Origin of the sequence: Echinicola shivajiensis, assembly GCF_018642165.1 — a bacterium.
GTDB lineage: Bacteria > Bacteroidota > Bacteroidia > Cytophagales > Cyclobacteriaceae > Echinicola > Echinicola shivajiensis.
On the sequence record NZ_JAHHZM010000005.1, the window covers coordinates 1 to 57,671 of the forward strand.

52 protein-coding genes and 1 rRNA gene (1 of these 53 running past the window's edge) are annotated in these 57,671 nt (G+C 38.6%); 37 read left to right on the forward strand and 16 right to left on the reverse strand.

What is annotated here, in order from left to right:
- The first annotated feature begins 2 nt into the window (after positions 1-2).
- The 6 genes from rrf to KMW37_RS10405 all read left to right on the forward strand — a co-directional run bounded on the left by rrf (position 3) and on the right by KMW37_RS10405 (position 4,483).
- Positions 3-108: ribosomal RNA gene (gene rrf / locus KMW37_RS10380) — 5S ribosomal RNA — on the forward strand.
- A gap of 167 nt (positions 109-275) precedes the next feature.
- Complete coding sequence (locus KMW37_RS10385) at positions 276-1,520, forward strand: dihydroorotase (RefSeq protein ID WP_215224562.1); 1,245 nt, start codon at positions 276-278, stop codon at positions 1,518-1,520.
- Positions 1,513-2,025, forward strand: a complete 513-nt coding sequence (locus KMW37_RS10390; protein ID WP_215224563.1) for a DUF4199 domain-containing protein — start codon at positions 1,513-1,515, stop codon at positions 2,023-2,025. Before KMW37_RS10385 ends, KMW37_RS10390 begins: the two co-directional genes overlap by 8 nt.
- Positions 2,026-2,030: 5 nt before the next feature.
- Positions 2,031-2,558, forward strand: a complete 528-nt coding sequence (locus tag KMW37_RS10395; RefSeq protein ID WP_215224564.1) for a DUF4199 domain-containing protein — start codon at positions 2,031-2,033, stop codon at positions 2,556-2,558.
- A complete protein-coding gene (locus tag KMW37_RS10400) occupies positions 2,559-3,521 on the forward strand; it encodes a glycosyltransferase family 2 protein (protein WP_215224565.1) in 963 nt (320 codons plus the stop codon).
- The gene (locus tag KMW37_RS10405; RefSeq protein WP_215224566.1) at positions 3,521-4,483 is read left to right on the forward strand and encodes a glycosyltransferase; all 963 of its coding nucleotides are present in this window, start codon (positions 3,521-3,523) and stop codon (positions 4,481-4,483) included. Before KMW37_RS10400 ends, KMW37_RS10405 begins: the two co-directional genes overlap by 1 nt.
- Position 4,484: 1 nt before the next feature.
- On the opposite strand, the gene KMW37_RS10410 is transcribed toward KMW37_RS10405, so the two are convergent.
- Positions 4,485-5,246 (reverse strand): class I SAM-dependent methyltransferase, encoded by a 762-nt coding sequence (locus KMW37_RS10410; RefSeq protein ID WP_215224567.1) that lies wholly within the window; start codon positions 5,244-5,246, stop codon positions 4,485-4,487.
- A 196-nt stretch (positions 5,247-5,442) separates the two neighbouring features.
- On the opposite strand from KMW37_RS10410, the gene KMW37_RS10415 reads away from it, so the two are divergent.
- From KMW37_RS10415 to KMW37_RS10425, 3 genes are read left to right on the forward strand one after another with little or no spacing between them, the layout of a single operon-like run.
- Positions 5,443-6,813: an efflux RND transporter periplasmic adaptor subunit gene (locus KMW37_RS10415; protein WP_215224568.1), complete on the forward strand. Its 1,371-nt coding sequence runs from the start codon at positions 5,443-5,445 to the stop codon at positions 6,811-6,813.
- A gap of 11 nt (positions 6,814-6,824) precedes the next feature.
- A complete protein-coding gene (locus KMW37_RS10420; protein ID WP_215224569.1) occupies positions 6,825-8,186 on the forward strand; it encodes an ABC transporter permease in 1,362 nt (453 codons plus the stop codon).
- Positions 8,179-9,669, forward strand: a complete 1,491-nt coding sequence (locus tag KMW37_RS10425) for a TolC family protein (RefSeq protein ID WP_215224570.1) — start codon at positions 8,179-8,181, stop codon at positions 9,667-9,669. Before KMW37_RS10420 ends, KMW37_RS10425 begins: the two co-directional genes overlap by 8 nt.
- 12 nt (positions 9,670-9,681) lie before the next feature.
- Here KMW37_RS10425 and KMW37_RS10430 read toward each other — a convergent pair whose 3' ends face one another.
- The 3 genes from KMW37_RS10430 to fabG all read right to left on the reverse strand — a co-directional run bounded on the left by KMW37_RS10430 (position 9,682) and on the right by fabG (position 11,682).
- Positions 9,682-9,861, reverse strand: a complete 180-nt coding sequence (locus tag KMW37_RS10430; protein WP_215224571.1) for an Arc family DNA binding domain-containing protein — start codon at positions 9,859-9,861, stop codon at positions 9,682-9,684.
- Positions 9,862-9,875: 14 nt separating this feature from the next.
- Positions 9,876-10,724: an SPFH domain-containing protein gene (locus KMW37_RS10435; protein ID WP_215224572.1), complete on the reverse strand. Its 849-nt coding sequence runs from the start codon at positions 10,722-10,724 to the stop codon at positions 9,876-9,878.
- A gap of 211 nt (positions 10,725-10,935) precedes the next feature.
- Complete coding sequence (gene fabG / locus KMW37_RS10440; RefSeq protein ID WP_215224573.1) at positions 10,936-11,682, reverse strand: 3-oxoacyl-[acyl-carrier-protein] reductase; 747 nt, start codon at positions 11,680-11,682, stop codon at positions 10,936-10,938.
- 227 nt (positions 11,683-11,909) lie between these two features.
- Between fabG and lpdA the strand changes: the two genes are divergently transcribed.
- From lpdA to KMW37_RS10455, 3 genes are all read left to right on the forward strand, one after another.
- The gene (gene lpdA, locus KMW37_RS10445) at positions 11,910-13,307 is read left to right on the forward strand and encodes a dihydrolipoyl dehydrogenase (protein WP_215224574.1); all 1,398 of its coding nucleotides are present in this window, start codon (positions 11,910-11,912) and stop codon (positions 13,305-13,307) included.
- 96 nt (positions 13,308-13,403) lie between these two features.
- Positions 13,404-13,937 carry an RNA polymerase sigma factor gene (locus tag KMW37_RS10450; RefSeq protein WP_215224575.1) on the forward strand — a complete coding sequence of 178 codons (534 nt, stop codon included), beginning with the start codon at positions 13,404-13,406 and terminating at the stop codon, positions 13,935-13,937.
- Complete coding sequence (locus KMW37_RS10455; protein WP_215224576.1) at positions 13,937-14,758, forward strand: anti-sigma factor; 822 nt, start codon at positions 13,937-13,939, stop codon at positions 14,756-14,758. The genes KMW37_RS10450 and KMW37_RS10455 overlap by 1 nt, the downstream gene beginning before the upstream one ends.
- Positions 14,759-14,982: 224 nt before the next feature.
- Here the strand turns inward: KMW37_RS10455 and KMW37_RS10460 are convergent, their stop codons facing one another.
- Positions 14,983-16,674 (reverse strand): carbamoyltransferase family protein, encoded by a 1,692-nt coding sequence (locus KMW37_RS10460; RefSeq protein WP_215224577.1) that lies wholly within the window; start codon positions 16,672-16,674, stop codon positions 14,983-14,985.
- Between the two features lie 803 nt (positions 16,675-17,477).
- Here KMW37_RS10460 and KMW37_RS10465 point away from each other — a divergent pair.
- The 4 genes from KMW37_RS10465 to KMW37_RS10480 are packed head-to-tail and all read left to right on the forward strand — an operon-like array spanning position 17,478 to position 21,158.
- Positions 17,478-17,939: a DUF2721 domain-containing protein gene (locus KMW37_RS10465; RefSeq protein WP_215224578.1), complete on the forward strand. Its 462-nt coding sequence runs from the start codon at positions 17,478-17,480 to the stop codon at positions 17,937-17,939.
- 3 nt (positions 17,940-17,942) lie between these two features.
- Entirely contained in the window at positions 17,943-18,860 is a 918-nt protein-coding gene (locus KMW37_RS10470) for a glycerophosphodiester phosphodiesterase family protein (RefSeq protein WP_215224579.1), read from the forward strand.
- Entirely contained in the window at positions 18,850-19,863 is a 1,014-nt protein-coding gene (locus tag KMW37_RS10475) for a threonine aldolase family protein (RefSeq protein WP_215224845.1), read from the forward strand. The genes KMW37_RS10470 and KMW37_RS10475 overlap by 11 nt, the downstream gene beginning before the upstream one ends.
- 32 nt (positions 19,864-19,895) lie before the next feature.
- Positions 19,896-21,158 (forward strand): replication-associated recombination protein A, encoded by a 1,263-nt coding sequence (locus tag KMW37_RS10480; protein WP_215224580.1) that lies wholly within the window; start codon positions 19,896-19,898, stop codon positions 21,156-21,158.
- A 143-nt stretch (positions 21,159-21,301) separates the two neighbouring features.
- On the opposite strand, the gene KMW37_RS10485 is transcribed toward KMW37_RS10480, so the two are convergent.
- The 4 genes from KMW37_RS10485 to KMW37_RS10500 form a co-directional block, all read right to left on the reverse strand.
- Positions 21,302-21,592, reverse strand: a complete 291-nt coding sequence (locus KMW37_RS10485; protein WP_215224581.1) for a thiamine-binding protein — start codon at positions 21,590-21,592, stop codon at positions 21,302-21,304.
- An 18-nt stretch (positions 21,593-21,610) separates the two neighbouring features.
- Entirely contained in the window at positions 21,611-22,171 is a 561-nt protein-coding gene (gene pth, locus KMW37_RS10490; RefSeq protein WP_215224582.1) for an aminoacyl-tRNA hydrolase, read from the reverse strand.
- 91 nt (positions 22,172-22,262) lie between these two features.
- Entirely contained in the window at positions 22,263-22,850 is a 588-nt protein-coding gene (locus KMW37_RS10495) for a 50S ribosomal protein L25/general stress protein Ctc (RefSeq protein ID WP_215224583.1), read from the reverse strand.
- Positions 22,851-22,891: 41 nt separating this feature from the next.
- Positions 22,892-23,821 carry a ribose-phosphate pyrophosphokinase gene (locus KMW37_RS10500; protein ID WP_215224846.1) on the reverse strand — a complete coding sequence of 310 codons (930 nt, stop codon included), beginning with the start codon at positions 23,819-23,821 and terminating at the stop codon, positions 22,892-22,894.
- 326 nt (positions 23,822-24,147) lie between these two features.
- On the opposite strand from KMW37_RS10500, the gene KMW37_RS10505 reads away from it, so the two are divergent.
- Both KMW37_RS10505 and KMW37_RS10510 read left to right on the forward strand, forming a co-directional pair.
- Complete coding sequence (locus KMW37_RS10505; protein WP_215224584.1) at positions 24,148-25,362, forward strand: OprO/OprP family phosphate-selective porin; 1,215 nt, start codon at positions 24,148-24,150, stop codon at positions 25,360-25,362.
- 113 nt (positions 25,363-25,475) lie between these two features.
- Positions 25,476-26,390, forward strand: a complete 915-nt coding sequence (locus tag KMW37_RS10510) for a DUF5996 family protein (RefSeq protein WP_215224585.1) — start codon at positions 25,476-25,478, stop codon at positions 26,388-26,390.
- A 217-nt stretch (positions 26,391-26,607) separates the two neighbouring features.
- Here KMW37_RS10510 and KMW37_RS10515 read toward each other — a convergent pair whose 3' ends face one another.
- Positions 26,608-27,213: a TetR family transcriptional regulator gene (locus tag KMW37_RS10515; protein ID WP_215224586.1), complete on the reverse strand. Its 606-nt coding sequence runs from the start codon at positions 27,211-27,213 to the stop codon at positions 26,608-26,610.
- 251 nt (positions 27,214-27,464) lie between these two features.
- Here KMW37_RS10515 and KMW37_RS10520 point away from each other — a divergent pair, with 251 nt between their 5' ends.
- The 8 genes from KMW37_RS10520 to KMW37_RS10555 all read left to right on the forward strand — a co-directional run bounded on the left by KMW37_RS10520 (position 27,465) and on the right by KMW37_RS10555 (position 39,045).
- Positions 27,465-28,364 (forward strand): metallophosphoesterase family protein, encoded by a 900-nt coding sequence (locus KMW37_RS10520; protein WP_215224587.1) that lies wholly within the window; start codon positions 27,465-27,467, stop codon positions 28,362-28,364.
- A 767-nt stretch (positions 28,365-29,131) separates the two neighbouring features.
- A complete protein-coding gene (locus KMW37_RS10525; RefSeq protein ID WP_215224588.1) occupies positions 29,132-32,365 on the forward strand; it encodes a SusC/RagA family TonB-linked outer membrane protein in 3,234 nt (1,077 codons plus the stop codon).
- Between the two features lie 19 nt (positions 32,366-32,384).
- Positions 32,385-34,178, forward strand: a complete 1,794-nt coding sequence (locus tag KMW37_RS10530) for a RagB/SusD family nutrient uptake outer membrane protein (protein WP_215224589.1) — start codon at positions 32,385-32,387, stop codon at positions 34,176-34,178.
- 91 nt (positions 34,179-34,269) lie between these two features.
- On the forward strand, positions 34,270-35,217 hold the full coding sequence (locus KMW37_RS10535; RefSeq protein WP_215224590.1) for an endonuclease/exonuclease/phosphatase family protein: 948 nt from the start codon (positions 34,270-34,272) through the stop codon (positions 35,215-35,217).
- Positions 35,214-36,440, forward strand: coding sequence for an alkaline phosphatase family protein (locus tag KMW37_RS10540; protein ID WP_215224591.1), 1,227 nt, complete (start codon positions 35,214-35,216; stop codon positions 36,438-36,440). The genes KMW37_RS10535 and KMW37_RS10540 overlap by 4 nt, the downstream gene beginning before the upstream one ends.
- A 108-nt stretch (positions 36,441-36,548) precedes the next feature.
- Positions 36,549-37,931, forward strand: coding sequence for an aminopeptidase P family protein (locus tag KMW37_RS10545; protein WP_215224592.1), 1,383 nt, complete (start codon positions 36,549-36,551; stop codon positions 37,929-37,931).
- 182 nt (positions 37,932-38,113) lie between these two features.
- Positions 38,114-38,470 carry a hypothetical protein gene (locus tag KMW37_RS10550; RefSeq protein ID WP_215224593.1) on the forward strand — a complete coding sequence of 119 codons (357 nt, stop codon included), beginning with the start codon at positions 38,114-38,116 and terminating at the stop codon, positions 38,468-38,470.
- Between the two features lie 110 nt (positions 38,471-38,580).
- Complete coding sequence (locus KMW37_RS10555; RefSeq protein ID WP_215224594.1) at positions 38,581-39,045, forward strand: COG2426 family protein; 465 nt, start codon at positions 38,581-38,583, stop codon at positions 39,043-39,045.
- Positions 39,046-39,127: 82 nt separating this feature from the next.
- Here KMW37_RS10555 and KMW37_RS10560 read toward each other — a convergent pair whose 3' ends face one another.
- The 3 genes from KMW37_RS10560 to KMW37_RS10570 form a co-directional block, all read right to left on the reverse strand.
- Positions 39,128-39,748 (reverse strand): OmpW family outer membrane protein, encoded by a 621-nt coding sequence (locus tag KMW37_RS10560; RefSeq protein WP_215224595.1) that lies wholly within the window; start codon positions 39,746-39,748, stop codon positions 39,128-39,130.
- 17 nt (positions 39,749-39,765) lie between these two features.
- Positions 39,766-40,437 carry a DUF4136 domain-containing protein gene (locus KMW37_RS10565; protein ID WP_246581439.1) on the reverse strand — a complete coding sequence of 224 codons (672 nt, stop codon included), beginning with the start codon at positions 40,435-40,437 and terminating at the stop codon, positions 39,766-39,768.
- 164 nt (positions 40,438-40,601) lie between these two features.
- Complete coding sequence (locus tag KMW37_RS10570; RefSeq protein ID WP_215224596.1) at positions 40,602-41,957, reverse strand: DUF5723 family protein; 1,356 nt, start codon at positions 41,955-41,957, stop codon at positions 40,602-40,604.
- A gap of 239 nt (positions 41,958-42,196) precedes the next feature.
- Between KMW37_RS10570 and KMW37_RS10575 the strand changes: the two genes are divergently transcribed.
- Positions 42,197-42,439, forward strand: coding sequence for a hypothetical protein (locus KMW37_RS10575; protein ID WP_215224597.1), 243 nt, complete (start codon positions 42,197-42,199; stop codon positions 42,437-42,439).
- 140 nt (positions 42,440-42,579) lie between these two features.
- Here the strand turns inward: KMW37_RS10575 and KMW37_RS10580 are convergent, their stop codons facing one another.
- Together KMW37_RS10580 and KMW37_RS10585 are read right to left on the reverse strand one after the other, a co-directional pair.
- Positions 42,580-42,951, reverse strand: a complete 372-nt coding sequence (locus tag KMW37_RS10580; RefSeq protein ID WP_215224598.1) for a response regulator transcription factor — start codon at positions 42,949-42,951, stop codon at positions 42,580-42,582.
- A gap of 364 nt (positions 42,952-43,315) precedes the next feature.
- Entirely contained in the window at positions 43,316-43,858 is a 543-nt protein-coding gene (locus tag KMW37_RS10585; RefSeq protein ID WP_215224599.1) for a heme NO-binding domain-containing protein, read from the reverse strand.
- Between the two features lie 590 nt (positions 43,859-44,448).
- Between KMW37_RS10585 and KMW37_RS10590 the strand changes: the two genes are divergently transcribed.
- From KMW37_RS10590 to KMW37_RS10625, 8 genes are all read left to right on the forward strand, one after another.
- Positions 44,449-45,270: a glycosyltransferase gene (locus KMW37_RS10590; protein WP_215224600.1), complete on the forward strand. Its 822-nt coding sequence runs from the start codon at positions 44,449-44,451 to the stop codon at positions 45,268-45,270.
- A 167-nt stretch (positions 45,271-45,437) separates the two neighbouring features.
- Positions 45,438-46,337, forward strand: a complete 900-nt coding sequence (locus tag KMW37_RS10595; RefSeq protein ID WP_215224601.1) for a mannose-1-phosphate guanylyltransferase — start codon at positions 45,438-45,440, stop codon at positions 46,335-46,337.
- A gap of 398 nt (positions 46,338-46,735) precedes the next feature.
- Complete coding sequence (locus tag KMW37_RS10600; protein ID WP_215224602.1) at positions 46,736-47,848, forward strand: glycoside hydrolase family 88/105 protein; 1,113 nt, start codon at positions 46,736-46,738, stop codon at positions 47,846-47,848.
- A gap of 260 nt (positions 47,849-48,108) precedes the next feature.
- Positions 48,109-49,665 (forward strand): family 43 glycosylhydrolase, encoded by a 1,557-nt coding sequence (locus tag KMW37_RS10605; RefSeq protein ID WP_215224603.1) that lies wholly within the window; start codon positions 48,109-48,111, stop codon positions 49,663-49,665.
- Between the two features lie 32 nt (positions 49,666-49,697).
- Positions 49,698-50,870, forward strand: coding sequence for a mannonate dehydratase (gene uxuA, locus KMW37_RS10610; RefSeq protein ID WP_215224604.1), 1,173 nt, complete (start codon positions 49,698-49,700; stop codon positions 50,868-50,870).
- 74 nt (positions 50,871-50,944) lie between these two features.
- Positions 50,945-51,154, forward strand: a complete 210-nt coding sequence (locus KMW37_RS10615; protein ID WP_215224605.1) for a sulfatase-like hydrolase/transferase — start codon at positions 50,945-50,947, stop codon at positions 51,152-51,154.
- Positions 51,155-51,275: 121 nt separating this feature from the next.
- Positions 51,276-51,503 carry a hypothetical protein gene (locus tag KMW37_RS10620; RefSeq protein ID WP_215224606.1) on the forward strand — a complete coding sequence of 76 codons (228 nt, stop codon included), beginning with the start codon at positions 51,276-51,278 and terminating at the stop codon, positions 51,501-51,503.
- 337 nt (positions 51,504-51,840) lie between these two features.
- Positions 51,841-52,128: a hypothetical protein gene (locus tag KMW37_RS10625; RefSeq protein WP_215224607.1), complete on the forward strand. Its 288-nt coding sequence runs from the start codon at positions 51,841-51,843 to the stop codon at positions 52,126-52,128.
- A gap of 52 nt (positions 52,129-52,180) precedes the next feature.
- Here the strand turns inward: KMW37_RS10625 and KMW37_RS10630 are convergent, their stop codons facing one another.
- Entirely contained in the window at positions 52,181-53,068 is an 888-nt protein-coding gene (locus KMW37_RS10630; RefSeq protein WP_215224608.1) for a helix-turn-helix domain-containing protein, read from the reverse strand.
- Positions 53,069-53,285: 217 nt separating this feature from the next.
- Between KMW37_RS10630 and KMW37_RS10635 the strand changes: the two genes are divergently transcribed.
- Both KMW37_RS10635 and KMW37_RS10640 read left to right on the forward strand, forming a co-directional pair.
- Positions 53,286-54,677: a sugar porter family MFS transporter gene (locus KMW37_RS10635; protein WP_215224609.1), complete on the forward strand. Its 1,392-nt coding sequence runs from the start codon at positions 53,286-53,288 to the stop codon at positions 54,675-54,677.
- Between the two features lie 6 nt (positions 54,678-54,683).
- On the forward strand, positions 54,684-57,671 hold the 5' portion of the coding sequence (locus KMW37_RS10640; RefSeq protein WP_215224610.1) for a DUF5107 domain-containing protein. It continues 327 nt past the right edge of the window; 2,988 of the gene's 3,315 nt are visible here — the first part of the coding sequence; its start codon is at positions 54,684-54,686; its stop codon lies beyond the right edge, outside the window.

Here is a 57,671-nt window from a genome sequence, read left to right on the forward strand (position 1 = left end):
TGGGCGGTACGGCGCAGGGGATCCACCTCTTCCCATCCCGAACAGAGAAGTTAAGCCCTGTCGCGCCGATGGTACTGGGGTTACACCCGGGAGAGTAGGTCGCCGCCCTCACCTATCAGGCCCCTTTTACAGCAATGTTAAAGGGGCTTTTTGATTTTAAAAAACAGAATACTTTTTTGCTTTATCTCTCTGAAATGATCTAAATGAACAAACTTTTCTGATTGTGACTTAATTTTTAGCAAAAAAAATGGCAGATTTGCACAAATAATAACAGCATGGCAATTCTATTTAAATCTTTAAAATTAATTCAAGAAGATTCCATCTCAGCTCCTCAAGACTATCTCTTTGATGGGGATGTACTAAGTCTTTTTGACGGAAATGATGATGGCAATAATGAGGTAATTGATTGTTCTAAATGGCTAGGTTCGGAAGGTTGGATAGATTTACGTTGTGGTGTAAGTGAGCCTGGTTTTGAATACCAAGAGACTTTTGAAAGTTTAGGGGAGTCTCTTAAATATTCTGGATTCACACAAGCTGTTATTTTGCCAAATACAGAACCTACTATTCAGTCCAAGAATGAAGTTGAATTTGTTAAAAATAAGGTAAGTAATTTTTTGACAGATATTCATATCCAAGGAGCAGTAACAAAGGATACTAAAGGGGAAGATCTAACAGAGATCTTGGATGTAAACCATCATGGGGTTAAGATTTTTGGAGATGGAGTAGTACCTGTTTCGAACTCTGATAGGATGATGAAAGTACTCCAATATTTGCAGAAATTTGATGGGATTTTGTTTGATCAATCCTATGATCCATTATTATCTATATTTGGGCAGATGCATGAAGGGTACACCTCAACTGCTTTGGGGATGAAAGGAATGCCCAATCTCTCTGAGGAAGTGGCGATTCAAAAGAATATAGAGATTCTAAGATATACAGGAGGAAGTCTGCATATACAGACCGTGAGTACTGCCAAGGGGGTGGATGCTATTCGCCAAGCCAAGGCAAATGGGCTGAATATTAGTGCGGATATTTCTATTTATCAATTGCTGTTTTCAGATGAAGATTTGATCAATTATGATAGCAATTTGAAGGTTATTCCTCCATTTAGAGGAGATGAAGAGCGGAATGCTTTAATTGAGGGATTAAAAGATGGCACTATTGATGCCATTGTCTCTAATCATCAGCCTAAAGATTTTGATTCCAAGCATATGGAATTTGATCTGGCAGCTTTTGGTATGAGTGGTCTTCAGACTTTTTTGCCAGCAATGGTTAAGCTTGAGGAAGAATTGGGATGGCCATTACTGATTCAAAAGGTTACATCTGGCCCTAGTAAGGTTATAAAAGACCAAACAAAGCAGTTTAGCTCAATTACTTTGTTTGATCCTGAGGAGGAATGGGTTTTTGATAGTAAATCCAATAAATCTCTTTCAGCAAACTCTCCCTACTTTAACCAAACACTAAAAGGTAAAGTTAAAGTGGTAATTAATAAAGGTAAATATGCAAGGCTAGATGACTAAATACATAAGAAGCAGTTACCTGTTTGGCTTAGTGGGAGGGGGACTTTCATTAGTAGCATTTTGGATTCTTAAAGCCCTGGAGCTAGAGCCTGTTGACTTTACCTTGTTTTTTGCTTGTATGATCACGCCTGTATTTGTTTTTATTGGAATTAAGAACTTCAGGGATTATCGTAGTGAGGGTGAATTATTATTTGCTCAGGGGATGACTGTAGGTTTTGTGATTTATACTTTGCTTGCTTTGGTGACTGCATTGGGAATTGCCTTGTTTTTAAATTTGGACCAAGAGATCTTTATTAGCCATAGGGCAGAAAAAATCGCTTGGCTTGAAGGTCAGAAAGATTATATCACTGAAAATGTCAATAAGGAGGCCTTTGACCAAACTATGGCTAAGAATTTGGACATGAGTATATCCGATATAGCATTGGATGTGTTTTTGAAAATTTTCATGTTGGAATTATTTTTTACAATTATTATTTCCATAATTTTAAAAAGAACTAAATCTTAAATATTATGGATGATCGAATGACAATAGCGGAGACCTCAAAGAAATGGGGACTTATTTATGGTATTATTGGTACTATAGTAGTTTTTATCTCAGCAATGTTTGACTTTTCCTCCAAAGGTTTTGGAGCTCAGGCTGCCTCCGCCTTATTAGCTATTTTGATTGCCTTTGGAATTTACTTCTTTAGCACTAAAGAATTTAGAGAGTCCAATGAAGGATTGTTGAGTTTTGGTCAAGGGTTTAAGATCGTACTTCTCATAGGTTTAATTGGAGGAATTGTAAGGAGTATTGCATTCTATATTTACCTTAAGTTTATTGATACAGAATATGTTCAAAGAATAGTTGAGGCGCAAATAGAAGCCCAGGAAAAAATGGGGGCTACCTACGATCCTGATAATGTTCCTGCATTTATGAAATTCTTTCAGTCTGCTGAATTTTTTGCTGGTTCATCCTTAATTAATGCGTTAATGGGCGCGGTAATTATAGGTTTGATCGCTGTTGCCATTAATAAAAGAACGAATAGTCAACTAACATAAATGATTCAAGTTTCCATAGTAATTCCAGTCTTTAACGAAGAAGAATCTTTGCCTGAGCTGTCCCGTTGGATTAATAAGGTAATGGTTAAGCATAACCTGAATTATGAAGTGATTTTTGTCAATGATGGAAGTACTGATAATTCTTGGGGAGTGATTTCTACCCTTGCCCAGGAAAACGGACATGTCAAAGGAATATGCTTCAGCAGGAACTATGGAAAATCAGCGGCACTGGATATTGGTTTTGGAAAAGCAAAAGGTGAAGTAGTCATCACCATGGACGCCGATCTGCAGGATAGTCCTGAAGAGGTTCCAGGACTTTATAAAATGATAACGGTAGAGGGATACGATATTGTTTCTGGTTGGAAGAAGAAACGTCATGATCCAATTAGTAAAACTGTACCCTCTCGCTTTTTTAATGGAGTGACCAGGATGATTTCAGGTATCAAACTCCATGACTTTAATTGTGGTTTGAAAGCCTATAAAAATAAGGTGGTCAAACAAATTTATATTTATGGCGAGATGCACCGTTACATTCCACTGATTGCAAAATGGAATGGATTCACCAAGATTGGGGAGAAAGTGGTGGATCATCGCGCTAGGAAATATGGAGAGACGAAATTTGGACTTGAACGATTTGTTCATGGCTTTTTGGACTTGATTTCCGTCTCTTTTGTCAATAGGTATAAGAAAAAGCCAATGCACTTTTTTGGAACCTTAGGTACTTTGTCTTTTTTGACCGGTTTTCTGATCACCATATGGTTGGCTTTTGAAAAATTCTACGGTCTTAAGAAAGGACTTTTTGTACGTGAGATTACTGATCAACCATTGTTTTATTTGGCTTTAGTGGCTTTGATCGTGGGAATGCAACTTTTCTTAACAGGATTTATGGCTGAAATGTTGATTTCAAACAACACGAAAAGGAACGATTATAATATTGATCAAGAGATAAACCTGGAAAGTTGATGTACTTTTCAGTTATAATTCCAGTTTATAATCGCCCTGATGAACTGAGAGAGCTTTTATCAAGTCTTTGCAAGCAATCCAACACTGATTTTGAGGTAATCATCATAGAAGATGGCTCCTCAATAACAAGTAAGGATGTGGTCGGAGAATTTGAAGAAAGGCTGAATATTCAATATTATTTTCAAGAGAATTGTGGGCAGGGATTTGCACGGAATTTTGGTATGGAAAAGGCGGCAGGCAAATATTGGGTTTTTTTTGATTCGGATTGTGTGATTCCCATTGATTATTTTAAAATTCTAGCTGAAGCCATAAAGCGAAAAGGTTTGGATGCTCATGGAGGGCCTGATGCTGCAATGGAAGATTTCTCTGACTTTCAAAAAGCGATTAACTTCAGTATGACTTCTTTCTGGACAACAGGAGGAATTCGAGGTAAAGTTTCCAACCCTAACAAATACCAGGCGAGAGGTTATAATATGGGCTTTTCAAGAAGAGTATATGAGCGTCTCGGAGGATTTGTTGATCCAAATCAAGGAGAAGATATAGAACTTAGCATTCGGATAAAAAATGCAGGATTTAACCTGCAGTTAGTTCAGGAGGCTTTTGTCTACCATAAGCGCAGAAATGATTTTAGGTCATTTCTTAAGCAAAGTTATTCTTTCGGGATAAATAGAGTTAATGTCAATCGTTACCATCCCGGATCCATAAAGATGGTACATTTAATGCCTTCAATCTTTTTGTTGGGGGCTGTTATGATACTATTATCTTTTTTTGTTTGTCATAAAATATTTCTTGTAGGAGCTGTTTTATATGGCTTGTGGAGCCTTGGAATGTTTTTGGACGCCAGTATAGGGAATAGATCTGTTTGGGTCGGTACAATGGCTCTTTTTACCTCCTACGGCCAGTTATTCTCTTACGGAGCTGGGATGATAAAAGCGCTGTTGAAACTTAAAGTGAGAAATTGATTTATCCCTTTTTGCAGTAATAGATTATCTCTTTAGGAGGTAATGCATGTTTGGATATATACTCTTGGGATAATTCCGTAACAAAATTATTTTCTTCGACCACCAATCCGGAGGTGCTTAGCCGTCTAGCATAATCATGACCATATTTTCTTACATGGTCCCTTTGGCCAAAAAGTTTTTCCCTCTCTGAGGGGGAAGTGATGGATTTGTCTTCAAGGGTTTCAGGAATGTCATAAACAGGTGACTGGATTATGCCCCATCCATTGGGTTTGAGGACTCTGTTTATTTCCTTACATGCTAGAATGTCATCATTGACATGTTCCATGACATGGTTACAGAAAACTACATCAAAACTCTCGTCCTCAAAAGGAATTTCGTGGATGTCCATTTTCACTTTTGCCAAAGGCGACTCTATGTCTCCAGTAATATATTCGAGATTCCCTAACCTTTCGAAACGATCAATAAAGCATAATTCTGGAGCTACGTGAAGGACTTTCAAAGGGGCTGAGAAAAAGTTGGTTTTTTGTTTTAAAAATAACCACATCAATCTATGTCTCTCCAAAGCCAAGCAATTTGGACATAGGGCATTTTCTCTGGCCTTTCTCCCATAGGGTAAGAATTTACTGAAAGAATGGTCACAAACCGTGCAGATGACCTTGTCTCCCCTGTAGAATACCGCCATGATCCTCAAGATGAAATGACTTATCATTTGAAGGAAACTTCTTGGGATAAAACGGATGACAAAACTGATAATATGCTTCATTTTTCAGGGGGATAATTTTATAAAGGCTGCAATTTAGCAAAACAATTTTTTCTCTTTTAACATTTTTTAATTAAGAATTTAGTTTGAGGTTTTATTTCAATGGCTATATTTGGGTGTAGTTGGGTCTTTTCTTAGGGATAAAAAATTTAATTTTGTTGTTATAGCTAATGGTAATTAGGCTTAATAAAATTCAATCATGAAAAAGAATTTAATATTTGTTGGTTTAGGGAGTGTGGCAGCTATAGTGCTGTTGTACTTTATTTTTTCTCCTACCGCGTCCGGAGGGGCTGCGGACCTGATTGTTCCTGTAAGGAAGGGAGATTTCACTGTAGAGATAACCACTACAGGAGAACTGAAAGCGCTCCGATCAGTGCAAATTCTTGGTCCAGTCAGGGCTAGGGAATTTAGGGTTAATCAGTTGACCATTGAAAAAATGGTGGATGAGGGGACAGTGGTGAAGAAGGGGGATTTTATTGCTTCCTTAGATAAATCCGAACTGTTTGGGAAAATTAGTGACGGGCAAAACAATCTTGATTCAGAGATTGCCGAATACGAGAAAACAAAGCTGGATACAGCGCTAACTTTAAGACAGGAGAGGGATAAAATCCTTAACCTTGATTATACGGTAGAACAAAAGAAATTGGTGCTTGAGCAATCTCAATATGAACCACCAGCCACCATCAAGCAAAATGAATATGACCTTGAAAAGGCGAAAAGGGATTTGGACCAAGCCAAAGAAAATTATAAGATAAAGCTCGACCAGGCCATTGCCCAAATGGTGCAGCGTACTGCCAGGTTGAGAAAGGAAGAGCGGGAGTTTGAGCAAATGAAATCATTGTTGGATGATTTTAATATTAAGGCTCCTCAGGACGGGATGGTGATTTACCAGACTAACTGGGACGGAACTAAAATTTCGGAAGGATCCCAGATAAGTGCATGGAATCCTATTGTCGCTACTTTGCCTGATTTGACAGAGATGCAAAGTATTACCTATGTAAATGAGGTAGAAATCAGAAAAGTAAAGGTAGGCCAAGAGGTTGAAATAGGTTTAGATGCCTTTCCTGAAAAGAAATTTACTGGTAAAGTTACCAGGGTAGCCAATGTGGGGCAGCAAAGACCTAATTCGGATGCCAAAGTGTTTGAAGTAACTATTTTGGTAAATGAAAGTGATCCGGTTATGCGTCCGGCTATGACCACCAGTAATGCCATTATCGCGCAAGATCTAGGAGAAGTACTGTTTGTACCTCTTGAGGCAGTCCATGTTCAAAATGATAGCATTAACTATGTTTATTTGAATAATGGAGCCAAGCAAGAAGTGAAGTTGGGAACTTCTAATTATGATGAAGTAGTAGTCGATATGGGCTTGGAACAAGGAGATAAAGTGTATCTTTCCATTCCTTCGTGGGCAGATGAAGATCAGTCCGTTAAGTTGCTGGAAGCTCTCAATGGGAAAAGAAACGCAGAGAAGGGCGAAGCTACCGAGAAATCTGAAGAGGGTAGTGAAAAGCAAAGAAGACCTGGAGGAAGCGGAGCTGCCAATGGAAGACCACAGAGACCAGGAAATTAATTTTTTGACATATGATTAATACGAGACTTCTCTCCAATTTTTATATCGCTTTTGAGGCAGTGATGGCCAATAGGTTACGCTCCTTATTGACGGCATTGGGGATAATATTTGGTGTGGCAGCGGTGATTGCCATGATGGCCATTGGTAATGGAGCCCAAAAGGAAATTCTAGAACAAATCAAACTGGTGGGGGTGAATAATATCATCATTGAACCTATCGTCGAGCAGGTGGAAGAAGAGCTAGATGCGACGAATGGTTCAGGTCCCGGTGAGGAGAAGAATAAGTTTTCTCCTGGTCTTAGAATGCTCGATGTTGAGGCAATAAGAGAAGTGGTTCCGGGGATACAAAAGCTCAGTCCCGAAATTATTTTGGACACCTATATCGTAAAAAGTGGATTAAGAAGGTCTGCAAAATTGGTAGGTGTGACTCCTGAATATTTTGATGTCACCAACTTTAAATTGCGAGAAGGTACCATGTTTACCGAGAACAATTTATTAAAAGGTGACCCTGTGTGTATAATAGGGAGAGGGGTGCAAACCAAGTTTTTTAGCACAGAAAACCCAATTGGTAAAAAGATAAAATGTGGGAATAAATGGCTAAGGGTAATAGGGATATTGGAAGAGAGAATTGTTTCAGATAAGAGTATTGCCAAGTTGGGGATCAGGGATTATAATATGGATGTTTATATCCCTGTGCAAACCATGTTGGTGCGATATAAAAATCGTGATATGGTTACTTCTGGAAACCTTGTGTCTGGTGCCAGGGGCAGAAGAATACGTTCTATAGTCGGTTCCGAAGCAGGAAGTGCTGCTCCAACTAACCCTCATCAGATAGATAAGTTGGTAGTGCAAGTGAAAGAAAGTACCATGTTACAGCCAACTGCGGAAGTGCTTTCTCGACTTTTGGAAAGAAAGCACTATAACGTGATTGATTTTGAAATTACCATTCCTGAGCTATTGCTCAAACAGCAGCAGCGGACCCAGAATATTTTTAATATTGTCTTAGGGGCCATTGCTGGAATTTCACTTTTGGTAGGCGGTATCGGAATTATGAATATCATGTTGGCTTCCGTGATGGAAAGGATTAAGGAGATTGGTCTTAGAATGTCATTGGGAGCCAAGAAGACAGATATTGTACATCAATTCCTGTTTGAAGCCATGATGATTTCTGTTTCAGGTGGAATTATAGGAGTAATTCTAGGGGTGATTTTGGCCAGTATGGTCTCTCGCTTTGGGGATTTCCCGACTATCATTACCGTACCTTCTATTTTAGTTTCTTTTAGTGTGGCCGCTACTGTAGGTTTAATTTTTGGAATCACTCCGGCCAAAAGGGCTGCGAGTCAAGATCCTATAACTTCTTTAAGATATGAATAAACGAATTGCGCTTTTATTATTTGCCATTGCTGTTTTAAGTATTCCCCGTACGGGTTTTGGACAAGATAGGCTTAAATATTCTCTTCAGGACATAATAGCCAGGGCAAAATCTGTGTCACCTGCTGCATTGAGCGCCCAGACCAGAAAGGAGAATTTATATTGGCAATACAGGTTTTACAAGTCCAATTACAATCCCCAGTTAAGCTTGAACGGAACATTGCCTAATTATTCCCAATCAGTGACGGCGGTAACACAGCCAGATGGTACCATCGAGTATAGGGGAGTAGAACAAAGTTTGGTTGATTTGGAATTGGGACTTCAGCAAAGAATAACAGCAACAGGTGGTACTATATCTGTTAATAGTTCTACAAGTAGGTTTGATAATTACCTTGCTGGAGAAGGTGAGGATGGTGTTCGATGGAGTGGTGTTCCGGTTAATGTGAGGTTGTCCCAACCAATTTTTGCTTATAATTCCTTGAAGTGGGATAGAAAAATAGAGCCTCTCAGATATGAGGAAAGCAAGAAAAGTTATGTGGAAGAAATGGAGCAAATTAGTCAAAGAGCTACACAGTTGTTTTTTAATTACCTATTGGCCCAAGTAAGCTTTAATATAGCTAGTCAGAACAAAGAGAATTCGGAAATTATTTATAAAATTGAGCAGGGTAGATACAATATAGGGACTACTACTGAGGATCAATTATTGCAAGTGGAATTGCAGGTACTTGAGGCTGATCAAGATTTGGCTTCAGCTAAACTGGATTTGGAATCGTCTTCTTTGGCATTAAAATCTTTTATTGGATTGAATGAAAGTGCTGAATTTGAATTAGTCCTTCCTGATGAAATTCCAGATTTTGTTGTAGATGTTAATCAAGCCATTGAGTTGGCATTCGAAAATAGATCAGATGCTGTAGCTTTCGAAAGAAGAAGGTTGGAAGCAGAGGAACAAGTAGCTCAGGCAAAGGGACAAAGATTTAATATGGATTTGAATGCAAGTTATGGGTATAATAATGCTGCCAATAATCTTTCGGGTGTTTATCAGGATCCAAACCAACAGGCAATCGTTAATTTAAGTGTTCGCGTTCCTATTTTAGATTGGGGACGAAATAAAGCTAGAATGGGGATAGCTACAGCCAATCAGGATTTGGTAAATTATACTTTGGAACAAGAAGTGATCACTTTTGAACAGGAAATTTTTACCCAAGTGAAAAATTTTCAGCAATTAAAAGATAGAATTGTCATTAGTGAAAAAGCTGATGTGGTGGCTGCAAAAAGGTATGAGATTTCTCGCCAAAGATATTTAAGCGGAAAGGTGAGTATTACTGATTTGAATATAGCGCAGACCCAAAAGGATGATAATAAGCGAAGATATATTTCTGCTTTAAGAGAATATTGGGCAGCCTATTATGAATTGAGGCAGTTGACATTATATGATTTCCAAAATGAGCAATTATTATATAATCCTGATTTGGAAACAAAAAACTAAAAGAAAAGAGGCCTATTCGGCCTCTTTTTTATTGTTTCCAGGTTTGGGTAAGCGACCTGCTTTTTTTAAGGCATCATGGATCATCCACTCCAACTGACCGTTGGTACTTCTGAATTCATCAGCCGCCCATTTCTCCACAGCCTTCATTAATTTTTCATCTATTCTTAGGGCAAAAGCTTTTTTACCAGCCATATTTTAATCCTTTATTATTGATGTAAGGTACCTACGTTCAGTACAGGACTGGCACTTTTATCAGAGCACAATACAACCATTAAGTTGCTCACCATAGTGGCGCGTTTATCTACGTCAAAGTCTATGATTTCTTTTTCTTTCAGATCATCCAGGGCCATTTCTACCATACCCACTGCGCCATCTACAATTTTTCTTCTAGCGGCAACTATGGCGGATGCTTGCTGTCTCTGAAGCATGGCACTGGCAATTTCAGAAGCATAGGCTAAGTGGCTGATACGGGCTTCGATTACCTTAATGCCGGCATGCTGTAAACGTTCACTGATTTCATCCTCTAAGGATTGGTTGACATCCTCTACTCCAGAACGCAAAGTTACTTCTGCATCTTCCGCTTCAAAATTGTCATAGGGGTAAAGTCCAGCCATCTTTCTCACTGCGGCATCTGCTTGCAAATGAACAAAGTTTTCATAGTCATTTACTTCAAAAGATGCTTTGAAAGTATCTTCGACTTTCCAGACTACAATGGTTCCCACCATTACGGGGTTACCTATTTTGTCATTTACTTTTAAAGGGGTGTTTTCAAAGTTCCTCACTCTTAAGGAAATCTTTTGCTTGACCATTAGAGGGTTTACCCAAAAGAAACCGTTGGACTTAACAGAACCTTTATAGGCTCCGAATAAGAGCAGTACCATGGCTTTGTTCGGTTCCACGATAAAGAATCCTGGAAGAATAAAGATGAATATTATCCCAGCAATTATTCCCAGCGCAATTTTGCCGCTAACTACGAACATAATAATGGCCGCTATGATCAACAGTTCAATAAAAACCATGATATAACCTGAAATGGGCTTAGTTATTTTTTCCATATTGTTATGATGTTAAAATGATATCATAATGATTAACGGGTTGTTCGTTAAAAAAGTTGTGTTCAAAAACATAAAAGATTAGTGTGCGATTTGCTTAGCTCAACCAAAATAAAGTTTGAAATAATCGAAGCGGGCGTAACTTCTGAGAATAAAAAAAAGAGCCAAGAATCTTTTTTCTTGGCTCTTTGATCTTAAGGCTTTGTTTTTATGCTTAAGTCAACATAGCTCCGTTGACCTGAATAACCTGTCCTGAAATATAAGAACTCATATCAGAGCCTAGGAATACACAGGCATCAGCCACTTCTTCAGGCTTCCCACCTCGCTTCATAGGGATGGCGTCTCTCCAGCCTTGAACAGTTTTTTCGTCCAATACTTCTGTCATCTCAGTTTCGATAAAACCAGGAGCAACAGCATTGCTTCGGATGCCTCTTGAGCCCAATTCCAAGGCTACTGATTTGGTGAACCCTATGATGCCGGCTTTAGAGGCAGCATAGTTGGCTTGGCCGGCATTTCCTTTGATACCTACCACAGAAGTGATATTGATGATGCTTCCTGATTTTTGCTTCATCATGGTTCTATTGGCCGCTTTCACGGTATTGAAGCAAGATTTTAGGTTGATATTCATTACTTCGTCCCATGCTTCTTCGGTCATTCTCATCAATAAATTGTCGCGGGTAATTCCGGCATTGTTTACCAAAATATCCAAAGAACCAAATTCCTTCACTACATCAGCTACCAATTCGTCAGCAGCTTGAAAGTCTGAAGCATCAGAACGGTAGCCTTTGGCTTTTATGCCAAATTCAGCCAATTCCTTTTCCAAGGCCTGTCCTTTTTCTACGCTTGATAAAAATGTGAAAGCGACGTTGGCGCCTTCTTGTGCGTATTTTATAGCTATTGCTCTACCTATTCCTTTGGAAGCCCCGGTAATAAGGGCTGTCTTTCCTGAAAGTAATCCCATATTGATTGTTATTGTTAGTTCATATTGAATGGTCAAAAATAGGGATTTATTCCCAAAAACAAGTTGCTAATGGTTTTAAAGGTAGTTCAGCCCGATCCTTTTTAGCATCTATATAATATGATTTTAAATTGCCTTAAGGCTTTTTGAATAATGGAAACCAAATTTTTTTCTGAGCTTAAATATTTTAAATTTGCGTTGGTTAAGAAAGCTATTTAAAAAACATATATATGTCTTCAACTAAATTTGATGTTATTGTAGTAGGTAGTGGTCCAGGTGGATATGTGGCGGCAATCCGCGCATCTCAGCTAGGCCTTAAAACTGCCGTTGTAGAAGCTGCCGAATTGGGTGGTATTTGTTTGAACTGGGGATGTATTCCTACCAAAGCTTTGTTGAAAAGCGCTCAGGTTTTTGAATACATCAATCATGCAAGTGATTACGGTATTTCTGTTAAGGATGCCGAAGCTGATTTTGGAGGAATGGTGAAGAGAAGTAGGGGAGTAGCGGAAGGAATGAGCAAGGGAATCCAGTTCTTATTCAAGAAAAACAAGATTGAGCAACTTTTGGGCTGGGGTAAAGTGAAGCCTGGCAAAAAGGTAGAAGTTGAAGATAAGGATGGTAATAAAACCACCTACAGCGCTGATAATATTATCATAGCTACTGGTGCAAGATCTAGAGAGCTTCCTGCTATCAAGATCGATGATGAAAAAATTATTGGTTACCGCAAGGCCATGACCTTGGAAAAGCAGCCTAAGAAAATGGTTGTGGTAGGTTCTGGTGCCATTGGGGTAGAATTTGCTTATTTCTATGCTGCTATAGGTACTGAGGTTACTATAGTTGAATTTATGGATAGAATTGTTCCAAATGAAGATGCAGATGTGTCCAAGACTTTGGAAAAGATCTATAAAAAGGCTGGAATGAAAATAATGACCAGCACCGAAGTAACTGCTGTAGATACCAAAGGTGATGGTTGTAAGGTAACTGTAAAAGGCAAGAAAGGTGAAGAAACCCTTGATTGTGATGTGGTTCTTTCTGCTGCCGGAGTTGTTGCCAATATTGAAAACTGTGGTCTTGAAGATGTAGGGATCGTGGTAGATAAAGGACGTATCCAAGTAGATGAGTTCTACAAGACCAATATGCCAGGTTATTATGCCATCGGTGATGTGATTCCAGGTCCTGCATTGGCGCACGTAGCTTCAGCTGAAGGAATTATCTGCGTTGAGAAAATTGCTGGACATAACCCAGAGCCTTTGGATTATGGTAATATCCCAGGTTGTACATACTGTTCGCCTGAGATTGCATCTGTAGGGTATACCGAGGCAAAAGCAAAAGAGGCTGGATATGACCTTAAGGTTGGTAAATTCCCATTCTCTGCTTCTGGAAAAGCGTCTGCGGCAGGTGCGAAAGATGGATTTGTAAAGTTGATCTTTGATGCTAAATATGGTGAATTGCTTGGGGCACATATGATTGGTTTTAATGTTACAGAAATGATCGCTGAAATTGTTGCGATTAGAAAACTGGAAACTACTGGTCATGAGTTGATTAAGACAGTGCACCCTCACCCAACCATGTCGGAAGCGGTGATGGAAGCGGCAGCTGCAGCATATGATGAGGTGATTCACTTGTAAAATTGAATAACTTATTATAATATTATGACACGAGAAGGGATACCTTCTCGTGTTTTCTTTTTAAAAGGCAAAATAATAATTAACCCTCAGCAACTTTTGCAAGAAGAACAACTTATAACAGGACTTAGAGCTCGGGATCGGCAAACGGTGGACTATCTTTATGAAAAGTATTCCAAGGCCTTGTTTGCAGTTATAGCCAGGGTGATCAAAGACCGCGATATTGCAGAGGAAGTTTTTCACGATGCTTTTGTCAAAATCATCCGAAAAATAGACAGCTATGATGAATCAAAAGGTAGACTGTATACTTGGATGGCCAATGTCTGTAGGAATGCAGCAATAGACAAAACCCGGTCGAAAGAATTTTCTAAAAGCAGTAAGACCAATACAATTGACAACTACGTATATGGTTTAGAAGGATCGTCAAGCACATTGGAAGCAGTGGATGGAATTGGCGTAAAGGACCTCATGAGCAGTTTGAATGAGGAACAAAGATTCGTGGTCGAATGTATTTATTTTAAAGGTTACACTCATTCTGAGATTTCTGAAGAATATGAGATTCCACTGGGAACGGTGAAGTCCAGGATTCGTGCGGCCATCAATGTGTTAAAAAAGAATATTAATAGAATTTAGTGGATATTCAATCTTACATAGCGTCAGGTAAGTTGGAGCTTTTTGTGCTGGGTGAACTCAGTGATAGAGAGCGAGAAGAAGTGCTTCAACTCTCTAAGCAGTATCCTGAAATCAAGCGGGAGCTGGAAGAGATAGAGGAGGCCATGTTTGCTTTTGACAACGAAATGGGGGTTAAGCCTTCAGATGAGGTGAAGGATAAAATATTTGACACCCTAAGTCAAGAGCTGGATGCTCCAAAAGTCACTGAGAAGGAAGTGACAGCTACTCCAACTAAAGAGGTTGCCTTACAGCCTTGGAAAAGTTATGCTGTAGCTGCTTCAATTGTAGCCATTATGGCCATAAGTGCAGCGGTTTATTTTGCAGTGAGGTTCTACGATGTAGAAAATAAATTCACCAGTCTGGTAGAAGAGAGAAATGTTTTGGCTCAGGAGCTAAATATTAATAAGGCGCGATTTGAAGAAACCGGGGATCAGTTGGAAACTTTGCTTTCCAAAAACTATGAAAGGGTTCCAATGTCAGGGTCAAGTTTTGACTTACAGAAAGATGCCTTGGTGGATGTTTTCTGGGATAAGGATACCAAAGAAGTTTTTGTTTCTGTAAATAATCTTTCCAGTTTAGATGCTGATAAGGATTACCAATTATGGGCTATTGGAGATGAAGGGCCTGTAGGTATTGGAATCGTAAAGGCAGGAGAGAAGCTTAAGTTGCAACAAATGGAAGCGGCAGCCAGTGCAGGAGCTTTTGCAATTACTATTGAGCCTAAAGGAGGTAGCGAATCACCTACATTAGAAAATCTAGTGGTTATTGGGGAAGTGGCATAAGGTAATATTAAGTATTTGGAGGAGTGGTTGAACTAATTTAGTTTAATAAATTTCTCTAGGAAAATAAACAAACAAGCCTGTTCAAAATGAACTGGCTTGTTTGTTTTCTAACATATCCTTTCCTTTTTCCTATTTTAATTTAGCTTAGAGCCAATTACGATTTTTTATTAAATCTTAAGAATGGATAATGATGATGTTTTTTACTAAAATTTAAAAGCTCATCATTATTGCTTTTTGATAAGGTAGTTGCCAAGGATCAGGTAGTCAAGGCCTGTTGAAAAGAAGCATCTTAAAGCCTGTGTAGGTGATTCAACTATCGGCTCGCCCATAATGTTGAAACTTGTGTTTAACAGCACTGGAGCTCCGCTAAGCATGCCAAATTTAGTTAGCAATTCATGATACCTAGGGTTGATTTCCTTTCTAACGGTTTGCAGTCGAGCACTTCCATCGACATGAGTTATGGCAGGGAGTTTTTCCTTCCATTTCTCTTTGACATTACAAACCTTTAGCATGAATGATGCTTCAACATCTGTTTCGAAAAATTCACTTTTTGCTTCATAAGTGCAGGAAGGAGCAAAAGGTCTATATGCTTCTCTATGCTTTACTTCAGCATTGATTTTGTCCTTCATATGTGGAAGTGTTGGATTCGCAAGAATACTTCTGTTGCCTAGTGAGCGGGGACCAATTTCCATTTTACCCTGAAACCAGCCAAGGATATGGCCGCCATTAAGTAGTTTAGCAGCTTTGTCACAGATGTTCTCGTGATATTCTGCATTTAGTTTACACTCATCAATCAATTTTTTAATATGATCATTTGTGTATTCTGTACCGATATAGGGGTCTAAATGAACGAAGTTCCTGGACTTGTTTAGAATTTTGTTGTAAACATAATAGGAGGCCCCAATACCTGATCCATTGTCACCAGCGGCTGGCATAATATAGATATCCTTAAAGTTGCTTTCTCTTATTATTCTACCATTAGCTACACTATTCAATGCTACTCCACCTGCCATAACGAGGTAATCCGCCTGTGTCTTTTTATAAAGAATATCACATAATTTGAGGATACATTCCTCTAAAACTTTCTGAGCGGCAGCAGCAACATCAAGGTGGTGTTGCTTGAAGTCTTCTTTTTTGTTTCTTGGGCTGCCAAAAGTGTCTATGAATTTTTTTGAAAATCGATTGTGTCCCCAGAATTGATAACTAAAATAGGAAAGATCAATATTGATATCCCCGTCTTTTTTTATCGAGACGAGTTTTTGCATTTTCTCATAATGTTTGTTGGGATTTCCAAGTGGAGCAAGTCCCATTGTCTTACCCTCATCATAATTGGGTTGAAATCCACAAAACTGTGTGATGGCTTCATAAAATGATCCTAAGGAATTAGGGAAGTAACTTTGCTTATATTCTGTTATTTTGTTTCCCTCTCCATATCCAAGAAAGGCTGTGGCCCATTCTCCTGAGCCATCGATCCCAAGCAAAGCGGCTTTTTCATAAGGAGATACATAGAAACTTCCTGCGGCGTGGGAGATGTGATGAGGGATGAAATGAATCTGAGGCTTTTTGGTAGAAGATCCCCAATTTTGTTTAAACCATTTCCAAAAAGCCCTTTGCTTACTTGAGCCACTAATGAATTCATGCTTAAGAAAGGGTTTGAGGTTTCTTAGGTTTGAGATTCCATATGCTACACGGGGAGCAATGTTTAAAGTGGGCCTGATGGATACCGCAATATGATCAAAATCTTCAGGTCTGAGATTGGTAACACTCATGACTTTTTTTGCAGAGTGTGAAGGGAAGGACCATGTGTGTTTTTGCCTTGTAAGTCTTTCTTCTTCTATGGCAACGATAAGCTTACCGTCTTGAACGATAGAGGCTGTCGTGTCATGGTAATAGTAATTTAAGCCGAGTATATTCATATTGTTAAAAATTAATATTTGTAATAAAAATTATTGTTAGTATTTATATCTCGAATCCAAAATAGACTAATTGGGATGTTAGCCTTTATTTAATGTTTGTGAAGTACATAAATTAAAAGTGTCATTGATAGCTTTTTACTCTCCTCATTTGTTCTAACTTTCAGATTTAAATCTTTTAAAATAAATCTAAATTGCAAAAAATATTATTTAAAATACAAAATAGTGATTTTAAAATATTTTTATTGAAAGTGTATATTCCAAGGTGTGAACAAGGATAGTGCAGCAAAAAGTTACATGGCACAGGGGAGGAACTTTAAAAAGTTAAGGCAATTCTATTGTTTGGTGTAGGCTAAGCTTTTTGATGATGATTATCCGTTTTCACACCAGTAGCTTTATTTCTCACGGATTCCATGGATTTCCGCTGATCTACCTGGCGGAAGACAGGTTTAATTAATTATTTCTGTGAAATATGTGTCATTTTTGAGGGGTAATCCTTACTGGTGGAATATCAGATATACAGATTGTTTTTTTTACACCTTACTCCAAGAAATAAGGAATAGTCAAGATTAATCCTGTCAATCTCCACTTTGTTTATAAATAGGTCATTCGAAGTGCATTAATGCTTGATAGATGGATCGGATTATTACTAAATGCTTAAAACTAATTTCAATACCTTTTTTGAGTATTAGGATAACCCAGTGATGTATATTTTTGATTGCAGTCAAATACTGTCAAATAGCCTTTAATGGTTTTTATTTTACCCGAAAATTATAGAATTTAGACTTCTTAAAGCCCACCAAATTATGCAACTGGAACTTTCAACACCTGCACTTTTATTCTCGGCTATTACTTTGCTAATGTTGGCGTATACCAATAGGTTTTTGGCCATGGCTAGTTTGATTAGAGGATTGAATGAACGGTATAGGGAGAATCCAGAAGAAGTGCTGTTACTGGAACAATTGAAGAATTTGCGAAAGCGAGTGAATATGATCAAGAACATGCAGATTTTTGGAGTGTTAAGCTTTTTGCTGTGTGTTATTTGTATGTTTTTGATTTACCAAGAAATAAGGACAGCTGCCAATATTGTGTTTATGCTGAGCATGATTGCTTTGTTGGTTTCATTAATGATTTCACTGATCGAGATTAATTTATCAACCAAAGCCTTGAATATAGAGCTGGGAGGAATGGAAGAGACATTTAAAAAGTCAAAAGGCCCATTTACTTTTATGTTTAAGGAACCCAATAATCCATCTGATAATTCGTAGGGGATGATTTTAAATACGCTTAATAAGTGGGGTGTCTGTTTTTTTGCCATAAGCATTATAAGCTGTTCAGGTCCATCAGAAGGCCAGAAGTCAACTGGAGAAAAACACTATTTGCAATTTTCAGATGTAAGGGCTACCAAGCAGTTTTTTAAGTGGAGTCCAGATAGGGAACCTATGGTAAGCGCCCATCGAGGGGGGAGCTATTCAGGTTATCCTGAAAACTCTATAGCGCTATTTGATTATATTTTGGATAAAACACCTTCGATTATTGAATGTGATATTTCCATGACCAAGGACTCGGTATTAGTTATGATGCATGATAATACGCTGGATCGAACAAGTACTGGTAAAGGACGGGTGGCGGATATGACATTTGATGAGATAAAAGAGTTGAGTTTAGTGGACTTGGAAGGGAAGGTGAGTGAATTCAAAATTCCCAGTCTAAGAGATGTTTTGAAATGGACCAAAGGAAAGACAGTGCTGACCTTGGATATTAAAGATAATGTTCCCTATGAACTGGTGCTAAAGGAAATTGAGGAAACCGAAACTGAAGCTTATGTAGTGTTGATTACATATAGTTTGGAGGCAGCCAAAAAACTGTTTCATTTGAATTCTGAGCTAATGCTTTCAGTTACTATAAGAAATGAAGAAGAGTGGAGCCGATTTGTGGAAACAGGTATCCCATTTGAAAATATTATAGCCTTTACCGGTTTGACAGAGAGAAGAAAATCCATCAATAAAATCCTTCATGATCATGGTGTCATTACCATTCTAGGAGTGTTGGGGAATTTAGATAAAAGAGCCATTGCTAGAGGTGACCATATTTATAGGGTGTTTGTAGAAAATGGAGCCGATATTTTGGCTACGGATAGACCGATAGAAGTGGCAAAAGTGATAAAACAGCATAATGATGAATATTGAATTAAGAAGTGACACATTTACAAAACCCACTTCTGAAATGAAGCAAGCCATGTTTGAGGCAGAAGTGGGCGATGATGTTTTTGGAGAAGATACTAGTGTAAGTCGTTTAGAGGAAAAGTTAGCTGATGTTTTTGGAATGGAAGCAGGTCTTTTTTGCCCTTCAGGAACCATGACCAATCAGATTGCTGTTAAGCTTCACACCGGTCCTCAAAAGGAAGTTATATGTCATAAAAATTCCCATATATTTCTTTATGAGGCTGGAGGGATTATGTCCAATGCTTTTGCTTCAGTGAAGTTGTTGGAGGGAGAATTGGGGAAGGTGAATGCGGAAGATGTTAAGGAAGCAGTCAATCCATATGATGTGCATGCGGCAGAAAGTGCCTTGGTATCTTTAGAAAATACAATGAATAAAGGTGGAGGAAGTATCTATACTTTGGATGAAGTTCAATCTATTTATAAGGTCTGTAAAGAGGAAGGTTTGAAATTGCATTTGGACGGAGCTAGGATATTCAATGCACTGGTGGAAAGTAAAGAAAGTCCCAGAGATTGGGGAGGGATGTTTGATACTATTTCTGTCTGCCTTAGTAAAGGCTTGGGTTGTCCTGTGGGCTCTGTTTTATTGGGAGATAGAGAAACCATTAAAAGAGCGAGAAGAATAAGGAAATCAATGGGAGGAGGAATGCGTCAGGCGGGCTATCTGGCAGCTGCAGGTATTTATGCTTTGGAGCATCATATTGAACGACTTGCTGAAGATCACAGGAGGGCAAAGGTTCTAGGCAACTTGTTACAACAACACCCAAATGTTTCTGAAATTCTTCCAGTGCATACTAATATTGTGATAGCAAAGCTAGAAGGGATCAGTCCTAAGCAAATGTTGAGCGATCTTGCATCCAAGGGGATAAGGGCTGTGCAGTTTGGAAAAGATCAGGTCCGTTTTGTGACGCATTTGGATTTTACCGATGCGCATCTGGAAGAATTTGAAAGGAAGTTTTTGCCTTCATAAAATTACCATAAATAAAAAAAAGCAGCGAGAGCATGAGTCAAGAGCCATTAGCAGAAAGAATGAGGCCAAGCAAGTTGGAAGAATTGATTGGGCAGTCCCATCTTACTGCACCAAATACTTTTTTATATCGTGCCATAAAATCGGGGACGGTGCCCTCTTTGATTCTTTGGGGGCCTCCAGGGGTTGGGAAAACCACCATTGCCAATATAATTGCCAATGAGGTAAAGGCTCCTTTTTATACGTTGAGTGCGATTAGTGCTGGGGTAAAAGATATTCGGGCTGTGATAGAAAAGGCCCGTTTTCAGCAGGGTGTTGTTTTGTTTATTGATGAGATTCACCGGTTCAATAAATCACAGCAAGATGCCTTATTGGGGGCTGTGGAGAAAGGCCAGATCAGGTTGATAGGAGCTACCACCGAAAACCCTTCTTTTGAAGTGAATGCTGCATTGCTGTCAAGATGCCAGGTATTTACACTTAATTCTCTTGAAAGGGAAGATTTGGAGGCAATGATCACGCAGGCATTGAAGGAAGATGTTCTTTTAAAAAATAAGCAGGTAGACCTGAAAGAAACAGAGGCTTTGCTGAGATTATCGGGCGGAGATGGAAGGAAACTGTTGAACCTTTTGGAAATAGTGATTAATGCTATTCCAGAAGATCCTGTAGTGGTGACCAATGATAAAGTTACTTCCATAGCACAGCAAAAGGTGGCGATTTATGATAAATCAGGAGAGCAGCATTATGATATCATTTCGGCATTTATTAAGTCTATCAGGGGGTCTGATCCCAATGCGGCAGTTTATTGGCTGGCAAGGATGATTGAAGGGGGAGAGGATGTTAAGTTTATTGCCAGAAGGTTGGTGATATTGGCTTCTGAGGATATTGGGAATGCTAATCCTAATGCGCTGCTTTTAGCTACACAGTGCTTTGATGCAGTGAAAATAATAGGTTATCCTGAAGCCAGGATAATCCTTTCTCAATGTGTGACTTATTTGGCCAGTTCTGCAAAGAGTAATGCCAGTTATATGGCTATCAATAAAGCTCAGGCAATCGTACGACAGGAGGGGGATTTGCCCGTTCCTATTCATCTTAGAAATGCCCCAACTAAATTGATGAAGGATTTGAATTATGGTAAAGGGTATAAATATGCGCACGATTACGAGGGGAATTTTGTGGACGAGGAATTTATGCCGGATAAACTAAAAGGGCAAAAGCTGTATGATCCTGGTAAAAATGCCAGAGAAAATGATCTCAGGAAAAACCTTCAAAGAATGTGGGGTAAAAAGTACGGGTACTAACCCGTGTGTGATTCTTCGTTTGATAATAATCTTTAGAAGGTGTTTCAAAAGGAATATAAAAATAAAATGAGCGTGTCTCTATGGATTTGAGATGCTCTCATTTTAGGAATTCTCTTTAAAAGAAATCAATATGGGGTGAGTTCTTATCTGTGCTTATCCGTTTTTTCACCCATGGTGACATCACCGTTTTTTCTGATTTGCATGCGGTAATACACCAATACTTCGTCAGCTCCAGCATCCAGCACTGCATCTTGGGCTTTTTTGGCAATAGCCATTAATTTGTCCTCTGGACCCTCCATTACGGTTTCAAATGGGTTGACTTCATATTTTACCCCTGAAGCTTGAATAACCTCTATAGCTTTGTCCACAAGGCTATAAGTGTCCAGTTTTTCGCTTTTAGGAACGATTTGTAATCCAAGATTGATTGATTTCATATTGGTTTGATTTAATGGTTAATCGTTGAATTGGCTCATGGTCATGTTAATACCAATGGTACAAAATCCTTTGATCATGTCTATAGCTTTGTCCATGATCATTGGTAATTCATCTACTTCAGATTGTGACCATCTACCCAATACATAATCTACTTGTCTGCCTTTGGGATAATCATCACCTATACCGAAGCGCAATCTAGGGTAATTTTGCCCCCCCGTTACCTCTTCAATATTTTTTAATCCATTATGGCCTGCTGAGGACCCTTTGGCCCTTAAACGTAATTTTCCAAACGGAATGGCCACATCATCCACAATTACCAATACGTTTTCCTTAGGGACTTTCAGTTCCTTCATCCAGAAATTCATGGCCTTTCCACTTAAGTTCATATAAGTGGTAGGTTTGATCATGTGGATATTTCTTCCCTTGAATTTATATTCCGCAGTGAAAGCCAATCTATTGCTTTTCCAAGAAAGTCCTTCTTGATCAGCTAGCCTGTCAAGGGTGAGGAATCCAATATTGTGTCGAGTAAGTTCATATTCAGGGCCAATATTGCCCAGTCCTATAATCAGATACTTCATGGTGTGTTTTTGTAGATGTACTGGTCAAAATAAAAAATCCCACCGGCAAATTAGCCGGTAGGATTTTATTAGTTTTTGACTGAAACTTGAATTAAGCTTCAGTTTCTTCAGTATTTTTCTTACCTCTAAGTGCTCTAGGAATACCGATGGTAGCGATAGAAACATTAGGGCTAGTAAGGACTTCAAATCCTTCAACTTTAACCTCAGCAACTTTCACAGATTTACCAAGGTCCAAGTGGCTGATAGAAACAGGGATAGAATCTGGAAGGTCTTTCGCAAAACCTTTAACAGTAAGCGTTCTGGCTTTTAATTCTAATTTACCCCCTTTAAGGATACCCGGAGAAGATCCTGTGATCTCCACTGGAATGTCCATTTTGATGGCTTTATCTTCACTGTAGGCAAGGAAGTCAGCGTGTAGCAAAGTCTCACTTACTGGGTGGAATTGTGCTTCACGAAGAATAGCTTTTACCTTAGTGCCTTCAATGTTAAGGTCAACAGTGTGAACCTCAGGAGTGTAGATCAGCTCCTTGAAAAGGATAGCTGGTGAATAGAAGTGGATTTGCTCTTTAAGTCCTGGTCCGTAAACCACGCAAGGTACATTTCCTTCTTCACGGATTTGAGTCAATTCCGACTTGTCGAGATTTGCTCTTTTAAACCCTATAATCTCTAACGATTTCATAATCTAGAATATATAAGTGTATGATAAATTAAAATTCTCTTTTAAATAAACAGGGCACTAATAGAATCATTTCCTGTTACGGCATGAATGGCTTTTGCGAATAAATCAGCCACAGTCAATACCTTGATTTTTGAAGACTCTCTGGCCAAAGGAATACTATCGGTAACCACCAATTCCTCCAGGACAGAGTTTTCAACGTTTTCATAGGCCTTTCCTGATAAAACACCATGAGTGGCAATTGCTCTAACAGAATTTGCGCCCTTGTCCAGTAGCATCTGGGCAGCTTTGCAAATTGTTCCTGCAGTATCCACCATGTCATCTACCAGGACTACATCTTTTCCTTCTACCTCACCTATTACTTGCATTGAGGCCACTTCATTGGCCCTCTTACGGTGCTTGTCACAAACAACCATCTCAACTTCAAAATGCTTGGCATAAGCTCTAGCTCTTCCAACGCCTCCCACATCAGGAGAAGCAAAGATAAGATTGTCACCTAAGCCCAGGCTTTTCAAATAGGGCACAAAAATAGCTGATCCATTTAAATGATCCAAAGGAATGTCAAAAAATCCTTGGATTTGGCCAGCATGCAAATCACAAGTCATGATCCTGTCAGCACCGGCAGAGGTGATCATATTGGCGATCAGCTTAGCGGCAATGGAAACTCGAGGCCTGTCTTTCCTGTCCTGTCTGGCATATCCAAAGTATGGAACTACTGCACAAACTTTATAGGCACTGGCCCTTTTAGCAGCATCAATCATCAGACATAACTCTAGAAGATTGTCAGCATTAGGGTTCGTAGACTGGATAAGGAATACATGGCATCCCCGTACAGATTCATCGAAACTAGGAGACATTTCACCATCACTGAATTTGGATAGTGTTAATTTTCCTAATTCCTGACCATAGTTGGTGGCAATTGATTCTGCAAGTTTTTTAGTATTTGTTCCAGCAAAGAGTTTAACCTCAGGCATCATGTATGTTTTTGTTGTGGGAATAGTTATGATAATGTTTCACCACAAAGATAGAAAAAAAGGTTGAACTGCTAATAAAAGGATTGAGCTTAAAGATTCAATCTCCGAACATATTGACCATGTTATTATTGTAATGTTAACTGTATATTTAAAAATGTTAACATAAGGATAACATTAGTAGGGCCTTAAAGAAAGATAAACCATATACTTTTGCGCCCTGATATTAGAAATTAATTCACCATCTGCTATATTATTGCCAAAGAAATGCAAGGAATCTTAGGTAATAAAAGTCGGCAAAATTCTATCTTTAAAAAAAAGTAATTCTTATGGAATTAAGGAAGGCCATTGCCTTATTTATCCTAGTCGCTACGATTACGGTAAATGCCAATGCTGTGCAAACTAAAGAAAATGATTCTACCAAAGTAGACATTCAATATACCTCAAAAGGTTTTCAATTTACAAGCCCTGATAGTAAATATAGACTTCAGATTGGTGGGCGACTTCAATTTAGATATGCTTATCCAGGAGACCAGGACCCTGTGACATTTGATGATTTCGAGGAGCAAACCAGAAATATTTTTAAAATCAACAGGGCCAGACTTAAGGTAGGAGGATTTGCTCACCAGCCTTGGTTAAAGTATTATTTTGAGTATGAACTAAGCTCAAATAGGCTGTTGAACTTTGAGGTGATGGTCGAAAAGTATAAATGGCTTAGTTTCAGAGCGGGACAGTGGAAAGTGGATTATTCTAGGGAAAGATCCATTTCCAGTGGTAAACAACAAATGCTCGAGCGCTCTATTATTAACAGACCATTTACACTGGATAGGCAGCAAGGTGTGTCTGCTTATGGACGTGTGGATCAGGGTAACTTATTAGATTTTAATTATAGCCTTTCAATATTGACCGGTAGTGGTCGAGGGGCAAGGGATAATGATGATCGGCATCTAATGTATGTGGGGAAAGTTTATTGGAATTTTCTTGGAGATGGTGTAGATATGTCTGGTTCAGATATCGATTATCTGGATAAGCCTCAGGCTTCCATTGCAGTAGCTGGAGCTACCAATACGAGTATGTACACTAGGTTTTCTTCGAGTGGGGGAGGAGATTTGGAAGGTTATGAAGATATTGGTCAGCCAGGGCAATATCAGGTAGACCAGTATGTGATAGAATCGGCATTTGAATATAAAGGATTTAGTTGGCAGAGTGAGTATCATCAAAAAAGAATAAAAGATACTAGAGGCTGGGCAGCTGATCATTATTTGTGGGGCTATTATGGTCAAGGCGGTTATATCTTTAACCACAATGGAGGAACGCACAAGGGTACTTTGATGGAAGTGGCTGGAAGGTATGCATATTATAGACCAGACAAAGCAATACCAAGGAATTCAACGGAAGAATATGCGCTTGCATTCAATATGTTTTTTGATGGCCATAGGAGTAAACTGACTACTGATGTCACCTATTTTGACTTTGATAGAGGGTCAATGGATAGAAGGGCATCAAGTTGGAGGGTAAGAGTGCAGTATGATTTCTCTTTCTAAGTATTTGATTTATAATTGTATGTGGTCTTGAAAAAGGCTCGGAAATTGGCTAATTTTAAAAATGCCAGTGCAGGTTTGCTGTGCTGGCATTTTTAAATTTAACCCACATAGCCATGATGCACTCTTTGCCCACTTTACCATTGGAACCCTGGGAAAAAACTAAAAAGACCTTGCACTTGTATTTTCAAGTGGTGGGGAAAATTGCTTTAAAGTTAAATCCCTCAAGAAATCACTGGTGGCATATTACTCTCCATGTCACCGCAACAGGTTTGACAACGGCATCAATGCCAATGGATGACAGTGGGCGGTTGTTCGAAATAAATTTTGATTTTATCCAACACCAACTGCAGGTAAGGACCTGCGATGGAGATAATAGAGGTTTTGATCTAAAAGATGGGTTGTCTGTGGCCTCGTTTAAAAAACAATTGTTTGGGATTTTAGATGAGTTAAAGGTCAAAGTGAAGATAGTGGATAAGCCTTATGATTTGGAGCCTGAAAAGTCTTTCGATCAGATAGAAGAATTTCATTTTTATAATAAAGAATCAGTTGAGAAGTATTGGGCTGTATTGAGATGGGTGGATAAGGTCTTTATTGAATTTAGTGCAGGTTTTTATGGTAAGCAGTGTCCTGTACATTTGTATTGGCACCATATGGATTTAGCAGTCACCCGCTTTTCTGGAAAAAAAGGGCCTGAAATGGATCCTTCAGCCAAAGCTTCTGATAAAGACGCCTATTCCCATGAAGTTATCAGCTTTGGTTTTTGGGCAGGAGATGACATTGTTCGTGAGCCAGCATTTTATTCTTATACCTATCCCTCTCCCAAAGGTATAGATGAAGAACCATTAGCGCCTGATTATGCTAGCTGGGTTGATAGTAATGGAAGTCCAATGGCATTTTTGTCCTATAACCTTCTTCAAAAAGAAGCCAACCCGAATGATGTTTTATTGTCGTTTTTAAATAGTGCCTACCAAGCAGGAGCAAAAAGAGCTGGTTGGGATATCGCCAGTTTTACATATAAGCCTTTTTAAATCCTTGGTTTTTCCTCGGAAATTATTTGAAAATGGTATCAGGAATAAGGGATGTGTTGTTATGGATAATTTGGTGTTAGCTTTTGTCAATATTGAAAATAGTAAAAGAATACCTTAGGTGCAGAATCACTCAAATAAGCAAGTTGAGGTCATTCTTGTTGGTGTTTTTTATGTATGATGCTTTTTTGTCAAAACCAACTTAATGGTTTTTTCTAATTTATGGATTTGGTGTTACTTCTTTTTGAAGCAAATCATAAACTTGACCTTTGAAGAACCCCAGCTTTTGGTTGTACGTTTTTTCATCATCAATCATGGATAGGTAATAGTAAGCGCCTTCTACCACCACGAAAATTTGTTCTGCTAAAAGCTCGGTGTCTTTTTCCTTCAAATTTTCATCCATGTCGAGAATCTCCTTTAAGGATTTCCTGAGTTTTTCATGGAGTTTTCTATATTCCTTTTTGATTACCTTGTTCCTGAATATAAGTGCAAAGCAGCTATAAAATACGCCGTCATCAAACAGTTGGTTCCAATCTCTGGAAAATAACCTATCAACGAAAGCCTTCGGGTCAATCTCCTCTTGGTTGTCTTTTAGCTCTTCTATTTTGGGCTTGTAAATCAATAAATATTGGTCAAGGATATAAGATATTAAATTTAAAATAAGATTGTCCTTGGTCGGAAAGTAATGCATTACCAAGCTTGGAGGGATTCCTAAATGTTTTCCGATTTTAGCAATAGAAGTGTTTTCCAACCCGTTTTCTTTGGCTAAATAATAAAAGCCTTCTATAATCTCTTTTTTACGGGTTTCCGATATTTTGTTTTTCATTATTATTATAGTGTTATTACAAAGTTAATTGAAATGTTTTTGCTTTCAAATTTCTTTGAATTGACTTTTTTAGTATATAATTTTGAATGGTTGTTCAATATTTGAATATAGTCTCAAAATTTTACTATAAAAATGTTTTGGGACTTTTTAGGCTTTTTGAATACCATAAGGCCATGATATTTAAAAACACTTTCATTTTTGGCGGTTCTTGATTATTTAAAATTAGGCGCTTTAATAATAAACAATATGTTATGAAAAGGAGGAGCTTTTTGTTTAAATCTGCAACGGTTGCAGCAAGTTGTGCTGTTCCAGTGGTAGCCAAAGCAGAGAAGAAAAAAGATAAACCGGTTTTGACGGTAGCTCATATTACAGATGTGCATATCCAGCCCGGAAATAATATTTTGGAAAGAGCAAAAGAATGGATGGAATTGGTGAAGGCGCACAAACCTGATTTTTTCCTTAATGGAGGAGATACTATTATGGATGTTTCTTATGAGGGGAAAACTAGGGAAGATGCATTGGAACAATGGGCTGAATGGGATAAGCTCACTGAAGAAATTAGAGATTATGAAATTTTTAGCTGCATTGGTAATCATGATTGTTGGTGGGATGTGCCCTCCGAAGATGATGAAATGTATGGAAAGCCTTACGTTCAGCAACGTCTGGGAATTCCCAATAACTATTATAGTTTCACTAAAGGAGGTTGGCATTTTATTATTCTTGATAGTAATCATAAAGGAGTGAGTTTGGGTGAAGAACAAATGGCTTGGTTAGAAAAAGAGCTGGAGAATCTTCCTGCAAATACCCCTACTTTATTAATGTCTCACTATCCTATTACTTCCATAACCAATTCCTTGGTTGGGGGACAACATAGTGACCACAAAGAATTGAAAAAATTATTCTATAAGCACAAGGATAAGGTGAAGGCTTGCCTAAGTGGCCACCAGCATATGCTGGATCGGGTTTGGTACAATGGCGTGAGTTATTTCTGCAATGGCTCTTTGAGCGGTTTTTGGTGGGGCAAAGGTGATGAGCAATCAGCTGGTCCGCAATTTTATCTTGAAACCCCTCCGGGTTATGCGATCTTGAAACTTTATGCTGATGGTAGATTGGAAAATGAATATTATGCGCTTACAGAGCCATATGAATAGGAATTAAGAAATTAATTTAGATGAGTGTTGTTTGTTTGAAAAAGCCACCCGAAATGATGAGGGGCTTTTTTTGTCCCCTTTATTAGCGGAAGATTTGCGAAATATATTTCCTGAGATTTATTGGGCAATTATTTTTAAGGTATTGAAAATGGTGTACGTGACTAAATAATAATTCAGACCATCTTTCTTGCTGGAAACTTCCCCAATCGGCCTTTAACCATTCTTTTTTAAGTTTTTATCAAAGCTATTTAGGGCACTTTAGTTGGTTATGGCTGTACTTTCCTGACTCTTTACCCTTAAATGTCTGGATTTCTAGTTTTAGGGCTTTTTGATGCTATGTATTTTGCTGGTAATTAGTTGGTTAATATTTTTTTAAGATTGAATGGTTTTCAAGGATTTTAATAGGAGTGATTATTTTAATGTTAACTACTTATTAAGGTGCTTTGAATTAAGTAAGCTTTCATTTCGTTGTGAAAGTTTTGAAAAAATATAATTGGGGATCTGAATATTTTGTGTCCATTACTTTCTAATTAATGGACCTATATTTTATTCTATAAATCTCCTTCTTGTATTTGGTGTAAACTCATCTTTTTAGTGTTAAACGTCTGTTATTAGTTTATGAAATATTGATAAATTCTTTTGGATATTAAAATACAATATTTAATATTGAATGAATGTTCAGTAAAATAAACTTAGATGAAAATGCTTCATGGATGCTTATTTTACCCTAAACCCATAATTACAATTTCATTTTAAATCAATTATCTATGAAACATTATTTACGAATACCTTCAAGTTATGGAAGGTGTGCAAAGAAATTAAGCTTAGTGCTCCTGATGATGAGTATCAGCTTTGTTTCGTTTGCACAAAGACAAATGACAGGAACGATAACTGACGCCAGTTCAGGTTCGACTTTGCCAGGTGTTTCTGTTCTTGTGAAAAATTCACAAACCGGGACTGTCACTGATTTGGATGGGAATTATTCCATTACTGTGCCATCAGAGACAGCTGTTTTGGTATTTTCTTTTATTGGATACAAATCCGTGGAAATTCCAGTGCGTGGCAAGACCATTATTGATATAAGTTTGGAAGAGGAAGAGACTTTGCTAGAGCAAGTTGTCGTGGTGGGGTATGGAACCCAGAAAAAAATAAATGTAACAGGTGCAGTTGATCAGATTTCCGGTAAAGATATTGTTGATAGGCCCATCGCAAATGTTGTTCAAGGTTTGCAAGGGGTGAGTCCTGGTTTGAATATAACCTATGCAGGAGGAAAGCCTGGTTCAATTCCTAATATTAATATCCGTGGTTTTACATCCATCAATGGAGGTGGACCTTTGGTAGTGATAGATGGTGTGGCCGGTAGTTATGATGATTTGCTTCGATTAAATCCTTCTGATATAGAATCTTATTCTGTTTTGAGAGATGCCGCTTCTTCGGCAATTTATGGGGCTAGAGCAGCTTTTGGGGTGATACTAATTACAACAAAAAAAGGTGCGGAAGGTAAACAACAAATTTCTTATAGGAATTATTTTGCATGGGGTAGACCTACAGTATTGCCTGAACCTGTTACAGATCCTTATATATATTCAAGGGTATTGGAAACTGCAACGGACAACACTCCTTGGGATTATGTAAACTATTCTGATGCGCACTATCAATGGGCTAAGGAGCGTTCCGAAGATCTATCTCTTCCAGATACCAGAATTGACCCAAATAATCCTAATCGTTGGGCCTATATGGGAAGCAATGATTGGTATGATTACTTCTTCAATTCATCCAGCCTTTCCACCAATCACAGTTTGTCAATTAGTGGAAGTAGTGGAGGAAAGATGCCTATTGGCTACTATCTCTCTGGGGATTATACAAGTGAAAACGGACTGAATAAATTGGCCCCTGATTATTGGGATCGATATGGCCTGAGAGCAAGAATTACAGCTTCTCCTTTGGAATGGTTAAAGCTGGACAATAACCTTAATATTTATCAAACTGAAAGAGCAGATCCGACAAATAGTATCACAGATATCTATTATTTGCAGCCTACTGATGTAGCTAAAAACCCAGATGGTACTTGGGCAAATACAGGAGCTGGCCGTTTAGCTGCAAGACTGACTGATGGTGGCAGAAATCAGGAGGATATGTTTGGTTTTAGGAATGTATTCAGAGCAGTAGGTTCTTTCTTGAATGGCGACCTTACGGTAACGGGTAATGCCAGTTTCAAAAGAGAGCAATGGACTTATCACTGGGATAGAAAGAAATTTGATATTGGATTTGGACCTGATGATGTGAGAACCGAAGGTGGAGATGGTTCTGTGATTGAAAGAAATGGGACTTTGATGAATACCATTTTCGATCTTTATGGGAATTACAATAAGAAGTTCGGGGATCATAGTTTTGGCATCCTTGCTGGATACAACCAAGAAAGCTATTCGTATTCTTCCATTGAATCTGAGAGAAGAGTGCTGATTTCTTCAACCTTACCATATATTGGTTTGACCACTGGTGATTCTTTTATTACACCTTCATACAGTGCTTATGCTACTAGGAGTGTTTTTGGCAGGGCCAATTATTCCTTTAAAGAACGCTATATCTTAGAATTTAATGGTCGTTATGATGGGTCTTCCAGATTTCCTAGTAATAATAGATGGGGATTCTTCCCTTCAGCATCTTTGGCTTGGATAATCAGTGATGAGCCTTTCTTCAAAGGGCTGAATTCTACCGTTCCGACCTTCAAACTTAGAAGTTCTTATGGTAGTCTAGGTAATCAGAATGTGTCCAACTTTGGATATATTCAATCATTGCCAACGGGCTTGTCTGGCTACTTAATCGATGGTGAAAGAAGGACAGTGATTTCATCTAGCCCATCATTGGCTGTAGATCCTAATTTATATACCTGGGAGGAAGTTATTACGACGAATTTTGGTCTTGATTTAGGTTTGTTTAATGATAAGTTGACGGGAACTTTTGATTATTTCTTTAGGGATACCAAGGGAATGTTGACCGATCCAGTTGAACTTCCAGGTGTTTTGGGGACTAGTCCTCCTAAGCAAAATGCGGCTGACTTGAGGACGGAAGGTTTTGAGCTTTCTTTGGGCTACAGAACCCAGTTCGGAGATATTTCGGATCCTGTTAATTTTAATATCAAAGCAGTACTTTCTGATTCAAGGTCTCACATCACCAGATTCCAAAATGAAAACAGATTACTTTCCAATTGGAGAGAAGGTCAGGAAGTGGGAGAAATTTGGGGATTAAAGAACGATGGATTTTTTAAATCTACAGATGAAATAGAAGCATTGGATCAATCTTCAATTGTTCCTTGGGGAGCCTTGGATATTGTACCTGGCTGGCCTAAATACCAAGATTTAAATGGAGATGGTAAAATAGAAAGGGGCCAAACTGAAAATGATCCAAAAGACTTAAGTGTGATTGGTAATAGCACCTCTCGCTATCGTTATGGGCTAAACCTTAATATGGATTGGCACGGATTTGATTTGTCAGTATTCCTTCAGGGGGTTGGCAAAAGAGATTATTATCCAACTCATTATTTGTTCTGGGGACCATATCAACAGCCATATGCCAATGTTTATCCTTGGAACTTGGATTTTTACAGAGGAGAGGCTGATAGCGATGCATTGAGAGCCCAACATTCTCAGTCCTATATTGATGCAGGTTTGGCAGATGCCAATACAGATTCAGAATTCCCTGTTCTACAATCATGGTTAGCTGATGCCAATTATGGTGCGGGTTTGGATATTCCTCAAACCCAATACTTGCAGAATGCGGCATATTTAAGGATCAAAAATATAACCGTTGGATATACCTTGCCTGAATCACTTACTCAGCGAATCAAGGTGGATAGAATCAGGGTATTTGCTACTGGAGAAAACTTATATGAATTTTCTTCTATCAAGAAGTTTGTGGATCCGGAAGCGGTCAATGCCGGCAGCAGTTGGGCTTATCCTTTCCAGAGAAAAATTTCCTTTGGGGTAAATATCGATTTGTAATTAAGAACTGATTAAGATTATGAAAAAATATATAATTGCTATGAGCGCAATGTTGGCATTGGGTTCATGTAACGAGGATTTTCTGGATAAATATCCTCAAACCTCCGTTGCACCAGACGCTTTTTTCAAAAGTGGTGAAGATTTGGAACTATATGTAAATGGCTTATTGTCTCTTGAAAGCCCTTGGAGTGCCTACCTTGGAGACCAGAGCAGTGATAATATGGCCACCACAGCTGCTGTTGAAATTAAAAGTATGATGACAGGCAGTCCAAGTTCCCAAACCATTACTGGAGGCTGGAGCTGGGGTAGGTTAAGAGATATCAATTATTTCTTGGATAATTATGAACAGGCAGAAGCATCTGAAGAAACTAAGGCACATTTTGCTGGATTAGCGAGGTACTACAGGGCCCAGTTTTATTTTGAGATGGTAGGACGATATTCAGATGTCCCTTGGTATGAGATTACCTTGAACCCTTCGGATGAAGAGCTTTATAAAGCACGTGACCCGAGGGAAATGGTCATGGAGATGGTGATGGAGGATTTGGCCTATGCTGCAGCCAATGTGAGAGAATCTGTTCCTAGTGGTACCCCAGATGTTTGGGCGGTGAAAGCTTTCTTTGCCAGGGCTGCGCTTTATGAAGGGACTTACAGAAAATACCATAGTGAGTTAGGATTGGAGAATTCTGCCAATGGATTCCTTGAAAAAGCCAGGGATATTTCCAAGGAGATCATTGATTCAGGTAATTTCTCTATCTACACTACAGGTAATCCAGAAGCAGATTACTTAAGGTTGTTTGACAGTCAGGTTTTATTTGGGAATCCAGAAGTCATCTTGGTCAATGCTTATGACAACGCCAAAAGTAGAGGAGGTTTTGATGGCGGAACTGTTTTTGGTGATTATGAACAGTCTCCATCCAAGGATTTAGTGATGAGTTACTTAATGGCAGATGGCAGCCGTTTTACCGATATTCCAGGTCATGAATCCATGGGCTATGTGGAAGAATTCCAAAATAGGGATCCGCGTTTGACACAAACATTGGTATATCCTGGATGGGTTCGTCGTGCTGAACCAAGTCCGTATATTCAGAATCTCAGCAAAAACTTCACAGGTTATCATCAATTGAAAGGCTATGCAAACACTGTTGATTATGACGATCAAAGAGGGATGGATTTTCCTGTTTACCGCTACGCGGAAATATTGTTGACTTATGCAGAAGCTAAAGCAGAATTGAATGAACTTACCCAAGGCGACTTGGATGTATCCGTCAATTTGCTTCGTGAGCGCGTAAATCTTCCAGGTCTTGATATGGTAGCGGCCAATGCTAATCCTGACAGTTTCTTGGCGTCAAAATATCCTAATTTGACTGGATCAAATCAAGGAGTGATTTTGGAGATCAGGAGAGAAAGAAGGATAGAGTTTGCTATGGAGGGTTTTCGATATGATGACCTGATGAGATGGCATGCAGGCAAATTACTTGAAAATATTCCTGAGGGGATGTACTTTGCCGGACTGGGGAAATATGATATGACTGGCGATGGTGTAGAAGATATTATTTTGGTCAGTAAGGACACGGATATCCCAACTGGTGATGCAAAAGAGAAAAATAGTTTAGGGGAAACCCTTATCTACTATAAGGCAGGCTATATGGGTGAAAGTGTGGATGTTTATTTGAAAGACGGAGAGAACGGTGGTAATATGGAGACTGAAACCAAAGAAAGAAGCTTTGTTGAACCTAAGTATTATTATCGTCCAATCCCAATCCAACAAGTTACGCTTAATCCAAATCTAGAACAGATATTTGGTTGGGAGTAATATAAAAGTCAATATTGATTATTATTAAATCCAAATGGCTTTGCCTTAATTATGGCAAGCCATTTGGTGTTTCATTATAAGCTCCAAAAATATGTTGTCAAGCAGATGTTTTTTCCTTTTTTTGATTGGCCTTACCCCATTTTTTGGATATGCTCAAGAAGAGAAAGAAGACTTAGAATTTTCCGTGATGGTATGGAATATATGGCATGGGGGAAAGAGTGAATCTATTGGTAGAGATGGAGTGGAGGATGTCATAGCTATAATTGAAGCCTCTGAATCAGATATTATCTTGATGATTGAAACATATGGTTCAGGAAAGCGCGTTGCAGATGCTTTGGGTTATCATTATCATTTAATAGCCAAGCCGGGCACAGTCTTGGATGATCCTGCGATCAATCTTTCCATTATAAGTAGATTTCCTTTTGGAGAAAGAGTTGATTTTTATAATTACTTCAATGTTGGAGGAATTGAAATCCAATTATCCGAACAGGAAAAAATCTTGGTTTTTGATACCTGGTTAAATTACCAGCCTTGGCATGATCAGCCTCATTTAATGGAGAAAAGCTCAGAGGAATTGGTGGGTTGGGAAAGATCTGGCATCAGAACCAAAGAGGTAGGGACCATTTTAGGGTATTTACAGCCCTACCTTCAAAATACCAGTGAACTACCTTTGATCCTAGGAGGTGATTTTAATGTTTGGTCACATTTGGACTGGACAGAAAAGACGAAAGATATTCATGGTGGTAAAGTGGTTCCATGGTGGACTACGAGGCAATTCGAAAATGCAGGTTTAAAAGATAGTTTCAGGGAAATAAATCCCGATCCCAAAAAATACCCTGGGATTTCATGGGGCATGCCCCATAAAAAAGACGATCATCGGATAGATTATTTGTTATATAAGAGTAAACGGTTAAAAACCATTTCGTCAGAAATACATAAAGTCGATTATAATCAACCATTAAAATTTAGGGGAAAAACATATAACTACCCTTCGGACCACGGGTTTGTGTGGGCCAAGTACAAACTGATAAAGAAATGAGAAAAATAGTATTATTTGCATTGCTTTGCATGGCACTGGTAGAAGCCAGGGCACAAGAAAAGACAAAGAAAGCATTATTTGTGATTTTGGATGGAATTCCAGCGGATGTGGTAGATTCAGTGGCCACACCAAATATAGATAAGGTAATTGCCGAAGGAGGATTTACCAAAGCGATGATGGGGGGAGAAGTTGACGGTTACAGCGAAACTCCCACCATATCAGCAGTAGGATATAATACATTGCTTACCGGAACCTGGGCCAATAAACATAATGTATGGGGTAACTCAATTAAGAAGCCTAATTATAATTACTGGACTATTTTTAGAATGTTTAAGGAAGCCAATCCAATGAAAAAGACGGCTATTTTCTCTACTTGGTTGGATAATAGAACCAAGTTGGTTGGGGCCAATTTACCAGAAACTGGCCACTTTACTTTTGATTACTATTATGACGGCTTTGAGTTGGATACCTTGAATTTTCCACATGATGATGATAGGAATTTCATTCATAAGATAGATGAAGTGGTTTCCAAAGAGGCTGCTAGGTACTTATATGATGAGGGGCCTGACCTATCTTGGATGTATTTGGAGTATTCGGATGATATGGGCCACCGATTTGGAAATAGCCCTCAGATGATTGATGGATTGGTTAAAGCAGATGTTCAAATTGGTCGTGTTTGGGATGCGATCAAGTACCGTGAAGCCAATTACAATGAGGACTGGATATTGGTGATCACCACTGATCATGGAAGAGGTGAAGATGGTTTTCATCATGGTGGACATACGGATAGAGAAAGGACCATTTGGATCGTTACAAATGCGAAAAACACCAATGAACATTTTGAGACTATTCCGGCGATGGTGGATATTTTACCTTCCTTAGCGAGTCATCTTGGTTTAGAGATCCCGAAAAAGCATGCGATGGAATTGGATGGAGTTCCTTTTATAGGTGAGGTAGATGCTAGCGGATTAAAAGCTAAAGTGGAAGATGGAAAACTTCAAATGTCATGGAAGCCTTACACCAAAGGGCATTCAGGAAGAGTTTGGCTTTCCGGTACCAATCATTTTAAAGAGGGAGGTCTGGATAATTATTGGTTGATGGGTGAGGTTGAGATAGGTGAAGGAAAAGCAGCGTATACTCTCAATGGTACAGAAAGTGATTTTTATAAAGTGGTACTAGAAACACCTTCGGGATATTTAAATTACTGGATCGTAGGAGAATAAAGAGAGTTGAATTTAAAAAGGAAGAGCTGCAATTATTGCGGCTCTTTTTTTGTTGAGCCAAAATACTTTAAGACCTTTGCATCGTATTAATTAACCTTCCCATATATAATGTTTAATAGAGAGATTTATAAAGAAAGAAGAGCCCAGTTAAAAGCTAAAATGGGTAGTGGTCAGCTATTGTTTTTAGGCAATGACGAGGCAAGTATCAACTTTAAACATAATTGGTATCCTTTCAGGCAGGACAGTACCTTTTTATATTATTTTGGATTGTCTCTTCCAGGTCTGGTTGCAGTTATCGACTGTGACGAAGACAAGGATTATATTTTCGGAAATGATTATGAAATAGATGATATTGTCTGGACTGGTCCACAGCCAACCATTGCTGAATTAGCGGAAAAGGCAGGTGTAAGCAATACAGGGTCTTTGAGCAAATTGGCAAATACAGTAAAAGGAGATTGCCAAGTATTGCCTCCTTATAGAGGAGAGCATGTGTTGAAGTTAAGGGAGATTTTTGGGAGGTCTGTTGAAGAGGTGGAAGCAATGGCCTCTGTTCCGTTTATCCAGGCAGTTGCAGGGCAAAGGAATATCAAGTCCGAAGAAGAACTAGTTGAATTGGAGAAAGCCGTTACCACGACTTCGGAACTGCATTTGGCTGTAATGAAGGCTGCCAGACCTGGAATGAAGGAGTATGAGTTAGTTGCTATTGCTAACAAAGTGGTCAGAGACAAAAATGCAGCTTTGTCTTTTCCTCCCATCTCTACAATAAATGGTCAAACCTTGCATAATCATTATTATGGAAATACCATTAATGAAGGTGATTTGTTGCTGTTTGATAGTGGTGCCGAATCTCCAGAGTTTTATGCGGGTGATATGACCAGGACATTCCCGGTTAGTGCCAAATTTGATACTCGTCAGAGGGAACTTTATGAAATTGTATATAAGTCCCATAGGACTGCTGTGGAGGCTTTGAGGCCAGGTGTAAAGTTTAAGGATATCCATTTGTTGGCAGCAGAGGCTTTAGTCGAAGGCCTTAAAGGTGTAGGGTTAATGAAAGGAGATGCTAAAGAGGCTGTAGCAGCTGGAGCACATACCATGTTTTTCCAGTGTGGACTGGGCCATATGATGGGCTTGGATGTCCATGATATGGAAAACCTCGGAGAGCAATATGTAGGATATACTCCTGAACTGAAAAAGTCGACCGAGTTCGGCCTGAAATCTTTAAGATTGGGTAAAGAGTTGGAAGCTGGTAATGTGATTACCATTGAGCCGGGGATATATATTATTCCTGAAATAATTGATATGTACAAGTCCTCAGGGAAAATCGATGACTATATCAATTATGATCTGCTTGATACCTATAGGGATTTTGGAGGTATAAGAGTAGAGGAAGATTTCGTTATCACTTCTGATGGGGCCGATTTATTAGGTACTCCTTTGCCTATTGCACCAGATGACGTAGAGCGCGTAAGAACTGAAGCTTTGAAAGGATGATATAGAAATAAATTCATCTCTCGGAACAAATCCTGAGAGGTGAATTTATTTTTTAAGTAGAATTGCATTTAATTTGCAGCTGGAAAAATCTGAATAAATCAGTTTTCCTAAGAATAGAAAGGCTGGTTCTCAACATGGAAAAGTAATTTATAAAGAATCAGCAGCCTTGGAATAGTTTAGGAATGCATCAATTTATAAAAATATCGATCAACTTAATGCTGCTGATAGCAGGTATACTCTTCTTTTCGGAAGGAGAGCTTGAGCCGGTATTCGATACATTCCCAAATAGAGAAGTCGAAAGTAAGATAGAGGTTGTTGCTTTAAAGGGTAAAGCTCAGTTTCGTCCTATTTCTAAAAAAACGAAATCCCTTTCCAATGATGATCATCATCAACTAGTAAAGAATTTTTTTATTTGGGTAAAGCCCTTCTCATTAGGTAAAAACAATTTTGACCTAGGTTTTTTATCAGTTGAACTGGAAGGCTCAATGTTTGACCTGTCGCATGTTTTTACAGGAAGGGCTCCTCCTTTTTTGATTTAGCATCTGATTACTAAAATATAATAATTCCATCCCCATCAATAGGAGGCCATTGGAGAGCTTGCATATCAATGCTCTTCTAATGGACGCTTCTTGCTATTATATATTACAAAATGATACATATTATTCTACATACTTTTTTGTTGAGTATTTCTCCTTTTGGAGAGTCTAGAGTAGGTATTCCATATGCTGTTATCAATGGTTTAGATCCCTTCTTAGCGCTATTGGTTGGACTGGGAGCCAATTTGCTGGTTTTTCCAATTTTATTGTTTCTTATCGATACCTTTAACGAAAAGCTTTGGAAACACAAGATCTATAAAAACCAATCTGTGAAACTGATGAGAAAGGCGAAGAATGGCGTAGGGGACAAAATTGAAAAATATGGCTTTTGGGGCTTGATGGTCTTTGTAATGATTCCACTGCCTTTTACCGGAGTGTATATGGGAACCATTGCTTCTTATATCTTTAAATTGCCTCGTAAGCAATCCTTTTTCGCTATAAGTGTAGGCGCTGTGATTTCTTGTTTGATTTTAGCTTTCGGTTCCCATTTAGGGAAATTAGGAGTAGAATTGATATAAAATAACCGCATCAAAAGAAAAGAATGATGCGGTTATTTAAAATACTTTCCTGTATTAGGAGGAAGCCCTGTCAAAATAAAAACTAATAAAACCAGGAAAAGCCTAATCTGAAATCTAAACTGCTGAAACTTTCAGAGCCAAAAGCCTGATTATATCGTACACCCAAATCTAAGCTACTGGAATAGGCAATTGGAATTGAGACACCGACAGCAGGAGCTATACCAAATAAAAACTTATTGTCCTCAAAACGGTAAAGTCCCAATTCTTTCCATTTTAGAACATTGTATCCCCCAATTCCTATAGACACATAGGGTTTGATTTTTCCAGCCTCACCATAATAATAACTAGAAGTCAATAAAATGGGGATGGAGTTAATATAATTGAATTCTTTAGCGGATAAGGTAATGGTATTATTATCCATTTCAATGGTCTCAGAAACCAAGCCATCACTGGGGTCATAGTAGGTGGATAAGCCCGAGCTGATACCGACGGAAAGATTGTCCTTTACAAAATATTCATAAGATAAGCCGAAACCCCTGAAGCTAAATTCATCAGCAAAATCTTTGGCATCTCCCATTGTCATGGAAGGAACATAGTGCAGGGTGAACTTACTGCTTCCTTCTTGTTGAGAAAAAGCTAAGCCAAAGGTGAAAAGTCCAATTGCTAGAAGAAGGTTGATATGTAAAAGGTATTTTTTATACATCTCTATTAGGGTTAATTTTATTTGTTCAAATATGGAGAGTCTAGAAACATTCTGTCAAGACCAGAAGTGATCCTGCTTTCAATGTTGCTTTGGCTGCCTTCCAAAAGGCCGTTCAGTGCACCTGTCCACATGACCGGTATGGGGTCAGGCTCATTGTCGCCGTTAAAGGAGGCTTCATTAGGTGCGATCATTTCAACCAATATGGTACCTTCTCTGTAAGAGTAAACCCCTCCGAAATAGCAACATCCACCTGGGTAACCGGGATACCATCCTCCTGGAGGATATCCTGGCGGATACCATCCCCAGCCTGGCCACCACCCCCAATAGTCCCACCAACCAACTAGATTGAAATTGACCGTATTGATTGCAGTTACAAGTATAATTACATCAGATCCTTCTGTTTCAGGATCTTGAACTTCTTGCCAGCCATACTCTACGAATTTTTCATTGATTTCATCAAGCAAAAATTCTTCTGTTTCTTCAGAGAGCTTATCATCGTTATCGTTAGAAATAAAAACCACGCTGTCGGCTAAGGTGTATGTCAAAAAGTTATCAAAATTAATATCGTTATCCCTTGATGTGAGAATCAGATCCAATTCATCAACATACTCAGGGCCATTAGGTGTACAGGCTTGTCCTCCTATTAATAGTAATAAAAGAATTCTACAAATGAATTTAGTGTTAACCATTGATTTAGTTTTTAAACTGTGAGAATATGCTACTATTTATTAATTTATAAATTATCCCAACTAAAAATGAAGGTTAATGTAAACTGATTGATAAAATTTATAAAAGATTTCATAAACCAGCTCATATCAAGACCGAAGGAGCCTTGTGGGATTGGCGTAGTTTATCAATAGGGTTTAATGGGAATGTTGATTCCAAAATAAAGTTCTCTTTCTCCATTATCTTGGTTTATCAGACTACTCCAAATATTCCCAGATCCAACAAAAATGAACCGGTATTTTAACGCTGTTCCTACTGTGAAATTCCGTTTGCTGGAATAGCCTATAGGAAGAAAGGCACCAAACACCTCATTTTCAAATCTGGGCGTAAGGCTCATCATGAATTCGGAAAGGTTAATAATTTCTTCACCTAGACCCCGGAAGGGGTTTAGGGTTTGTCTTATCATGGCATTTAGGAACCAAAAATCATTCAAGTGAAAGTCACTTGCCAACATGAAGTTGGTAGGTAAATTGGTTCTAAAGCTGTTACCTGAAATCTTGTTTGTGTTGACCAGATTATTTAAGGTATCTATAAGTTCAGTTATATCAGAAATATTACTAAATGTTCTTGTGGCAATATTTTCAGCATTTACAGAAAACAGGGCTGTTTCGGTTGCTTGCTTATTGTTTATGTGTCCAATATCTGTAACACTAAAACCGATTTTGTACTCATGTGGAATTCGGGCTTGGCTACTTTTTTTGATGTAATTGACCCCTAGGTCTATACTGAAGCCCAGGCTGGACATTAAGTTCGTTTTATCTTCATAGATGGATTTTGAAACATTATCGGAAAGGCCATAACGGACATTAATGCCCAAGTGATCAATCCTTTCTTCGTCAAATTCAGCCGAAATATCTTCCAATTCCATATAGGCAGACCCTAGACTGCTAAGCACAGAGGCACTTAGTCCCCCTGTCCATTTGTGGTCGTCATCTTCATATAACTTATGTGCATAGCTAAGTTTGAATTCCCACCAGGTATTTACAACTGATTTGAAAAAATCTCCATTAATGTTTTCAAACTCGTTTGGTAGCTTGCCAACCAGAAGGTCGAAAAAGGCGCTATTCGTACTTTCAAATTTCCCTAATCCATTGAGTTTTGTGGTAAGGGCAAATGCATGTTTGTCATTAGGTTTATAGATGGCCGAGGGAAGGATGATCTGAGTGCGAAGAAAATAATCAGCCCTGCTTGAACTGAATATGCTCTTGAAATTGGTGATGCCCAGACGGTTGCTTAATTGCCCTAGCCAGCTGTCATCAAGCGTATTGTTTTTATAAATATCCAGTTGGGCGGAAACTACGTTGACTTGCCATTTATGTCGACTTTCTAATATGTCGGCAGGTTGATTAGAGATTCTTTGAAGTGGAAAATAGGAACTAGAGTGAAGTCCGTGAAAACTTTGCGCATTGAGTGAAAATGCCACCAGAAAAAGAAATAAAAATAATTTAGATCTTTTGTCAATTAAATTTTTCCAAATCTCCATAATTATTACTCCAAAAGGAATTGTACCAAATGATTGAATAATGTAGAAAAGGCTAATGGAGGATATTGATTATTAATTTACGATAGATTTTGTGAAAATAATAGGTTCTACCTAGGGTGATTTTTGTTTTAGAAAAGTGCAGGTGGTTTATAAATGAGTTTCTATAACGTTTTTTTAATTAAAGAGAGATGGGATTTAGTACTAATACAATGTTAATTTAATCTTTTGTTATTGTTTTCATGGAAGGAGACCATAAGCTGGAGATTGAGCGGGTAGATGTATTTAAAAATGGACAAAAATTGGTTTCAGATGTACATAAGGGATTTACTGGAGCTTCATCTTCTGGAAACACTTATGAGGTTGGTATTGAAGATTATGAAACAGGAGCGGCATTTACGGTGAAAGCCAATGTGAAGGGAGATGGAGGAAGAGAGTCATATGGAGCAGTATTTATCAAAAAAAATAATCTAAGGGAAGCTTAAATAATGAAAAGTCCCCTGGAAATGCTAATTAGGCATTGCTAGGGGACTTTTATTAAAGTATGATCAAGCTATTTTGTGATTAGAAATACTGATTCGAACTGTAATGTCAAATAGCATTTATGTTGTGGTCTAAATTTTAGTTAATCTATCGAGTTTAGAATTCTGCTTACTTCGGCCTTGGAGACCCTGCTTTTTAACAAATATTCATGCGAACCTAATTCCAACGCATTGATGGCTACATTCAGATCCTCCAAGGCAGTACAAAAAATTACATTGGTTTCAGGAAAATGGCTTTTGATCTTTGGTAGGGCTTCCAGTCCGTCGGTATCTTCCATTTGATAGTCCAAAAATATTAGAGATGGTTTGAGAACCATATTCTCAAGGCATTCTCGGCCACTATTAAATTGAGTAATGTTTTTAAAGCCCAGTTCGACTAAGATCCGCGACATTACCGCTTTCCAAAATGGGTCATCGTCGACGATAAAGACCTTTTTGTCCAAGAGTGTTTTCATAGAGGTGGTTTTTTCAGAGGGGTCATGCCATCAATGTGCCAGATGAAAAATACACCTTTGTAGCCTGATCAGAGAGGCTTGTTGGAAAATTGTTTTCCAGATATTGGAAATTCCTTCTTGAAAATGGAAATTCTTTCGGGATAATGTTTGTCCTGCTAATTTTGGAATACTAAACGATAAGGTGAATCCAAACTGTCAGGCTGATTAAGCAATAACTAGTAAAAAAAAGAAAGGTCAGAATATGCTTCTGATCTTTCTAAAAAAAACTCAATTCCCATTTCGTAAAATTACCTAAGGATTTTAGGGCAAAGTTTCTTTATGCTTTCTGTGGACTGAAGTTGATCCTAATCTAGGAAACCAATAACTACCAGTGAACTTCAAAAAGGGCTGTTTGTTCAGGACTTACCCTGGAAGGCAATTTTTTTATCTGCATGGGGGTTTTAAATAATTCTGCCAAACCAAGCAAAATTCCATAAACAAATTCTTGTAAACCAGATCTATACGAGCTGTAGTGTATTAGTAGTTTGTTTTCTGATATAATATTTATTTCAAATTCAGGGGAATCAATCTTAGGATAAAGCATCATTACCCTAGTGTGGAAAGCAGGAAGGTTAATTAAGAATTCTTTCAAGTTTTTTCCACCTGTGGACATTAATGAGCCATATTTTTCTTGTGAAACTTTAATGATCCACCATTTCCCCAATTCCCTTAGAATTTCATCACTAGTTTTTCCCGTTATTTCTGATGCTGCAGCTATCAATTTAAAGGTCATTTCATCAGAATAGATTTTGTTGATCAAAAAGAAGTTTTCTTTTAGGTGAATTTTTTCCTTTGCGTTTTTCCAAACTTCCTCACTGTATTGTTTGGTAAGCAGATCTTCAATGGTTTGATTAACTATGCCGTACATGTTTAGTGTTTAGTTTGTTAAATATATGTCAAAAAAATGCTAAAAAATGTATTTCACAACTAAATAAGATTGTTTAATAGTTTTGAAGCTACTATAAGGGACTAATCTTCCTTGGATTGGATGATCAGTCCATATTATGGAAAAAAATAAGGAGAATTAAGTAAGTTAATGTTTTGAAGATCTGTTTGATAAGAAGCAAAGATGATCAAATTTTTTATGATTTAAATTATCCCTTGCAATGGGAAGTCATCTTTATTATATGTTTTGATTTTATCGTCGATTCCTCCTTTCGTATGATTCCTGAATTTTATTGAAATGCAGTTTAAAGCTGTATGGTAAGAAGTTCATGGTTTCATGAATGCATAAAGAATTTCAAAAGCTCTTTTTCCGTCCGATAAGGGCTTGGGTAAGGACAAAAAATAGAAAATTTTCCAATATCTGGAATTTTGGTACTGAAGGGTGTTTGTTAAATGGTTACAGGACAGGTTTTTGTAATAAGGCACTTGAATTGGATATAGACTTTTGGCATCAGTGATAAAATTATTGATTACTGATGTGAAAAATTGATTTTAACAAAAACTGTTACGGTGATGAATAGAATTCTAAAAGAAGATTATCAAAAGTTTGCCATCGTGGTTCCCTGTTATCATGTGGAAAATAGGTTTCCTCACCATCACTTTTTAACATTTGCAAAGTTAAATCCTGATGTCCTTTTATGTTTTGTTAATGATGGAAGCAAGGACAATACTTCCGGTGTATTAAAGGGGATCCAAATGCAGTCACCTGATAATATTGTTGTCTTGAATTTAAAGGAGAATGGGGGGAAGTCTGCTGCTGTGAGGCACGGGATGCTATATGTTCATTCCAAATATTCAATGAATCTGTTAGGCTTTTTGGATGCTGATATGGCCACCACACCTGAGGAATGGTTAAAGATGGCTCTCTATAAAGAAAGCTATCCCAAGTTTGGGGCAATTGTAGGAAGTAGAATTCAGCGCATAAGGGCAGAAATCAGTAGCAATGAAAAGGATTCTCTATGGAAGAGTATCTTAAGGCTTGTAGTTAAGGGCATTTTAAAAACCAATTTTCAGGATACACAATGTGGAGCAAAGATTTTCCAAAGAAGTTTAGTGCCCTTTTTATTTGCAGAGCCATTTCAGACATCAGGGCTTTTTGATGTGGAAATATTCTTAAGGCTTCAGCAAAAATTTGGAAAAACTTCTTTGCAAAAAGGAGTACTGGAATTTCCTCTAATGCAATGGGCTGAAAAGGGAGAAACAAGAATGAAATTAATAGACTCCTTTAAAATTCCCTTCCAATTATTCCAATTGTATTATACCTACAGGTTCACACCCATGTTTTACCATAAGTCTGAGACCATGCCTCTCATACCTAATAATAAGAGGAATTAATTCATCAAGGAAACACTTAAAGTGATCAAGTGGAAAGGTTGACTTATCACCCATAATTTAACAATTCAATTACACTTTAAGCTGTGCTTTGGCCGGAGCTTCTGCTCCGGTTGAAGTTTTACTAAGCATACAAGTTCATTCATTTAAACTTCCAATGGGATCATATTATGAATACAATAAATTTCAATAAGAATAATAGTTATGTAGCCATCTTGGCAGGAGGTGTAAGAAGTAGTTCTTTATCGGAGAACAGTCCATATTATCCTAATGAGTTTTTAGATATACTTAATTCAGGAGAAACTCTGCTTCAAGCCACACTAAGGAGATTTGTGGCTTTTATTCCCATAGAAAATATCTTTGCAATTACAGCTGAGGAATATGTTGGGATAGTAGGGCAACAGCTGTCTGAGCTGCCCAAAGAAAATATTCTGGGCGAACCAGAAAGTAAAAACACGGCTGTTTGTGTAGCTTATATCTCTGCTAAGTTATTGGAAATTAATCCAGAAACGAATCTTATAATTGCTCCTTCAGATCACCAGATAGGTAAGGAGGATGTGTTCCTGGAGAGTTGCATAACAGGATTGCAATTTACCCAAAAGTATAATGTGTTTGTCACCTTGGGGATTAAGCCTAATCATCCGAATGAAGGGCTTGGATATATCAATTTTGGCCAACCTATTGTTGGAGATAATGCAGTACATGAGGTCTATGACTTCACTGAAAAACCAGATAGGGAAAAGGCCGAAATACTTTTGGCACAGGGGGATTATCTATGGAATTCTGGGATTTTTATTGGGAAAGCTACCGTGTTGATGGATGCATTGAGCAAATTCCAACCTGTCATGTTTCGGCTTTTTGACAAGGTAAAAAGACATTTAAATTCTTCGAATGAAAAGGCAGTGATTAAGACTATCTATCAAAAGTGCCCGACTATATCTATCGATTATGCTGTAATGGAGTATGTGGAGAATATCTTTGTAATCCCTTCTTCTTTCGAATGGGATGATATGGGGACTCAAATCAGCGCCTTGAAGAATTTTGCCAAGGATGAAGTGGAAATACATTAAATAATGGACTCCTTCAAATGATCTTAACCAAGAGATGTTTATGGATAGTATACTAATTCCTTTTAGAAAAAAATGATGGTAGTGGCACTTTGGCATGAGGTTATCAAGATAACCTCAATGCTGCTAAAATAACTTATTAGCTTAAACAGTATTTTACATTTAGATCGATAGTTGTTCAAGCGAACCATTAAGCGGGTATTTGTCCAGTTGGTTCTTTGGAGGAATTAAAATATGGTTATGATGCTTACAGGCCGAGGTGAAATTGAATATGGATGAGGTTTTAAGTTGGAAATTGGGCTAAATTATATAAATGGGGAATAAAAAAATGTTTTTTGCTCCTATCTTAGGGGCTTACTTTTGAAAAAGTAGAAAATATTTATTTAATAAACCATTGACCAATGAAATACCTGAAATTACAATTTTCCCTGATTTTTTTATTGGGGATTCAATTGATTGGCTTGGCCCAAGATATTGATCCACAAGAAGTCAAAGCAGAAATGAAACGAGTGGCAGATTGGCAAATCGAGCATTTTCGCTATAGCTACAGTGGTCATAGCAAACCCCATCATCCCTTGGATTGGACAAATGGAGCGCTTTATGTAGGCATGGTAAAATGGGCCGAACTTTCAGGAGATGAAAAATATTATGAATGGTTAAGGGGCATTGCTGAGGAGCATGATTGGAGCCTTTATAAAAGGAAATATCATGCGGATGATCATACGGTAGGTCAGTTGTATGCTGAGTTGTACCGAAAATACGGTGATGATGCCATGTTGGCGCCGACCATCAAACAATTTGATTTTATCCTTTATCATCCTTCTAATAGCTTATTGAATTGGGCGACACCATATCACCAAGACAGGTGGAATTGGTGTGATGCATTGTTTATGTCACCTCCAGTATGGGCCAAGCTTTATAAAATCACTGGTGAGAAAAAATACTTGGACTTTATGGTAGAGGAATATAAAGCCACCACTGATTTTCTTTTTGATAAAAAGGAACATTTATACTATAGAGATGAACGCTATATAAGCCAAAGAGACAACGGAACCAAGGTTTTTTGGGCCAGAGGTAACGGTTGGGTGTTTGCTGGATTGGCCAATATTTTAACTGAGCTGGAGCCAAACTCAAAAGAGTATAAATACTTCGCCAAAATCTATAAGAAGATGGCCAAAAAGCTTTTGGAGATACAGACACCAGAAGGACACTGGGCAATGAGTCTATTGGGGCAGGACTTTTATCCTACACCTGAAACCAGTGGGTCTTCCTTTTTTACTTTTGGACTTGCTTGGGGGATCAACGAAGGAGTATTGGATAAGGATGATTATGAACGAGCTGTTAGGAAAGCTTGGAATGCCATGGTTTCTCATATAACTGATGATGGGATGTTGGGCTATGTTCAGCCAATAGGTGCAGCTCCTGGCAAAGCTTGGCCTGATAAGACAGAGGTCTATGGTACAGGAGCGTTTTTAAGTGCTGGAACAGAAGTATACAAACTTTACAATAAATAAAGTCACAAAATCATTGGTTAAGGCATCCATGATCATGGATGCCTTAACTTATTTAGAGACATTTCACTTTGAACTGTCTCTATCAAAAGACTTGTCAAAAAGAGGAGAGGGAAGAAAGTTTACGGAAAGTCAATTTGATTGAGAAAAGTAAAAAAGGACTGGAGCCTCCTACTTACTTTTTGGAATAACAATTTGAAAAATGATGGCTAATAGCCTGTTGAATAAATTAACCCTAATTGTACTATTAAAACCTATTATTTATGAGCAAGTATGCTTTAATCTTTATTGTTATTTGTTTTTTTGCTTGTGGAGGAGTAAAAGAAAAACAAGTCCAGGAGCAGCCAAAGCCTATTCCCAATCCAGTTATCAAGGGAGAATTTCCTGATCCTTCGGTAATTGAGGTGGATGGTACTTATTATGCATGTGGTACTTCTAATGATTGGGCTCCCATATATCCTATTTACAGTTCCAAGGATCTGGAAAATTGGACTTTTGAAAGTTATGTGTTTTCGGAAAAACCTGAATGGACCATGTCTGGTTTTTGGGCACCTGAGCTTTTTTATCATAACGGCACCTTTTATTGTTATTATACCGCCAAAAGAAAAAATGGGGTTTCCTGTATAGGAGTAGCCACTACCAAAGATATTAGCAAAGGATTTGAAGACCATGGTATATTGATCGAATGGGGCTCAGAAAGTATAGATGCTTTTGTGTTTGATGATGGCGGAGAGCTTTATGTTACATGGAAAGCGTATGGCCTGAACCCTGATAAACCTATTCAAATTTTAGGTTCTGGTTTATCTAAAGATGGATTAGAGTTAAAAGGAGAAGTTTTTGAAGTAGTAACTGCAGAAGCAGATACTTGGGAAAGAGGGGGGATAGAAGGGCAGTCGATGGTGAAAAATGATGACTATTATTATTTGCTGTATTCTGGGGCTGCGTGTTGCGGTGGAGGTTGTGATTATAAGGTGGGAGTGGCCCGTGCCAAATCAGTAACTGGGCCATGGGAAAAATATACAGGAAATCCAATATTAAGTGATTTTGGTGATTGGAAATGTCCGGGACATGGTACTCCGATCGAGGACGAATCCGGCGACTGGTATTATCTCTATCATGCCTATGCAAAAGAAGGATTTCCTTATTTGGGGAGATCAGGTTTGATCAACCGGTTTTATTGGGATGAAGAATCTGGGTGGCCTTATTTTAAGGTCAATGAACTGATAGACGAATCATCTGGACATGTCCAACCCGTTGATTTTGAAGATGATTTTGGTGCTAACGAACTGGCTCCTCAGTGGAGATGGGATTTGGCAAGTTATTCCCCTGAAGTTGAAATAGAGAAGGGTGTTTTGAAACTTTCAGGAAAGGGAAGCTTATCAAATAACGGTCTTGGAGCTGTATTAAATGTGGTGCCTGAAAATGCAAACTATGAGATCAAAGTAACATTAAATATCCAACAAGGAGTTTTCAAAGGGTTGGTCCTTTATGGTACCCATGAGAATATGATTGGACTGGGCCTTCAAGAAAAAAACTTGACGCTCTTTGAAATTCGGGAAGGTAATTATCAAGAACTAGGAGCTGTAAAAACCGAAATTGATGATGAGGCTACATTGAGGGCAGTGGTGTCGGATGGGCATCAGGTAAGTTTTTCTTATCAATCAAACTCAGGGGAATGGATGAAGATTGTACCAGAAGGAAATAAAGGCGCAGTGCTAAAAGGCGATTATCTTTCATTTTGGCAGTGGGGTGTAAAGCCAGGGATATTCGTGAAAGGTGGGCAAAAGGGAGAGTTTAAGGCTTTCGATTTGACCTACTAGGTTTCTAAAAAAAGCAATAGATAAATAAAACAATGAATTCAAACAAGAAGCTTGAGCAAAGCTGGAGATGGTATGGGCCAAATGATCCAGTTAGTTTAGAGGATATAAAGCAAGCAGGGGCAAGGGCAGTGGTCTCTGCCCTTCACCAGGTTAAACATGGAGAAGTTTGGTCAGAGGAAGCTATTCTGGAAAGAAAGCAGCTAATTGAGTCTGTAGGATTAGTTTGGAATGTAGTTGAAAGTGTCCCTGTGCATGAAGCCATTAAGACGCGCTCGGAGGATTGTGAGTATTATTTGGAAAACTATCGGGCAAGTTTAAGAAACCTAGCTAAATGCGGGATAAAGACAGTTTGCTATAATTTTATGCCGGTTTTAGACTGGACTAGGACAGACCTTGGCCTTACCCTTTCCAATGGAGCCAAGGCACTGTATTTTGACTGGACTGATCTGGCGATGTTTGATTGCCATGTATTGCAAAGGGAAGGTGCTGAGGATTCCTATGATAAGGAAATTATGCAGGAAGTGAAGGAAAGGTATGATTCCATTTCTAAAGACAGACTTGATGAACTTACTGAGATCATATTGATGGGGGTTCCTACTGAGGGAGGAGTGACATTGGAAGCCCTGAGAGAGAGCATCGATATCTACAGTAAAATTGGAAAAGAGGGACTACAGGAAAACTTGGCCTATTTCCTGTCAAACATTGCGGATGTCTGTATTGAGGAAGGTATCAAAATGACCATTCACCCTGATGACCCTCCTTTTGCCATATTGGGCTTGCCGAGGATAGCCACCTCCAAGGAGGATTTATTGGATATCATCCAACGGGTAGACAGTCCTTTTAATGGAATTTGCTTTTGTACAGGATCTTTGGGAGCGGGGAAGCATAATGACGTTCCAGATATATTGGAGGCAATTGGAGAAAGGGTGTATTTTGCCCACCTTAGAAATGTCCATAAAGATGAAAAAGGCAATTTCTATGAATCCGATCATTTGGATGGAGATGTGGATATGGTCAAGGTGATGGAAATACTGGTGGATCTTAACCAAAAAAGGGACCATGCTATCACTTTTCGCCCTGACCATGGGCATCAGATGTTGGATGACCTTCATAAAGCAACCAATCCCGGTTATTCTGCCATAGGAAGATTGAAAGGACTGGCAGAGTTGAGGGGGCTGGAATTAGGTTTGTTGTCAGTAAGATAATTGCTATTGGAATGTTTGTTGGACAAAAGTCACTCATCATGTGATTTGTCCCAACAATAAGGAATAATTTTCTGATGCTTTTGTCCATACCCTTTTTGATAGCTTGCGCTTCGAAAGAGATCAAAACTACAGCCAAGCCTTATAATGTTTTGCTAATCACTGCAGATGATCTGGACTTACAACTTTCCTGCGATGGGGACAGTATTATTGCTACTCCTCATCTTGACAGGTTGGCGAAGTCGGGAACGAGATTCAATAATGCTATGTTGCCCAAGCGTCATTAGACCCAATTATTTATGGGGAGAGCAATCAGGTAGGGGATTATTTGTTCACTGAACATAATTTTAAACACATTTTATTGATAATTATTATCCAAGAAGGACAGTAAGAGATCAGCGCTATAAGTTGATTTACAATTTACCTTCAGGGGATTTTGATAATGAAGACCTTTATTTAGATAAGGATAGCGCCTATTATTATTCAAGAGGTGAAAAATATGAAGGAGCATGGGTGAGAAAAGTTTTATTAGAACTTTATGATTTGGAGAATGATTCTTTTGAAAAAGAGAACTTGATTGAAGAAGAATTCATGGAATCCAAAAAAGATGAACTTTTTGAAGTGCTTCAAAAATGAGTGGAAGACACCAATGATCCATTTATTGATCATCGGGTGATGTTGGGCAAGTGGGATTCTGTCCGTCAGTTCGGGAGGTTTTATAAGTGATCCTTTGATATTTATTTGGCACATTTTTACACTTTTGATGAAGTGGGATTTTACCAAAAAGGCAGTTAAGAGCGAGTGAGCTTTCCTAATGGGAAGTTTGCCCGCTCTTATTTTTTGTTGGTTTTTTTGCTGACATATGAGGTTTATTTGGGTATTATATTTTGTAAATTGAGGAAAGACAAGCAAGGAAAATATCATGGTACCATTGAGAAAAACAATTTCCTTTTCGGGAGTGAAAAATTTAAAAATGGCGATACAAGCAGAGGCTGATAATCTCCATCAAGATCTGGTTTCCCTGATTTTTATGGAAAATGACGAAAAGTCGGATGAAAACTTTAGGTTGGTCATAGAATTTGAAATGTCCACCAATAAAGTGAAGAAGTGGTATTGTGATGGAGATTATCTGCACAAGAAAGGAGAAAAGGCGACTCTTTCCATAGCGCATAAAATCAAGAATGGATCATTGGAGGCTATTTATCATTCTATTATTGATGAAATAGAAAAAGCCTATAAGCTTTGGACAGAGTTAAAATAAAATCAAATAACTCTTTTCAGACGGCCCCTTTATTTTTTGCAGGAAGGGAGTACTATAGATTACTTTTGTATTTGGAAGGGGGAACCCCCATGTACTTTTTGAACAGTCTGGAGAAATAAAGAGGGTCTTGGAAATCCAGCTGAAAACTGATCTCTTTGATGGATAATGATGTTAGATTAATGAGTTCACAGGCTTTTTGGATTTTCAATAAATTAAAATGATGAATAAGTGAATGACCTGTTTTTTGTTTAAATAAGGTGAAAATGGATGAGGGGGATTTGTTGAACGCTTTTGAGATGTCTTCAATTTTTACAGTTTCATATATATGCTCATTAAGATAGGTGATGATATTGCTGATCAACTGATCATGGTTTGATTCGATTTTTTTACTTGATTTTAGGGAATAGTGGATGAATGACCCTAAAGTCTTATAAAGGAGCATGCTGGAGTATTCAAAAACCTCTTTGGATAAGCCATTTTTAAAGATGTCAATAAGGTATTCAAACTCTGCTATTCGGTTTTTTTCAAATGGAATAATGATAGGTTTTCCATAGTTTTGTCCAGCAAAACGCCTATATATTTCCTGTGAATGGTTGCCTGAAAAGTGTATCCAAAATATGGACCAGGGGTTTTCCTTGTCAGAGTAATAGTAGTGGGCTTTATCGGCTTCTATTATTAAAAAAGAATTGGGTTTTAATTGAAATTCAACCCTTTCTATCCCAACTGAGCCATATCCTTCAATACAATAAATTAAAATGTGTTCCGAGCACCCTTTGGGCCTCTTTCGAAAATGGTGCAGGGCTTTTGGAAAGTAACCAATATCGGTAAGGTACAGGTCACGGTTAATTGTAGAATTAGAATAATCTTTAAGCAGGCCTCTTGGGATAACGGTCATTTTTTCGCCGATAAAACCTGCTTTTATCAAAGCCTTGTTTTTCACAGTATCTATGGATTTATTGATACGACGAATATATCATAAATATTAATTGATATGATTTTAATTTTGTGTTTTTGTCCATGTCAAGAATGTTTTTATCCATTTTTACTAAGTTATATTAGGCTAAGTTTGTTTAATGCATAATTCCTCAAGATCTAAGTGGGGGATTAACACCAAGCTCTTTTTGATTAATACTGAATTTGAATAACCTAAAACAACTATGAGCAATAAGAATTATAATTTACCCTATCTATTGGCCTTGGCATTTACATCTGCGATGGGAGGGCTGCTGTTTGGCTATGACTGGGTGGTTATTGGAGGGGCGAAGCCCTTCTATGAGCTGTTTTTTGAAATTAACCAGTCACCGCAGCTACAGGGCTGGGCCATGAGCAGTGCTTTGGTAGGCTGTATTTTTGGGGCCATGCTTTCGGGGACTGTGTCCGACAAATATGGGAGAAAATACCCTTTGATCTGGTCAGCAGCTTTATTTGTGATTTCTGCTTTTGGAAGTGGATATGCTGATGATTTTTATTGGTTTATCATTTACAGATTGATAGGAGGCGTGGGCATAGGCTTGGCCTCAACGCTTTCTCCAATGTATATAGCTGAGGTGGCTCCTGCGGAATTGAGAGGGAGGTTTGTGGCGATTAACCAGCTGACCATTGTGGTGGGGATTTTGGCTGCACAGATTGCCAATTACCTAATTGCTGAGCCAGTACCTGAAGGGATTTCAGCATCAGCTATGCAGGCTTCTTGGAATGGTACTATGGGCTGGCGATGGATGTTCTGGGCTGAGCTGCTACCTGCTGGCGCCTTTTTTCTGCTGATGTTTGCCGTGCCCAAAAGTCCACGGTTTCTGCTGAAAATAGGAGAGGAGGCACGATCTACCAATATTTTGAGCAAAATTGGAGGTTTGGATTATGCCAAAATGGAAGTCAGAAAGATCAAAGAAACCTTTGTTGAGAAAGATGATAAAGTCCATTTTAAGGATTTAAATACACCCAAAATTAAACCTATCTTAATCTTGGGAATAGTACTGGCCATCTTTCAACAGTGGTGCGGCATCAATGTTATTTTCAATTATGCGGAAGAAATTTTCAGCAGTGCTGGTTACAGTGTTGGGGATATGCTTTTCAATATTGTTATCACTGGCAGTGTAAATCTGGTATTCACCTTGGTGGCAATGCGAACAGTAGATAACTGGGGCCGTAAAAAGCTGATGTTATTTGGTTCCGGAGCTTTGGCCATCATCTATTTTGTCCTTGGTTTAAGTTATTTTCTTGGATGGACAGGCCTGCCTATATTGATTTTGGTAATATCGGCCATTGCGGTTTACGCCATGTCTTTAGCCCCAATTACTTGGGTGGTTTTATCGGAAATATTCCCAAATCGTGTGCGTGGATTGGCCATGTCCATTGCCACTTTCAGCCTTTGGATAGCCTCTTTTGTACTGACCTTCTCCTTTCCTATTCTCAACAGTGAGTTTGGAGCATATGGTACTTTTTGGGTCTATAGTGGCATCAGCTTTTTGGGCTTTTTATTCATAAGGAAAAAATTGCCTGAGACCAAGGGCAAAAGCTTGGAAGAAATAGAAACAGAATTCTTAAGATAAAATATTATGAGCAGCTTTGAAAAGGTAAAAGCTTGGAAGGAAAGAGTGATCATTCCTACCTATGAAGTAAGTGAGGCAGAGAAATACCCTATATTTTTGGAGAAAAGGGTTTATCAGGGAAGTAGTGGATCGGTTTATCCAAACCCTGTAATTGAGAAGATCAGTGATGAAAAAACTGATAAGGAATGGGAGGTGATTTACTTGGAAAACAGTTACCTGAAAATTATGGTGCTTCCGGCCCTTGGAGGCAGGATTCAGATGGCCTATGATAAGGTAAAAGAAAGACATTTTGTATACTATAATGAAGTGATCAAGCCAGCTTTGGTGGGACTAACTGGGCCTTGGATCTCAGGTGGCATTGAGTTTAACTGGCCACAACACCATAGGCCAAGCACCTATGACCCCGTTGATTCAGCTATTGAGGAAAATGCAGATGGTAGTGTGACGGTTTGGGTGAGTGAAGTAGAGCGTATGTTCCGCACAAAAGGGATGGCAGGATTTACCTTGCATCCGGATAAAGCTTATTTGGAGATCAAAGGCAGGTTGTATAATAGGACCCCACATCCCCAGACTTTTCTCTGGTGGGCCAACCCTGCGGTGGCAGTAAATGATGATTACCAATCGGTATTTCCAGAGGATGTCAATGCAGTCTTTGACCATGGGAAAAGAGATGTATCCCGATTCCCAATTGCCACAGGTACTTACTATAAAGTAGATTATTCCGCTGGTGTGGATATTTCCAGATATAAGAATATTCCAGTGCCCACTTCATATATGGCGGTCAATTCGGATTTTGATTTTGTGGGGGGCTATGAGAATGATACCAAGGGTGGATTGCTGCATATTGCTGATCACCATGTTTCTCCTGGCAAGAAGCAGTGGACCTGGGGTAATGGTGATTTCGGACATGCTTGGGACAGGAACCTGACCGACCGTAATGGTCCTTATATTGAATTGATGTGTGGGGTTTATACGGATAACCAGCCTGATTTTTCCTGGATACAACCTTATGAGGAGCGGAATTTTACCCAATACTTTATGCCCTACCAAGAGGTGGGCGTGGTGAAAAATGCCAATAAGGATGCCATGCTAAATGTTATCATGGAGGATGATAAAGCCAAGGTTATTGTTTATACAACAGGGATTTTTCCAAAAAGCCAAATCATACTTTCTAGTAATGATCAGGTGCTTATGGACACCCAATTTGACCTGAGCCCTGAAAATGTATTTAGCCAATCACTGGAGTTGCCGGGATTTGCTGATGGGCTCAGTATGGAAGTGAAGGACGCAAACGGCCGATTACTGATAAACTGGAAAAAGCCAGCAGAAGAACTGAAACCAGTTCCTGAAGCAGCCAAGGCGGCCAAAGATCCTAAGGATATTAAAACCAATGAGGAACTTTACCTGACGGGACTTCATATTGAACAATACAGGCATGCGACCTATAGTCCTTTAGATTATTATAAGGAGGCGATTAGTCGAGATGCAGGGGATGTGAGGTGCAATAACGCTTTAGGATTGAATTTGCTTAGAAGTGGGAAGTTTGAAGAGGCAGCCGGACATTTTCAGGTGGCCATTGATACACTTACCAAATTCAATCCAAACCCATATGATGGAGAACCTTATTTTAATAAGGGATTGGCTTTAAAGCTACAGGGTAAATTGGATGAAGCTTATGATGCCTTTTTCAAAGCTTGTTGGAATGCAGCCTGGCAGGATGCAGGGTATTTTAATGTTGCGCAAATAGCGCTTGTCTGTGGAGACTTGGATAAAGCCCTTGAATTGGTAGACATGTCATTAATCAGAAACTGGCATAACCACAAAGCGAGGCATTTGAAAACGGCCATTTTGCGGAAGTTAGGAATGGTTGGGGAGGCATGTGCTTTGATTGATTCCTCCTTGGAAATCGATAAGTTCAATTTTGGAGTACTTTTTGAAAAGTACCTGATCAGTGGGGAGGATACGGACAAAGCTTATTTAAAGGAATTGATCCGAGATTATAGCCATAACTATTTGGAATATGCTTTGGATTATGCTCAGGCAGGGCTTTATGAGGAAGCAGTCGCCTTATTGAAAGTCCATACTGAAGGCAAGGACTCTGTTTACCCAATGATCCATTATGCCATGGGTTATTTCCATGGTGAATTGGGAGATAGGGAGCAAGCTTTAAATTATTATAAACTGGCAGCCCAGATGTCTACTGATTATTGTTTCCCCAATAGGTTAGAGGAAGTAGTTATACTTCAGGCGGCCATAGAAGCCAATGAGGAAGATGATAAAGCCTTATATTATTTAGGGAATTTCTGGTTGGCCAAGAGGCACTATGTGGATGCCAGAAGTTGTTGGGAAAAATCTCTGGCACTCAATGGAGGTTCATCATTGGTGTTGAGAAACCTCTCTTTGATCTACTATAATAAATTTGACAGGAAGGATGAAGCGCAAAAGCTTTTGGAAAAGGCATTCGCTTTGGACAAGAGCCCAAGGCTACTGATGGAGCTAGACCAGCTTTACAAAAAGGTAGGTATGGTACCTGCAGCACGTAAATCATTTTTAGATGAATATATGGAGCTTGTTGAATATAGGGATGATGTTTGTCTGGAATATGTTACCCTACTGAATATGTTGGGAGAAAACCAGAAAGCATTGGATCTTTTGATGAACCGACAGTTCCATCCATGGGAAGGTGGTGAAGGAAAAGTCCCTGCTCAGTATATCCTGAGCAATGTGGAGCTGGCCAAGGCTGCTATTTCCAAGAATGAATTTGAGTTGGCGATTAAATACCTAGAGGCAGCCCAAGAATATCCTCATAATTTGGGAGAAGGAAAGCTATTTGGAGCCCAAGAAAATGATGTGTTCTACTGGTTGGGATGTGCCTATGAAGGCTTAGGTGAATTGGAACAGGCTCAAAAAGCCTGGAAAAAAGCCTCCGAAGGTTTGAGTGATCCTAGCCCTGCCATGTATTATAATGATCAGCAGCCGGATAAGATATTCTAT

Bases quoted from the DNA above. Each gene is read 5' to 3' on its own strand.
- KMW37_RS10385 (WP_215224562.1), top strand. From the start codon at position 276: ATGGCAATTCTATTTAAATCTTTAAAATTAATTCAAGAAGATTCCATC.
- KMW37_RS10390 (WP_215224563.1), top strand. From the start codon at position 1,513: ATGACTAAATACATAAGAAGCAGTTACCTGTTTGGCTTAGTGGGAGGG.
- KMW37_RS10395 (WP_215224564.1), top strand. From the start codon at position 2,031: ATGGATGATCGAATGACAATAGCGGAGACCTCAAAGAAATGGGGACTT.
- KMW37_RS10400 (WP_215224565.1), top strand. From the start codon at position 2,559: ATGATTCAAGTTTCCATAGTAATTCCAGTCTTTAACGAAGAAGAATCT.
- KMW37_RS10405 (WP_215224566.1), top strand. From the start codon at position 3,521: ATGTACTTTTCAGTTATAATTCCAGTTTATAATCGCCCTGATGAACTG.
- KMW37_RS10410 (WP_215224567.1), bottom strand. From the start codon at position 5,246: ATGAAGCATATTATCAGTTTTGTCATCCGTTTTATCCCAAGAAGTTTC.
- KMW37_RS10415 (WP_215224568.1), top strand. From the start codon at position 5,443: ATGAAAAAGAATTTAATATTTGTTGGTTTAGGGAGTGTGGCAGCTATA.
- KMW37_RS10420 (WP_215224569.1), top strand. From the start codon at position 6,825: ATGATTAATACGAGACTTCTCTCCAATTTTTATATCGCTTTTGAGGCA.
- KMW37_RS10425 (WP_215224570.1), top strand. From the start codon at position 8,179: ATGAATAAACGAATTGCGCTTTTATTATTTGCCATTGCTGTTTTAAGT.
- KMW37_RS10430 (WP_215224571.1), bottom strand. From the start codon at position 9,861: ATGGCTGGTAAAAAAGCTTTTGCCCTAAGAATAGATGAAAAATTAATG.
- KMW37_RS10435 (WP_215224572.1), bottom strand. From the start codon at position 10,724: ATGGAAAAAATAACTAAGCCCATTTCAGGTTATATCATGGTTTTTATT.
- fabG (WP_215224573.1), bottom strand. From the start codon at position 11,682: ATGGGATTACTTTCAGGAAAGACAGCCCTTATTACCGGGGCTTCCAAA.
- lpdA (WP_215224574.1), top strand. From the start codon at position 11,910: ATGTCTTCAACTAAATTTGATGTTATTGTAGTAGGTAGTGGTCCAGGT.
- KMW37_RS10460 (WP_215224577.1), bottom strand. From the start codon at position 16,674: ATGAATATACTCGGCTTAAATTACTATTACCATGACACGACAGCCTCT.
- KMW37_RS10465 (WP_215224578.1), top strand. From the start codon at position 17,478: ATGCAACTGGAACTTTCAACACCTGCACTTTTATTCTCGGCTATTACT.
- KMW37_RS10470 (WP_215224579.1), top strand. From the start codon at position 17,943: ATGATTTTAAATACGCTTAATAAGTGGGGTGTCTGTTTTTTTGCCATA.
- KMW37_RS10475 (WP_215224845.1), top strand. From the start codon at position 18,850: ATGAATATTGAATTAAGAAGTGACACATTTACAAAACCCACTTCTGAA.
- KMW37_RS10480 (WP_215224580.1), top strand. From the start codon at position 19,896: ATGAGTCAAGAGCCATTAGCAGAAAGAATGAGGCCAAGCAAGTTGGAA.
- KMW37_RS10485 (WP_215224581.1), bottom strand. From the start codon at position 21,592: ATGAAATCAATCAATCTTGGATTACAAATCGTTCCTAAAAGCGAAAAA.
- pth (WP_215224582.1), bottom strand. From the start codon at position 22,171: ATGAAGTATCTGATTATAGGACTGGGCAATATTGGCCCTGAATATGAA.
- KMW37_RS10495 (WP_215224583.1), bottom strand. From the start codon at position 22,850: ATGAAATCGTTAGAGATTATAGGGTTTAAAAGAGCAAATCTCGACAAG.
- KMW37_RS10500 (WP_215224846.1), bottom strand. From the start codon at position 23,821: ATGCCTGAGGTTAAACTCTTTGCTGGAACAAATACTAAAAAACTTGCA.
- KMW37_RS10505 (WP_215224584.1), top strand. From the start codon at position 24,148: ATGGAATTAAGGAAGGCCATTGCCTTATTTATCCTAGTCGCTACGATT.
- KMW37_RS10510 (WP_215224585.1), top strand. From the start codon at position 25,476: ATGATGCACTCTTTGCCCACTTTACCATTGGAACCCTGGGAAAAAACT.
- KMW37_RS10515 (WP_215224586.1), bottom strand. From the start codon at position 27,213: ATGAAAAACAAAATATCGGAAACCCGTAAAAAAGAGATTATAGAAGGC.
- KMW37_RS10520 (WP_215224587.1), top strand. From the start codon at position 27,465: ATGAAAAGGAGGAGCTTTTTGTTTAAATCTGCAACGGTTGCAGCAAGT.
- KMW37_RS10525 (WP_215224588.1), top strand. From the start codon at position 29,132: ATGAAACATTATTTACGAATACCTTCAAGTTATGGAAGGTGTGCAAAG.
- KMW37_RS10530 (WP_215224589.1), top strand. From the start codon at position 32,385: ATGAAAAAATATATAATTGCTATGAGCGCAATGTTGGCATTGGGTTCA.
- KMW37_RS10535 (WP_215224590.1), top strand. From the start codon at position 34,270: ATGTTGTCAAGCAGATGTTTTTTCCTTTTTTTGATTGGCCTTACCCCA.
- KMW37_RS10540 (WP_215224591.1), top strand. From the start codon at position 35,214: ATGAGAAAAATAGTATTATTTGCATTGCTTTGCATGGCACTGGTAGAA.
- KMW37_RS10545 (WP_215224592.1), top strand. From the start codon at position 36,549: ATGTTTAATAGAGAGATTTATAAAGAAAGAAGAGCCCAGTTAAAAGCT.
- KMW37_RS10550 (WP_215224593.1), top strand. From the start codon at position 38,114: ATGCATCAATTTATAAAAATATCGATCAACTTAATGCTGCTGATAGCA.
- KMW37_RS10555 (WP_215224594.1), top strand. From the start codon at position 38,581: ATGATACATATTATTCTACATACTTTTTTGTTGAGTATTTCTCCTTTT.
- KMW37_RS10560 (WP_215224595.1), bottom strand. From the start codon at position 39,748: ATGTATAAAAAATACCTTTTACATATCAACCTTCTTCTAGCAATTGGA.
- KMW37_RS10565 (WP_246581439.1), bottom strand. From the start codon at position 40,437: ATGGTTAACACTAAATTCATTTGTAGAATTCTTTTATTACTATTAATA.
- KMW37_RS10570 (WP_215224596.1), bottom strand. From the start codon at position 41,957: ATGGAGATTTGGAAAAATTTAATTGACAAAAGATCTAAATTATTTTTA.
- KMW37_RS10575 (WP_215224597.1), top strand. From the start codon at position 42,197: ATGGAAGGAGACCATAAGCTGGAGATTGAGCGGGTAGATGTATTTAAA.
- KMW37_RS10580 (WP_215224598.1), bottom strand. From the start codon at position 42,951: ATGAAAACACTCTTGGACAAAAAGGTCTTTATCGTCGACGATGACCCA.
- KMW37_RS10585 (WP_215224599.1), bottom strand. From the start codon at position 43,858: ATGTACGGCATAGTTAATCAAACCATTGAAGATCTGCTTACCAAACAA.
- KMW37_RS10590 (WP_215224600.1), top strand. From the start codon at position 44,449: ATGAATAGAATTCTAAAAGAAGATTATCAAAAGTTTGCCATCGTGGTT.
- KMW37_RS10595 (WP_215224601.1), top strand. From the start codon at position 45,438: ATGAATACAATAAATTTCAATAAGAATAATAGTTATGTAGCCATCTTG.
- KMW37_RS10600 (WP_215224602.1), top strand. From the start codon at position 46,736: ATGAAATACCTGAAATTACAATTTTCCCTGATTTTTTTATTGGGGATT.
- KMW37_RS10605 (WP_215224603.1), top strand. From the start codon at position 48,109: ATGAGCAAGTATGCTTTAATCTTTATTGTTATTTGTTTTTTTGCTTGT.
- uxuA (WP_215224604.1), top strand. From the start codon at position 49,698: ATGAATTCAAACAAGAAGCTTGAGCAAAGCTGGAGATGGTATGGGCCA.
- KMW37_RS10615 (WP_215224605.1), top strand. From the start codon at position 50,945: ATGCTTTTGTCCATACCCTTTTTGATAGCTTGCGCTTCGAAAGAGATC.
- KMW37_RS10625 (WP_215224607.1), top strand. From the start codon at position 51,841: ATGGCGATACAAGCAGAGGCTGATAATCTCCATCAAGATCTGGTTTCC.
- KMW37_RS10635 (WP_215224609.1), top strand. From the start codon at position 53,286: ATGAGCAATAAGAATTATAATTTACCCTATCTATTGGCCTTGGCATTT.